This window comes from Gimesia aquarii (assembly GCF_007748195.1).
Taxonomy (GTDB): Bacteria; Planctomycetota; Planctomycetia; order Planctomycetales; family Planctomycetaceae; genus Gimesia; species Gimesia aquarii.
Genome location: NZ_CP037920.1, coordinates 5,739,529 through 5,797,199 on the forward strand (window position 1 = coordinate 5,739,529; position 57,671 = coordinate 5,797,199).

The following is a 57,671-nucleotide window of genomic DNA, read 5'->3' on the forward strand; positions in this document are numbered from 1 at the left end:
TGCTTGCGCACGTGGACTATGCATAGCAGGACCTTTAGAAAGATTTAGCATTCGAAACTGGATGCCTGTTTCATCGATCACACGTCCCATCTCACCACCAAGGGCATCGATTTCACGAACAATTTGCCCCTTAGCAACCCCTCCAATTGCAGGATTACAACTCATCTGACCAACGGTATCGCAGTTCATAGTTAAGAGTGCGGTTTTTGCGCCTAAACGTGCTGCAGCTAATGCTGCTTCACAGCCTGCATGCCCGGCTCCCACGACTACCACATCATATTCATAGTAAACCGACTGACTCATAGTTTTGCTTTGTAAAATAAAAAGATCTGTCTTAGCTGAATAGTTTACCCGAATCGGGTAACGACATTTTGAGATGTTCTAATGCTGACATTGTGACGACTCGGCCGCGGGGAGAACGTTGAATAAATCCGCATCGCAATAAAAATGGCTCAACTTCATCTTCTAATGTATCCGCAGGAATATTCAAACTATGACCAAGTGCTTGAACTCCGGCAGGTCCGCCGGAAAATGTTTTGATAAGAGTTTCCAGATAACGCCTGTCTTGTCGTTCCAGACCAAGCTGATCAATCTCTAACATCTCAAACGCACGGTTCACAACTTCGGTTGTGATCCTTCCATCAGCTTTACTTGTGGCAAAATCACGTGCCCAACGTAAAAGGTTATTGGCTTTACGCGGAGTACCGCGACTGCGTCTGGCTATCTCAAACGCAGAATCATCAGAAATTTCAGTCCGTAGCTTCTTCGAATTTCTCCGGACAATTTCGATCAATTCATCGTCTTCATAAAAATCCAAATGTTCTCTGCGTACAAATCGGTCGCGTAATGGAGCTGTTAACATACCGCTACGTGTTGTTGCACCAATGACTGTGAATTTTTGCAACTTCATATTGACCGTGCGGGCATTGAGGCCCTCGCCTAGTGTAATATCAACCCGGAAGTCTTCCATGGCGGGATAGATGAATTCTTCAACTGTCGCCGGCATGCGATGAATCTCATCAATAAATAAAAACGAACCATGACTGGCATTTGTCAAGTAAGGCAACAGATCTTTGGGAGCACTTAATGAAGGACCGGAAGTAATTTGTAACTCAGTTCCCAGTTCTTTGGGCAACACAGAAGCAAGAGTTGTCTTTCCTAATCCGGGTGGACCATCAAGTAAGAGATGCCCCAATGGCTCATTTCGTTTTCTGGTCGCGTCGAGGAAGACTTCTAATCGTTCAACAACCTGTCTTTGCCCAACCACCTCAGTAAGCCTTTGAGGCCGCAGTGCATCATCGTACTCTACATCATCGGCCATATAGCCAGTGTGCCAAGTATCTTCCGACCCAGAAAAATCGTCTTCCGGACCGTCCTCCCCCCTAATGACGGGCTCACGAACCATGTTATCGTCCAAGTTCTCATGTACAGTGTTAAGGAACCGCTCAGCCCCTGTTCAATCGCAGGTATCATAGCAAAAGAACTCCCTTGCCGTAAAACCCAGACAAGAGAGCTCTCAAGAATTGACGATGACTTTTGCGTATTGATACTGCTTATTGATTGGTCATTTCAGCGTAAGCAACAGTCTGTGCCATATAAGTAAAGGGAATGATGAAAATCAGACCGATCCCCAAAGTGACCACTGCCCCCAATATCGTAATCAATCCTAACAGAATCGAAAGACCAAACAGATTCAACAGATTACCAGATGTCACTTTCCGTGCTTCTGAGAATGAATCAATTCCAGGTAAATTCCGATCAACCAGAATAAAAGAGAATGGCCAAAACATAAGTGCTACGATAATTCCTGGAATGATCAACAATAAAAACCCCAGAAAACAAAGTATAAAATAGATGATACTGCAAAGGAACATGCGCCCGAGAAAAGGGCCACAACTAAACATGACGTTCAATTCAGGATTCTCCCCACGGACAATCTTGAGAAAAGTGAGCTGGCCTCCCAACTGAACGTAGAACAAAATTCCATACACTAAAATGTTTTGTACAAGTGCTACTGGAATTTGAGCCAAAGGAGCCATGTCTCCTCCCACCATCGAAACCAAGGCAACTCCCAGTAGTGCTGCCACGATGCCAATAGCAAAAGCTCCAATAAAGTAAATTACTCCAGCCAGCAATGGTACTCCAAGAACCATACCTAAATTGGCTTTATATACTTCCCACGTACGAGAAAAAACCTCACCAATACTGAAAACACGTGGCTCCCAACGACCTCCTTTTCTGCCCGAAGCCTGCAAGGTCTCACCACAGGCCTGGCATTTTATAGCACCAACACTAACAGGAGCACCGCACATAGGACAGTCAATATTTTCTTGGTTCAGAAAACTGTCCTCTTCCCTGACCGGGGAACCAGCGAGGAAACTCTGATCCTCACTTACAGGAGATTCACTATCAAATTCACCAAAACCGTCAAACCCATCATCACTGCCAGCGACATCTTCTGGCATGGGTACACTGATCGGTTCACCACATTGGGGGCATTTGGCTCGACGACCGGCTTTGTCATCAGAAGTTTTCAAGACTTTATTGCAATGCGAGCAACTGAATTCAATCGTCAAGTTTCCACCCCTTAAAACAAGATTTTTGTTTAATCCGCTATGACCTCAGCCATAATTTCATCCGGAATATTAAAGTTCGCAGTTACACTTTGCACATCATCGTGATCTTCTAAAGCTTCCATTAGTTTGAGGACTTTTTTACCGTCATTCACCCCCAGATCGACAGTATTTGCTGGAATCCGTGAAATTTCTGCCAGATTCGTTGGAATTTTTCTGTTTTCAAATTCCTCGGATACGTGTTGGAAAGATTCGACGCTACAGGTAACTTCAAAGACATCACCATTGGCAGAGACATCGTCCGCTCCTGCTTCCAATGCGATCTCAAATAACTCATCTTCAATGACATTATCTGTGGGTACCAGAAAGAGACCTTTCCGCTCAAACATCCAGGCAACACAGCCTGTACTGCCAAGATTACCACTATGTACTTCGAAAATTTTGCGAATCTCTCCAGCAGTTCGATTACGATTTTCAGTCAGGATATCACATAACACCGCCACCCCGGCTGCACCGTAACCCTCATAGATGAGTTCTTCAAATTTTTCTCCAGTTAACTCGCCACACCCTTTTTTAACCGCGCGATCAATGTTTTCCTTCGGCATACTCGCTTTGCGGGCTTTATCGATTGCATACCGCAAGGCTAAATTCATTGCAGGGTCTCCTCCACCATGTTGTGCCGCCACGATAATCGCGCGACTCAATTTGCCGAACAGTTTTCCCCGCTTTTTATCAATCACCCCTTTCTTGGCGGCGATGTTTGCCCAATGTGAATGACCAGCCATTTATAAATTCGCTCAGTTAGATAAAAGTAGTTAACCTGCGCCAGAATAATGCAGGCAAGAAATAATTTAATGCGATACTATCACATTCTCCAGCTTGAAAAAAAAGATCATTGGTCGAGTTTTTCCTGAATCTGTTCAATCATTTTTGCATCGGGTGGAGAAGATTTTTGAGCTTTCTCTAATGCCGACTTCCAGAGTTCCTTCGCTTTTTCTGTTTTTCCCAGTTTGTGATAACAGTCTGCTAAATGATCCAAGATCGTACTGTCTTCACCCCCGGGTAATTTACTAGCTTTCTCAAGATATTCGAGGGCTTCTTCATACTTTTGGAGTTTAAATAAAACCCATCCCATACTATCGAGATAAGCCATATTATTGGGCTCTGACTTTAAAGCAATTCGAATCATCTTTTCCGCTTTTTCCAAATTTTTGCCTTGGTCAGCGTAGAGATAACCCAGGTCATTGTTGATGGAAGGGTTTTGGGGATCTTCAGCAAGCATCTCTTCAAGAATCGCTTCACCTTTCGCAAGATCACCTTGTTGTACGTAAACATTGGAAAGCATCATCTTGACCTGATATGCCCGTTCTTTCTGCCTTGGGTGCTTCTTGAGAAAATTCTGCAACTGCACAATCGCATTTTTCCAATCGCGATTATGGTAATAGATCCAAGCGTGTTGGAAATCAAGCAACGGAAACTTAGGCGCTGTTTGTCGAGCTTCTGCATTCACCTTGAGCGCTGCTTCTGTTTCACCATTACGCTCACGCGCTTCTGCTAACTGAAATAGCAGCTCAATTCTCTGGGGCGCCAGTAGAGGGTTTTTAACAGCTTTCTGAAATAAATCAGCAACCTTACCATATTGATTTTCACTTTTTAAAAGTTGGCTATACTCTCGTAAAATCAAAAAAGCCCAATTCCCACGAACCTGTGGCTTGGGATTTTTTTCGGCAGAATCCAAAGCAAACTGGTAAAATTCACCTGCTGCTTTTGTCTGGCCTGCAACCGCTGCTAGTTTTGCAATAATGAATCCCGAATAGACATCGACTCCTGGTGGACTTTTTGCTTTTAATTTTTGTGCTTCAGCAATCAAGGATTTAACGAACTTTTCATCTTTAGACATCTTCTGTAAATTCGGTTGAATCTTCTGAATCCCATCTCCCGTCTGAATGGCTTTGGATAAAGTTGCAATCAGCTTCTCATATTTATGATTCTTTTGATATAAAGTAATCAAACCAGCCAAACCCTCTGAATCAGATGATTCACCTATCGAGTCCAAATATGTTTTTTCGGCTTCGTCGAAACGTCCTTGATTTCCATATTGTTCTGCCAGATAGTAGTGAAGCGTTCGATTAAATCGATCCTTTTGTGCCAGTTTTTCCAGTTTAGGAATCAGCTCATCCGAACGATTCAATGCTTTTAATATTTCTGCAAGAAATTCATAAGCCTTACGGCCTTTTGATTGTAGTTGCTCGTCATAATAAACTTGTAATGCATCAAGTGCCTTCTGGTACTGTTTAGATCGAAAATAAACCTGAGCCAGATGGTATTTCAGGACACCGGGTCGCCCTTTTTGAGACTCTGCTGCTTTATTGAATGCTTCGACTGCTCGTTTCAGTCGGTCAGTCTCAAGAAATGACTGCCCCATTCTCTCAAAAAGCTTCCCTTTCTTAGCTTCTAGTTGAGAACGAGAATTATACTCAAAAGTATATTGGTCTGGTTTAGTCAGAGCATTGAAAACAACTTCCCAACATTCAGCGGCTTCTTTATTCTTACCCAATCGTTCATAGAGATTTGCCTGGTCATGCTTGATAATTACATACACACCAGATTTTTTATCGATGGATGGTGAATCAGATGCTTTTTTCAGAAAGGTAACCGCCTCTTCGAAACGTCCCTGGCCTGCCATATGTAAACCCAGCTTCCGCATGAGTTCATAATCTTTCGGATCAAGCTCAACGGCCTTCTGAGCATATTTAATCGCTTCGTCGGTCTTATCTAAACCTGAAGCCAACCTGATTAGAACTCGATAAATTTCGACCGAATTGGGATTCAATTCCATAGCCTTCTTATAGGCTTCATAAGCTCCGATGAAATCATTACGGGCCTCACGCATACGACCTGTCATATACCAGGCAGCAGAGTCGACTTTTTTTAACTCGTCAGTAGAACGTGGTTTAACAGGCGTGAGGGGCAACACAACATCGTCTGCAACCCCTTCTTCCAGAGAGAATACTTTGGGTGTGGATTGCTTTTGTGTCTGTTTTGTTCCCTCTTTCTTATCAGGCATCTTGGCAGAGAGAGGAACTGGAGCGTTAGATACCAACAAACAAGGTAACAACATGAACTGGCAAGCTAAAATGATTACCATTTTCGGAAAACTGCACATCTTCTAGCTCCATTATTTGAAACAGAGATTACTTATTCTCTAACCGAAACGAATTACTGCATTTAATAAGAACAAGGGTCGAGCTTATTTATTGTAACGCCTCTTCCCCAGCTCCTCCAAGCCTGCTTTCTGCGGATTCCACTATTTTAATTCAGTGAATTAGGAGATGTTAGGCGGGAAAAAATAGAACTGACGGACATTACCAGCATTAAAACAGTCAGTAGTAATCGGATGGCAATCTAATCGAAGCAATCAAGGTTCCAACAGATCATTTTTTGGCAGAAGTAGATTTCTTTTTTGTCACCTTTTTTCTGGAAGCAGTTCGCTTCGCAGCAACCTTTTTCTTAGCTGTTTTTTTGGTAATCTTTTTGGTTGCTTTTTTCTTCGCTTTGGTTGGTACTTTCTTTTTCACTTTTGTAGTTGTTTTTTTAGTTTTCGTGGTCGCTTTCTTCTTCTTTTTTGTAACTCTTTTTTTCTGTTTGGAAAGTGGATTAGCAAATAATTCTTCCATCCGACCAGGAGCCTGTTTTAGATCAACACCTTCTTCTGGCAGAGGATTCTTGACCAAATTGAAGTCAGCGGCAAGTTCTTCATCTGTAGCCAGGCATCGTAATAAATGGCTAAATAACGGAGCATCTGCCTTACGCACACTTGATTTTAAACTATCACTAGCTGTTTCTATAGATTCATCGACAGGTAAGAGGCCCAACCACTTACTAGCATTTAAAATTTTCTCATCTGCTGGTACGGAATGGCTTCCCAAAATAACCTGTAAAGTGTGATTGAGAACAAAAGGGGTCAACGCTTTCATCCTCGTTAATTGCTTTTGTGCTTGCTCTAATGTCTTCTTTCTTAGCAACTCTAAGTCAAAACAAAATTCTTTGTCAAACACATATTGTAAGACAGACCTGATTCGATAAGCCTTCCATTCTGCGTCAATATCTGATGTAAATACCGATTCTAATTCGGAAATCGTACTGACTCGAATCTCATTCAGATCATGAAAACCTTCCAAAAGCGCATCAAAAACTTCATCAGCCTGTGAATTCGTTGAATTCTCTAGACAAATAGCGTGTAACATTGTTTCTAGTACAGGCCGATCATACTTGGGTAACGTCGCTGAATACCTTTTCTTAAGCAGAGTGATCAGCTTCTTACAAATCGCCTGTTTATCTGATGTTGAAATTTTTTTAGCAACCATATTTGTCTATGCAATATTTGAGATAGTTCAAATGAAAAGTAACGCAAACAACTCTTTCATATACGGAAATATTACCAACTAATCCACATGGGATCCCTCTTCAGTGATTCGATCATCTTGCTCTGAAGACCCCTGCGTCAACTCTTCCGCTTCTCTCTCAACCTGTAGTTCATCTAAAATACGCAGTGCCTCTACCGAATCTTTCACAGCCGAATCCAGAACAAATTTAATCACCGGTGTATAACGGGTTTGAATGCGATCAGCAATTTTGGACTGAATAAAACCTTTCGCTGATTCCAACCCATGCAAACAAAGTGCTTGCGTTTTTTCATCCCCCATGATCGAAATATAGACCTTGGCTGATTGCACATCCGGCGCGACTTCAACATGTAAGACTGTCACATTTTGAATGCGAGGATCGCGCAAATGTACCAGAATTGTTGTACTAACTGTTTCTAATATCGCCTGAGCGATTTTTGCTAATCGACGTGATGTCATTCATTCCCCGCAAGCACTCACTATTTGGTCCAATACTACTACCATTTAAGAAGTAGAATCGAGAGTTCGTTTCACTTCGTTAATCCGGAATGCCTCCAATAAATCTCCCTCTTTAATATCATTAAAACCGGCTAACAATATCCCACATTCCATACCTTCGCGAACTTCCTTAGTATCATCCTTTTCTCTCTTTAATGATGCAATTGGGTACTGATTGAGGATCTTCTGGTCGCGTATCACATGCACTCTGTCATTTCGATTTATTGTTCCATTAAGAACTCGACAGCCTGCAATTTTTCCAAAACGACTGATTGAAAACGTCTGCAAAACTAAAGCACGACCGGTTTGCTCTTGCACCAGTTCAGGCCGTAACAACCCTTCGAGTGATTGCCTGATATCATCTACGACTTCGTAAATAATACTGTAGCGACGAATTTCAACACCTTCCTGGATCGCCAGATTTTTCGCCCGATCTTCAGCAATCACATGGAATGCAATAATAATGGCATCGGATGCTGTCGCCAAATAAACATCACTTTCGTTGACGCCCCCAACTCCTTCATGCAAAATTTTCACCCGTACTTCGGGATGTTCGAATTTACTAATTTCGCTACGAATCGCTTCTAAAGACCCTGGCGTATCGGCCTTAATAATCAAGGATAGATCTTGAATTTCTCCTTCACGAACGGACCCCATAATATCATCTAGTGTTCGTGGGCCACCGCTGTGCCTTGCCAAAGAATCAGCCCGTCCCTCATGACGCCTTTCTTCAGCCAGTTCCCTTGCCTGTTCAATATCAGACAACACAGCAAAGTGATCACCTGCGCCAGGTACGCTATCCAAACCTGTTACTTTTACGGGTAATGAAGGCGGTGCCTCTTCCAGTTGCTGATCTCTGTCATCGTACATAGCACGAATATAGCCATATGACTTACCACAAACGACAGCATCACCAATTCGTAAAGTTCCTTTTTGAACAATTAACCAAGCAACCGAGCCACGACCTTCATCTCGGAAACCTTCCAGGCATACACCTACGGCAGGTCGATTCGGGTTGGCCTTAAGTTCATGTAATTCTGCAGTTAGCAATAAGGTTTCCAGCAAGTTATCTAGACCTGTACCATTTAAAGCTGATACACGAACAACTTCGGTTTCCCCTCCCCACTCCGAGGGAAGCACATCTTGTGCAGCAAGATCTGTTAATACTTTTTGCTCGTTGATTTCTGGTAGATCTATCTTGTTCATCGCAACTACCATTGGAACGCCAGATGCTTTGACATGGCTAATACTCTCAGCCGTCTGAGGCATCACGCCATCATCAGCTGCTACAACCAGAACAACCATATCAGTAACGTTCGCACCCCGAGAACGCATTTCACTAAAAGCTGCGTGCCCAGGTGTATCTACAAATGTCAGCTTATGGTCATTATGCTCGACTTGATACGCCGCAATATGCTGAGTAATTCCACCAGCTTCACCTTCAACCACTTTGGAATTTCGAAGCGAATCAACTAGCGTTGTCTTTCCATGGTCAACATGTCCTAATACCGTAATGATAGGAGGGCGTGTAACGAGATCCTCTATAGCATCTTCCTGTTCGATAATCTCATTGACTGTCTCCTCGATTCCTTTTTGCCTTTTGAAGGTCAGATCCACACCTAATTCTAGCGCCACAGCTAAAGCAGTCTCTTCTTCGATAATTTGGTTGATGGTTACCATCTCACCGAATTCTTTAAACATAATTGACATGATGGCTTTTGCAGGACGCCCCATTGCTTCCGACAGGCTGCGAACAGTGATAGGCAATTCTACCTCTGCTTCTGTCTTGTGAACAATATTACTAGAATCCTGTTTCCGTTTTGTGCGACGGGGACGACGTCCGACTGTTTCCTGCTGTTCCGTTCCATCGGGAGCAAAGCCGCGACGCCCCTCTTTACGCTGTTCACGACGCTGCTTTCGTGCTTCGACCAGACTAATGCTTCCACGGCGTTGCTTCGAATCTTCATCCTGTGGATCGCGATCTTTATCTCGCTTTTTCTGTTCTGTGTGCTGTGCAAGATGTGCAGCTAACGGGCTCTTCTGCTCAAGAATATCAGCAGTCAAACGCACCTCAGGTTTTTGAGCCTTCTCTTCTTTTTTCTTTACCTTGGGAATCACAGGTTGTTTATAGGCAGGCGGAGCAGCTACTGTAGGCAGTGCTGATTTAGACTTTGCTTTGGATTGTTGTTTCCCGGAACGTGTAGATCCCCGAGGTTTCATTTCCCGTATAGTCGAAGAAGGAGCCGCTCCTCCGGCAGGAACATAGTCATCACGGCTAAGAGCTTCATCCCCCCCTTCACCGTTCTCTTCTTTCGGCGAACGACGTCCGCCTGCCATACGTTGAACAGAACCAGGTCGAGCTTGGGCACCTTCAGGCTGATCAGACTTAGAAGACGCCTCTTCAACTACAGCTGTTTCTGGCTCTTCCTCTACTTCATCAGTCTCTATAACTGACTTGCCTTTCTCCTGACTCGAACGCTCCTCTGTTTCTTCTACCTTTGGAGCGGATTTTTGTGATACAGAACGGGAAGGTTGAGAGCGGGAGGTCATCGCCTTGATCGTTCGCAACTTTGTCTGTTCCCGTTGAGGAGTCAGAGTCGCCTGGTCTTCCACATCTGCAGATGGACTATCAGAAGGCTGTTTATTCTTATTCAAATACTCAATGACGATGTCACGTTCTTCGGGCGTAATGCTGGCCAAAGCGGAGTTTTTCAACTTCACTCCAGCTCGGTTACATTCATCGATCAGCACTTTGCTGTCCATTCCCAGCTCTTTTGCAAGAGCAAAAATACGAATCTTCAACAGCCCTTCTCCCGTGAACAATTCTGCAAAACGTTTCAAATCCAAATAGAACTGAATCGGATTGCTTGATGAGGCAATTGCCTCATAACACTTACTCGTAATAAAACGATTTAATCCTGCTTTTCTGTAGAATCTTCCGTTGTATTTTCCACATTGACCGGTTCTTGACCTGAACCAGTTTCTTCCTCTGAACTTGTCGTTATCTCTGAAGCGTTGGCATCATCTTCTATAGCAGGCGTTTCTAATGTATCATCAGCCTGATGGCTTTCTATTGCAGTAGTACTATCTGAAGCACCTTCTACTTCTGTCGCAGCAACTGGATGATCTTTCTTCGCGGCACGCATCGCATCTTCTTCCGCTTCGACGCGCTCGCTTTCGCGATCAGCAACTTCAACAATCTGTTCACACTGCTCATCAGTAAGCCCCCCTAACTCTGCTAATTGGTCAGGTTCAATCACAGATAAATCGTAGTAACTGAAGAATCCTTGAGAGACTAAACTTTCAGCCAATTCTTCAGAAACTCCAGGAATCGAAGAAAATGCTTCTACTGTTTTATCTAATTGTTCGTCTAACTCAGCTTGAGTCATCACTTCGATATCCCAGCCGACCAGTTTAGACGCCAGACGCACGTTCTGTCCTTTTCTACCAATGGCCAGAGGAAGTTGATCATCACGCACGAGTACAATCACACGCCCCAACATGGGACACAAAATGACATCTTCTACTTCGGCTGGTTGCAGTGAATTGGGAACCAATACCTGAAGCGAATCATTCCAACGAACAATATCAATGCGCTCACCAGCAAGCTCATCCACAATATTCTTTATCCGGGCTCCCCGCATACCAACACAAGCCCCAACACAATCAATGCTGCTATCAATACAGGAAACAGCAACTTTTGACCGGTAACCGGCTTCGCGTGCCAAAGAGCGAACATCAATAATACGATCTGAGACTTCAGGGATTTCCAGTTCAAATAATCGACGCACCATATCCGGGTGTGTTCTGGAAAGAATCACTTTAACACGACTTCCCGCCTTGCGAACATCCAGAACAATTGCCCGCACGCGATCACCAACTCGAAACGATTCACCAGGAATCTGTTCACCACGAGGAAGAATGCCTTCAATCTTCCCCAAGTTAATAAGTACTGCTCCCCCTTCGACACGAGATACAGTCCCCGAAACCGATTGTTGTTGCATTTCCAAGTATTCATCAAATACGGAATCACGTTCTGCTTCGCGGATTTTTTGGATCATTACCTGCTTAGCAGTTTGAGCAGCGACACGCCCCAGAATTTCACCTAGAATATCTTGAGCTAACTCTTCAGAATCACAATATACGGTCGGTTCACCAGAATCACGATCAATTTCGACTGTCAGTTCATGATCGTCTCCAAAGTGTCTGCGCGCAGCAGATAAGATGGCCTGTTCAATTCCACCAAACACGATTTCTTTATCAATGCTTTTATCGCGTTGAATAGCATCAACAATCCGAAGAACTTCCTTACCGTCCATAATGTGTTTCCTTCATTCGACAGTTGAATTGAACCAACTGACTCGAAAACTACTCAACCAAGACCTAGTTAGGCCAAATCTATTTATATTCATTGTTAGATATCGCAGAAATTCAACATTCAAGGATATCACTATTAACAAAAAAAAGCGGGAACATGCCCACTTTATGACTACCTGCACCATCGTAAAACGACAGCCTGGCAGAGCCGCGACGTTGTTTCCAATACAACAAACACGACCATCGGATTGGTGAGCAAATGCTCGAGTTCCAACCAGCCTACATATCAGAGGACTCCATTCGAGTTTACGAATGACGATTCATCACAAAGAAGCAGCAGTCAAGTTGACTTGCTCGGTCCCTTGCAAACATACTCACATACTGAACGCCAGTATGCAAAACAATTGCGCACAAAGCACCCTCAAAGAGAATACTCTGTTATCAGGTGAAATTAATCTCCTCAGGTTGAGATGTCAAGCACCGCAGCCAACTATTTCACAACGACTTAGTTCATAAATCCCAGAATGATATTATATCAGCACAAAATGATCATATTTACACTTATACTCAATCAAAGAAAGTCTTGTGCAAACTTTTGACAGGATCAATTTGGAGGATTTCTATTCCTTGTACAAAGATTGATCTCCATCAAAGATTAAAACTACTATAGTATTGTGATGATATCACGACTCTAGTGATACTTATTGACGCTTAACTCAGCTTATTAATATGAGAACAGACACTCACTTTCCTAAGGACGCCCCCAAAATGTCTCGTATATTCCCTCTGTTGTTGATTTGCTTTGGAGTTCCATTCACTGCGACTGCACAGCTACAGAATTCAAATGACCCATTTGCACAACAAAAGATGCAAGCCGATCAAGCTCAGCAAAAAGGGGATTTTGCAAAATCAATTGAATTGGCCTCACAGGTTTTACAACAAAAGCCCAATGACGATGTCGCCTACTATCTTCGGGCTAGCGCCCGAGTCGAACTAGGAAGAGCAGAGGGAAACACAAAAACCATTAGAGATGGGGTAGGCGATGCACGCGAAGCCATCCGCTTCAGCCAGAACAAAAATGTCAATTACTACCTCCCCTATCTTTATGGGATGATGAACCTGGCGGTGATGGAAAACAAAAAAAGCCATGCTGAGACAGCTCTGAACGTTGCAAATCAAATCCTGGCACGCCCGAATCTAACCCCAGAAGAACGAGCAAATTTCCACTACCAGAGGGGAATGATCTATTTGCCGCTCAATCGACCTCAGGAAGCTGCAAAAGATTTTACTGAAACAATCAAACTTTCTCCAAATCATATCGCCGCCTTATTAGCACTACCTGATGCCTATGCTTTGGCAGGAAACAATGAAATGGCACTGGCCAGTTTCAACCAGGTAATTCAAAAGCAACCAAATTCTCCCGTCGTTTACAATAATCGCGCTATGTTTTATCAACAGCAAGGCAAAATCCAGGAAGCAATTAATGACTTTTCTCGAGCAATCCAAATCGACCCGAAATACCATCATGCTATTACCAACCGGGGTTTTGCATACTTGGAAGGAGGCAAACCTCAAACGGCTGAATCAGACCTGACACAATCATTGTCGATTGTCCCCAACCAACCGTTTGTTCTGGGTATGCGGGGTGAGGCCAGACTTCTGCAAGGAAAAATCACTCAAGCAATTGAGGACCAGAAACAGGCAGTAAAACTGGATCCATCGAATGCAGCATTACACTCTGACTTAGGATTTTCTTACTTCTTCAGTCAGAACTTTCCCGAAGCGCTCGTGGAGTTTAATCAGGCTGCACAACTGGCTCCACAACAAATGAAAGTATTAGACCCCTGGATTTACACTGCAATGGTACGTAGCAATCAAAAGGCAGCAGCCGATGCAAAATTCCAATCGATCCTGGCCAAAAAACCGGAAACTCGGGATTCCGTTGATACGCTTCTCGCCTTTTTAATGGGTAAAATCTCTGAAACTGAGCTGCTAAAATCAATTGATCCCAAAGACCCGCAACGGGCAAAAGCCCAAACCTGCGAAGCATATTACTTCATTGGGCAAAAAGCATTGATGTCGGGGAACAGTGCAGCAGCAACTCAGAATTTCCAGCAGGTTCTCAACACAAACATGAAAAACTTGTCTGCATATCGTGGTGCACAGTTTGCATTAAAGAAGTTCTAAACAAACATAGCCTCGGAAAGATTTTCCAAGGCTATGTATTTCATAATTTAATGCTGGCAAATTCAGGCGCCGCAAATCACTGAGGCACTGGCTTGACCACATGTTGTTGTGCTAATTTTTAAGAACAGCTTATTATTCGTTGCCAGTGGTTCATTTCGAACGACATTTAATGGACAATCAGGATCCGGTTCTTCGTAATTCAATGTGGCAGGAATGAGCCCCTGCTTCAAAGCTACCAGCGAACCACTGGCTTCAACGATTCCACAAGCAGAACCAGAATTTCCAAAATAGCTCTTAAGTGCCGTTACTGGAATTTCTGTTGCTTTGTCACCAAAGACATCCTGAATCGCCTGAAACTCATTCACATCAAAGACAGTGTCACCAAGACCATGAGCATTAATGTGTCCAATATCACCGGGCTGAACTCCAGATCTATTTAAAGCAGCTTTAATCGAGTTCGTAATAGCTGTTCTGACATCCGGCTCTCCACTCGGCTTAAGCACACAAGAGGCACCTGTTCCCAAAAGTTCACCCCAGATTTTTGCACCACGCTTTTCAGCATGTGATTTTTCTTCAAGCAGCAGTGAACAAGCGGCCTCGCCAACAACCTGCCCCGTCCGTCCCTTGTCAAACGGTCGAGATCGTTTTGAATACTCGGCTGGTGAATCTGCTAACTGGTCCCAGAACTTAGCATGAATCGACTTCACTTCATGCACACGCGTTCCTGTTACACCTGCAATCATGATATCAGCCCAACCACGTTCGATGACGCGTTGCGCTTCCCCAAGCACAAGGTTCCCAGAAGCTTCAGCCTGAGTGATCGAGTTATTGGGTCCACGAGCATCTATGATAATACCGATGTGGCAGGCCGGCATGTTGGGGAGGTATTTCAATAACCAGAGCGGCTCCATCTTAGGTAGTCCCTCAGCACCCCAATGATCATATTTGAACTCCGTCCCCTCAGTACTCGCCATACAGGCACCATAAAGTACAGATGGCGGGCTCAACATTAAGTTCGCCCCAAATTCAATCCCAAATCGCTCACTATCAATGGCACTTAGATCCAATTCAGAATCTTCCATTGCTAAATTTGCGGAAGCGACGCCCATTTGGATCTCACGGCACATCACCTTGATACTTTTTCTCTGCTTTTTAAGATACTGCTTCTTTGCAGAAGATTCGTTGAAATCAGAAACTTCGCCAACACCAATATCTGGCACTGCCAAGTAAGAGTACAATTCCGATTTTTTGATACCCGATTTTCCAGACAGCAAACTATCCTGAAAGGCTTCTACTCCGACCCCAACAGGACTGAGGATGCCCATTCCCGTTATCAGAATTCGTGGTTGTGCTTCTGTATTCATTTGAATCTCTTTAGAAAGTCCCGCTTACACTTCGCGTCAGCTATTTTTGATTAATGTACCATCATCGTAGAAAATAATTCTCTGCAGGCAAGACCCTGGCCTATTTCGGTACGAGAATCCACTGACCCATATATCATAGCTAAAAAAGTAGAATTTGTGGAGTTACCCCTTCGCTGTCTGACCTCCTGCCTGAACCCAAGAAAGCAGTAAGATCAAACATACATACACTATTCATAAATCTTCAAGCAACTGATGACATGGGATAGCTAAGACAATCGAGGCCTGATTTTCAACCCTGAAGCAATAACGAGATACAGAATAATTCGGGAAAACTCACCTTACTTGGAGAAGGTCTGAATACAACCGACATCAAGAATCATGCGATCACTGACTCAGCACACTTAAAAGCAATAGCCATCTATGGTGCGTTTTGAAGAACTAAACACGCATTATGACCGCCGAATCCAAAACTATTCTTCAATATTCGATTAATTTTCATCTCACGCGGCTCTTGAGGAATGTAGTCGAGATTACATTTTTCATCAGGTTCATCCAGGTTAACCGTAGGAGGAGCAGTCTGTTCTTGCAGAGCTTTGACAGCAACAACAAACTCAACCCCACCTGACGCACCTAATAAATGTCCTAGATGACCTTTGGTGCTGGAAACAGGCATCTTATTTACATGCGCGCCAAAAACAGTATTGATGGCTGCAGTTTCTGCAACATCGCCCAAAGGAGTACTTGTCCCGTGTGTATTGATGTAGTCGATATCTTCGTTATTGATACCAGCATCTCTAATCGCATTTTGCATAGCACGTCCTGCCCCACGACCTTCGGGATCAGGAGCCGTCATATGCGAACCATCAGCCGACATTCCATAACCTATGACTTCTGCCAAGATGGGAATACCACGCTTTTTGGCATGCTCATACTCTTCAAGCACAATAATGCCGGCCCCTTCGGCTATCACAAAACCGTCTCGATCACGATCAAAAGGACGGCTGGCAGACTGTGGATCATCATTACGAGTCGAAAGTGCATTCATGCGAGCAAAGCCCGAAAGCCCCATTGGCGTCACAGCCGCTTCGCTCCCCCCCGTTACCATAATATCAGCAACGTCATTTTGAATTAACTTAAATGCATCTCCAATCGCATTCGTAGCAGATGCACAAGCCGTAGCAACAGCGCTGTTCGGCCCTTTTAATTTATAAGTCACCGAAATATTACCACTGGCGGCATTGACCATTAGCTTGGGAATCATAAACGGCGAAACACGGGCTGGCCCCTGGTTATAAAGACGATCGTGCTGATTTTCGATTTCGTTCAGACCACCAATCCCACTCCCTACCAGAACGCCCCTACGATAGGGATCACCATCAAAATCTTCCAATTGTGCCTGTCGGTAAGCAATATGAGCGCCAACAAGACCGAATTGTACAAAACGATCAACACGTTTGAGATCTTTCGCTGTAAGATTGGTATATTCTGTAGCGTCAAAATCTTTAACTTCACCACCAAAGCGCACTTTGTAATCGGAACAATCAAAGCGTTCCACGGGACCAATTCCACTTTTACCCGCGCATATTTTGTCCCAAAACTCTGAGACATCTAAACCCAGAGCCGTTACAACAGACACCCCGGTAACAACGACTCTCCTGCGCATCCGAGAACACTTCCTACAATGAAAAGACAGGACTCTATTAAATCAAAACACTGGACGATAGAACTGATTGCCGCTGACTAGTTGGCTTTCTCAGTAATATATCCGACAACATCGCCTACCGTTTTAATTTTGTCATAATCATCATCCGGAATTGTGACATCAAACTCGTCTTCAAATTCCATAACGAGTTCAACGATGTCTAATGAGTCAGCCTTTAAGTCATCGATAAATTTGCTGTCTAGAGTAATATCTTCTTTTGGATGGCCCAGTTGTTCGCTAACGATACCAACCACTTTTTCTTCGATTGACACTCTTTTTCTCCTTCACCGTCTTAGTGATTTTTAATCTTAAGTATGGCTGGAAACATCTTTACCAAACCAACTTGGATGTATTCGCTAATAGCTGTAGCGATGATATATCCAGTTTCCTTAATTATGTAAACCTTAAAATGGGACAAGAATTATTAGTCTTGTCTACTCCACCAAAGTTATCTCATAATTTGAGTAAGGTTACATTTCCAGTCTGAGAACATACGATTTTAGGTTCTCTGGAATATTCTTTCAGTGATCGTTGTAAGTTGTTGTAGCACAAATCGATAGATTAGATCAAGCTCTGAGCCACTGGACAAAATATACGAAATAATATCTCTGCCCTCTGACGTGCAGTTCCGCAGACCAGTCACAGGAAATCATCCATCCGGTTCAGGAATCATTCACAGTTTCGCAGGCTATTTTCCGATTGATGCGTTTCATTAACCCCTTGAGGACCTTACCGGGACCAATTTCATAAAACTCATCGAAACCATTATCCAGCATCTTACGAATTGAGTCTTCCCACAAAACAGGGCTAATCACTTGTCTTATCAGCAATTCGCGTATTTCGTCTGGATCTTCATGAATTTCAGCATCCACATTTGAAATAACAGGAATTTCCGGCTTTTTAAGACCGACTCCTCCGAGTGCCTCAGATAACTGACTATCGGCAGGTTTCATAATTTCTGTATGAAATGCACCTGCGACTGCCAACGGGATCGCACGGCCCCCTTCTTGTTCGGCCAACTCGGCAGCCCGTTCACAGGCACTGTTTTCACCAGAAAGTACAATATTTCCGGGACACAGATAATTAGCAATCCAGATCTTTCCAGCAGAGGAAGCGGCTTTACAAATTTCAACCACCTTTTCTCGATCCAGTAGCAAAACACTCACCATTCCAGAAGGATTTGCATCTGCAGCTGCCTGCATCGCTTCACCGCGTCTTTGCACAACACGCAACCCATCTTCAAAAGTCATCGCACCAGCAAAGACCAGCGCAGTGTACTCCCCCAAACTTAGACCCGCTGCCATTTCACAAGCTAAGACTTTATCGGGAGAATCTGCCCGGAGCATTTCCAAAGCCGCAAGACTGGTCACAAACAAAGCAGGCTGGCTAACAACCGTTGAGTCCAGTTCTTCACTGGGACCTTCAAAGCAGAGTTTGGCTAAATCGTATTGAAGAATTTCAGCTGCACGATTAAAAAGTTCCAAAGCAGCCGGATACTTTTCGACAATTGTCTTGCCCATACCGACATGCTGAGCCCCCTGTCCGGGAAACAAAAAAGCGATTCTGCTCACTGGTCGATCCCTCTATATCTATACTGCTAAAAATCTATACTGCTAAAAATCTATACTGCTAAAAACATTAAGAATGTCGAGTTATGCTACTGGCTTTTGAGCCAGATGCTCGGCAATCTGTGAATTGATGCCACGGTCCTTAAATGTGGCACTCCCTTTCAAAGCATTCGAAATCGACTGAGCATCACTGGATCCATGACAAATAATACAAATACCGTCAATTCCCAGTAAAGGAGCCCCACCTGTTTCGTGGTAACGATATCGCTTCCCCATATCCATAAATGCCTGCTTGGCCTGATCACGTTCTGTATCGAGACTACCTAATATCTGCTTTGAAGCCTCTTGCATCAGAAAATCAGCCATCCCTTCACTGACTTTTAATACAACATTACCCACAAAACCTTCACAGATCAGAACGTCTGCTTCCCCTTGGTAGAGGCCTCGACCTTCAACGTTCCCGACAAAGTTGTCTTTCAGAGGTCCTTCACTCAGTAAACGATAGGTGCCACGGTAAAGATCATTTCCTTTACCATCTTCGCTTCCGATATTGATCAACCCGATCTTAGGAACTTCGACTCCCAGTACTTCGCGAGCGTAAATTTCACCCATGATCGCGTATTGATAGAGATGGGATGGACGCGCTGAAGGGTTCGCCCCCACATCCATTAGCACGGCATGACCGGCTATCGTAGGTAGGGTGACTGCAATTCCGGGTCGTTTTACGTCCTTCAAAAACAACCGCGTTTTCAAACCAGAAGCCACGACAGCCCCAGTATTTCCAGCACTGACGACGGCATCCACTTCGCGGGCTGCCATCATTTTCCAACAGATCGAAATAGAGCTGTCAGGTTTTTGACGCATCGCATCGGTGGGCTTTTCTTCCATGCCCACAACCTGACTCGCATGGGCTACCGACAAACGATCTCCGCAGTAACCGGAAGCTTCGATCTGAGAATCGATTTGATCCTGCGGTCCAACAAGCACTACATTCAGTGCAGGATCCGCCTGTAACGCTGCGATTGCGCCAGTAATATTAGGTTCGGGGGCGAAATCCCCCCCCATTGCATCCAGTGCAATCCGCATTGATGCTTAATCCTCAGTATCAACGATGGTACGCCCTTGATAGAAACCACAATGAGGGCAAATGGCATGTGAAGGTGACGCTGTTCCACATTGTGGACAGTATGTTGGTTTGGAAACCTTAATACTATTATGACTGCGTCTCTTACGAGAATTAGATTTCGACATCCGCCTTTTAGGAACTGCCATGAAAAAGACCGCCTTAAAACATCTGACTTAGCATAAACTATACGAGAAAAACAACTTACCGTAAACTACTGATCCTGTGAGCGCACGGAGATCTCTCTTACCAGCTTTTCTGACAGGAATCGAACATACTATGCAATTTTTAAAACAACTGTCAAGCTACAGGGGACGGAACAGTCGATATCAGAAGTGATATTTTTATATTGCGCAACAAGAATAAAACATCGGTACACATTCTTGAATGCAATTTCCTCAGAAAATCGAGAGTTATACATGATGGATCATTGTCTCAAACGCCTTGTTTTTCGGCAAATTTCACTCAATCTCACTATTTTAACGGTCTGTCTATGCTTGCTACAAAATGTGATGGCCCAGACAAATGGAAATCCTAATCCACAACCGATGACTCCGACAGAATTGCAGGCATTCGGCAAGCAGATCCAACAGACAGTACGTTCTCAGGACGCAGTGAAATTCCGTCAATTATTCGACTGGCAAACGTTTATTGACAGAACACTCGCTGAATTCGAGCAGAATCCAGCCGTCCAGCAATCCATGAAACCGATTCGCCAGCAATTACAAGCAACTTATGATGGAAAAAATCAGGGGATCGATACTGAGTTGTTGGCTGAAATTGCTAATGGAGCTGATTATCGCTTCTTAAGTATGAGAAAAGAGCAGAATCAGTACAAAGTCATTTTCCGCTTCCTTAGACCCGACTGGAGTTTGAATTACCATGCCTTGATTATTGAAAAACAACAGTCTGGCAAATTAAAGATTGTTGACATTGACAGCTTTTCTACCGGTGAACTGCTCTCGCAATCAATCAAATGGTCCTTAATGCCGGAAATCCAAAAAGCGCAATTAAGTGTTCAAAACAAACTCAATGCTGAGGAAAAAAGCCGTATTCAAGAGCAGAAGAAATTATACGACTTTCTAAGCCTCTCCTCAGAAAAAAGTGATCCCTTTCAGGCTTACCAGCAACTTGCTAAGCAGTATAAGGGAAGAAAAACTGTTTTGTTGAGACTGGCTCAAGATACCATCGAAAAAGAGAACCACAAAAAATATCTGCAAGTATTGAATGTGTTCCGTAAGTACCATCCGGGTGACTTAACTGTGGAACTGTTAAGTATCGATTATTTTATCTTAATGAGCGAATTTTCCTCAGCTTTGGAATGTCTCGATCGCTTAAATGCCTCAATCAAAACGGTCGATCCTTACCTTTACTCTTTACGAGCAGGAATTCTGATCGAAATGGGTGACATTGCCTTAGCAGGAAAATATGCGGGTAAAGCAAGTGAAATTGAACCAAACTTATTGCAACCCTATATGCATCTCATCAATATTTCCGTAGTGCAAAGCAACTTCGATCAAACCATCAAATATCTGGACATCTTGAAATCGAAATTTGGTTTTTCATATGAAGATCTCGATCTCAGTGAATTGGACAACTATACCAAATTTACGAATTCTACTCAGTTTAAAAAATGGAAAGCGAACCAAAAGTAATTGCAGGTTTGATCAGCTCATACAGGTAAATCATCTCGCCGTTGTTTGTTTCAATGTCGGTAAGACATTACACTGTTTGAGCGCCTGCAAAGGATAAAAGGTTCCACTATAAGTAATGAAATGCCAGCGGTCGGTGTTAAGTGACCTTGTCCACCAGCGTCCCGACTCACGTTGATTTTTCAGCAACCATTTAATGCCTTTTTGAATCCGTGGATCGTTGGCGGGCACACCATTTTCTCGTAAAACAAGAATCGCCAAACCCGTCTGATGCCCATCACTGGCTGGATTCTTCCAGGCATTAGCAGTTTTATCAAATTCGGCTTCTTCGCGTAACTTCTTTGCACGATTTCCTCGCCCCCAGGCTTCAGGGGCTGCAAAAGTACGAATGGACCAGCCCCCATCGGGCCGTTGATGCTGCATCACTATCTCGATCAATGCCTGTTTCTTCTCGTCACTGATCAAATCCGGATAGCGGGCCGCCGTCCATAAAAAAATCAGTCGGCCGTAATCGTGTGCTGGCTCCGTATTCTGTAAGTAAGCTTTAAGCCGCTCTACTCCAGACTGTAAAGTCTCGTCTTTTAAACCATCTAACCAGCCTGGCGCAGAGGAAAGTGCTCGCGCTGCGACAGTTGCTCCCTGAAAGTTGCTCGATTCAAAAGGGGGCCAGCAATCCGCATTGCCCCAACTCCCATCCTTTGCCTGCAGACTCAACATAAACCGTAAGGCTTCATCAGTCTGAGGTGAAAGCGCTTTGCTGACATGCCGATCCCACTCCGCTAATCCTGCTGCAATATAAGCCACCTGAGTTGGCCGAATTCCTTTTAGTAACTTTTCCCGATCCATGGTTTTCAATTTTCGTAGCTCCTTAACAAAGAAGTTACGACTTTCACTGGATGGCGGCCCTAATTCCCCACTCAACGCAGGCCTGGAAAACAGATACAGCCCGTTCGTGTGACAACTGACACACTTTCGCTGCTTCGTCCAGGCGAGCGCTCCCTGTTCGAGATAACGTTCCGCCAATTCAAGCGAAAATTCTTGACGAATCGGTTCATCGGCGCTCGCTTGTGGAATGGCAATGTTCTCATAGTGATACTGAAGTTTTTTACTTTTTTCAGGTGTTTGTGCCATCGTCAAAGACGAACTAACCAAAGTCAGTACAGCAAACGAGACGATTTTAAAATTGCTCATCAACCAGACTCCGTAAAAAGTTCAGACATGCTCTCAGAAGATTCCGCTCCACGTAATCAATCAGCATATCTACATATTTTGTCTTCCACCACTCAAAACAGCAAAATCACCCACGAATCTGCAGAGTTTGAAACCAATCAAAAAAAGTTTGGGGCTCTACTTATAATGAATACTTGGCACCTAAAGCTGCTCAAAGTTATCATATAAATATATAACCAGACAGTAGATGATTCTTGCCCCTCGTAATAGGAGTCGTGATGGATCTCAAATGGTTTATGGCTTCTTCTCCTGCTGCGGGCGCTTATGCAGGGATTCGAAAGTTAGATAACACCATCAAAAGTTTAGAACAAAGACTACTGAACCTGGAAAGGCAAAATTCAGAAAAAGAAATTATATAGTTTTGAGGGGAATCGAGTGACTCGATTCCCCTCAAAACAGAAGCTCAATTAATTTTCATCATTTACCAATCTCTCATAGACTTTGCTTAGAATTCACCCACAACCTGTCCATCGTCTCGAACAGCGAGGCGTTGAAACGTGGAATTGATGTCTTGAACGTGAGTTGCCACTGAAACAGTGCCTTTTTTGTAATCGATATTCTCGCTCAAAAAGTGGACCGATCCATCACAGAACACAAAATGGGCGCCCCCTACATGATTACTACTAAAACCGCGCACATCGTGTTCTCCCCCGACAATCGCGTTGATGCCATTGTAAGTCAGACCAATGGCAGCCAGCCCGTTCCCTTTTCTGGCATAGCTGCTACTTTGCGTATTATTCGAACCTGAGAACCCAATTACATTGGCTCCGCCAACTTTGTTTGCTGTTTTGTAGATATACGCTCTTTCGCCAGCAAGGAGCGTGTTACTCGTTCCATCGGTAATGTCACGGAAACGAATGTTCGAATTAGCGAAACCAGTTCCATGAGCGGGACCGTATTGAATCCGATAGACAGCAGGCGTCGTACTGTCCCAGGCGTTTGCCACCATGACATAATTCGAACGAGCAATCTGATAGACAGTAGTGCCATCAGTCACATTGAAATCATATCGATCAGAAGCCGATTCATAATCATTGAGATTGGGTCCCGGATCGGAAGGACAGAGAAAGACCGTCATCGGTTTTTGCAACGCTTGACGTACGGTGGCATTTGCTAAGTTTTGATCAAGGTTCACACTGCCCGTATTGAGTAAATTATAAAGCGGAGCCTGGTCCATGAAGGGTAAAACAAACGTTGCCCAGCCATAGATTCCCAGCTCTCCCATATTACAAGCAGGCCAGACACCTGTCGTATTGCAGGCTGTTTTTGTGATATAGCCTGGTGGAAACGTGTTATGCGCGGAGTGATAGTTGTGCATTGCCAAACCAATTTGCTTCATGTTGTTTTTACAAGACGACCTTCGTGCAGCCTCTCGCGCTTGTTGTACAGCGGGTAACAATAGTGCGATCAGAATGGCGATGATCGCAATGACCACTAATAACTCAATTAGAGTAAACCCACTTGATTTTTTCATTCGGCCTTTGTTCATAACGGCTCTCCTAAAAAAAGATCATAGAGAAACCCCAGGCGCGCATAGGGACAGGCTGATGACTCAATAATGAGATAACTTAACTAGACTTCATCTCAATATCGTATGTGTTATCACCTGGTTTCACATTAAGACTCAGTTCACTCCTGATGCCATATTTCACAGGGATCACTGGACCGGAGTCGTCGATACCCCATTCCACTCGGACGCTGCAGGGTCCGATTTTGACTCCTTTTTCATCAATCAGATAGAACGCTTCGTAAAACCCATCCGGGTTCGCTTTTGCAGTTGAGGGACGTCCTTTCTCGGGTTCGAAATATATCGTGACGTCAGGAAGCGGTTTTCCATCTAGGGTAATGGTTCCATGAACTCTGCCCAGTTCGGGCATATCTGGAGCACGGTCACTACAACCAACGCTCATTCCGACCATTATTGAGAGAGCAGCAAGCAACATCATACGTGTCATGGTTTCCCCTTCATACGATAGAGCCACGATTTCACTTTTGAAGTGAGCGAAAACAGCTGCGAGGCTCGATGGTTTTAAGAAATGCGGAAAACACCATCACTGTCTGTAGAACTCAGAACAACTCCAGTATCTGAGTTCTCCGCTGAAATAACAAGATGAATCTAAAGATTCGATCCTTTTTCACTTACAGATGGAAATAATTTTATATGAAAGGGAACTTACTCAAATCATATTTTTTTTAGCATAATCAGACTGTGCACGTTACCATACGAACTTCTCAATGGATTAATGGCTTAGCAGTTCGTATTCTGAGAAAAGGAAACCACGCAATGAAACATTTCACAAAACGTTTATTGGTAATCACACTCTTCAGCATCAGCACTACAATCGCCCTTGGACAAGACGCAACACAACCAAAACAGATTGAACCAATCACGATACAAAGCCAGGGACTGATAGTCATCGTCCCCAAATCTCGAGATAAGCTAATGGCATATAGCTATTTGACAAGTACCTGGAGTCAATCAGATATCTCGGTAGATGTCTCTGTAAAGATAAATCCAACAGTAGGTCGATCAATGGCAGCCTGCCAACTTGGTCAAGAAGTTCACGCCTACTCTGCAAAGTCAGCCGTCTGGGCAAAATTGAAACTATCACAAGATAATAAGATTCATTTTACGGTTGGTGATAATTTTGTGATGGTCTATGTCAAAGAAGTCAAAGAAAAGGAAATTTCGAAACTTTACATCTTCGGCGAACACTCAAAGGCATGGTCAGGGGTCGATCTCACCACTGGAGAAATGCTGCTGAATACACAGCAGAAACAATGATAGCCAAGCTTTATCATAAACAGAGATTGTCATCACCAGCTATTTGCATCCAGGAACATTGAATCAAAAAGCACCCTAAATCAGCCAAATACAATGGATTTACTTGATCGCCTGCTTCAACACGATGCGTGGACCACGCGGCATTTATTAGATGTCTGCGCGACACTCAATGATGCTCAGCTTGATCAGGAATTCGATATTGGTCATCGAACGCTGCGTGCGACACTGCATCACATCATCCACAACATGGAGGTCTGGACCTCATTGATGATGCAGGAAGAAATTCAGAGGCAATCGAACTTAACTATTCCGGGAATGACTCAGCGGCTCACTGTCGCTGAAGAGCGACTCGCAAACCTAGCACGAAAAGTTGCGAGAGATGAGGCATGGGACAAATTGTGGACAGACCAACTTGATGATCCACCACGAGACAAGGCCTATGGAACAAGCATCGCGCACATTATCACACATAGCATGCATCACCGTGCGCAAGTACTCTATATGTTAAGAGTCTCAGGTGTAAAACCACTTCCTGAGGGGGATGTCTTTAGCTGGGAAGCACAATGGAAATCTGATCTTGTAAAAAGTAACCATACCCCGTCAGGCGATTCTTGATCACATTGAGTAATCGATTTCCATTCAGAAACAGGTTCCGGTAACGTTTACTACTACAATCGTTGAAATCCTTCGAACCGCAAAGTCCGAACCTGAAATAGGTTGTCTACGAACCTTATCAAGTCAATCATCCCCGAAAAAAGGCCAAAAAATCACTCCATTTCTAGACACAGGGGGAGTACGATGTTGAAATGGGCATTATTCGAACTGGTTCCCGGAGTAAAAAGTGTCGAGCCCACCTAAACAACCTCAGATCAACAACTGGCCTGTCGCACGTAAGGTCCTGTGGGTGATCCTCTTTATCTGCGCGATGGCGGTGTTCGCCCCTGGTTACATTGCAGCCCTGAGACCGGCAGAGGGTCAAATCTTTGATTTTTTTAAGGAGTGGGCTTCTGTTAAAAATCGAGCGACTGGCATGCCTGTTTACTCAGACCAGCAGGTGGCGCTAAAAAAACACCTCAATCTCAAACTGACAGATTCGAACGGTTTTTTCGACCAGTACAATACTCACCCTCCGACAGCAAACTTAATCGCCATCCCGTTTACCTGGTTGACCTATCGCGATGCCCATCTAGCCTGGAACCTATTGTCACTTGGCATGCTTTGTCTCACATTGTACTGGATTGTAAAAGGTCTTGAGATTCAGATGACTGTCTGGTCGACAATCGCATTACTTACTTTGTTTCTGGCCTGTGACCCTCTTCAACAAAGCCTGATTCAGGGTCAGCCCAATCTGCTACTGACTCTACTGATCGTCGGCGCATGGAAAGCTGGCAATTCAGGAAGGCCTTTCGCTTCGGGAATGTGCCTGGGCTTAGCGACTGCCATCAAAATCTATCCAGCCTATTTATTTTTGTACTTCCTGGTTCGACGCGACTGGCGAGCCATCTCTGGAGGGGCCGTCTCCTTTGGTCTGATTACTCTGCTCACTACTGCGATCTTCGGGGTCGACACGTACAGCGATTACCTTACGGTCGCGTTACCTTCACTGGCCGATGTCACCAACAACTGGAGTAATGCATCCCTGCTTGCATTCTGGAAACGACTCTTCGAACACTCAGCAAACACCATACAACCCCTTGTGAATTCACCTACTTTATTACAAATTTCAGTCTGGTCGTCCTGGCTCGTGATGACAGGATTGGTAGTGGCGTCGATCTGGAAAACGCGGGCGGAAAAGTTCAGTGATCGGGGATACGCGATTACCATCACCGCCATGTTACTCATGACCCCGACCACCTGGCATCATTACTTTATTTTACTCGCTCTGCCAATTGGGTTACTGCTGGCATTATCGCAGCCACATACAGGAAAACGCTGGGTTGTGAATTTAGTCATCTTTGCTCTGGCCCTCAGTCCGCGTGTTGTCTGGGCACTCGCAATTCATTCTCAGAAGGCCGGCACACCGCAGGGAATTACTCCTTGGGAAAACGGTGGCATGGTGGCCCTTCCCTGGCAATCACTCACGGTACTTTCATATCAGTTTTATGCACTGTTAGTTATCATCGTACTCCTCTGGCCAAACAAAGCAAATCAAGCCGAAGAAACAATCGCATCTCAAGAACATTGATGCAAGAGCAAGAACTGCTAAGAGTCACTGCTTAATTTTCACAGAAACTTTACCACTATTATCAGCCAATTCATGCCAGGCATCTCGACAACGCAGAAAGAGCTTACCACTGACAGGTGCTGTGAAGCTGCCAGTCTCACCCAGCTCAAATTCATCGCTGAGTGTATACTCGCCCTCATCGTTTTCAGAGAGCACAATGCCTACTAACATACCGACCCCGTCCTCAGAGCCTTTTGCTGAACATGGCTCTGCTTCACTGTTCGTTTTCCACTCTCCTTCTGCCGAGAATTGATATTTCTGCCCTTGTTCTACTAAAGTTCGGGAGGGCTGCCAGCCTTTTCTGGCTTCGATTTTTGAAAGCAAACCACCAACGGTACTGGTTTTTCGAAATTTGGTTTTCCAGTTCCATTGACACAAATCGCAGCGGTATCCTTGATCGAAATGTTCAAGAAAAAACAAATATTCAAATGAGATTTCACGCGCCATAGAACCATAGGTCTGGTTAAACGAAACCGGCTTTTTCATCAACAACCCTAATCCCAGGGGACGAAAACGAGCGGAGTAATTTGGATTGGTTGCCAGCAGGTGACACAAGGCCCATCGCCAGCAGTAATTCTGCCAGGAATCACCTGAAATCGATTTCGAGTTGACAATCTCATTCAAGCTTTGGGGTTCACTGTTTTTAATATAGTTCAATACATAAGTGGGGCAGTCGACCGCAATCGGTTGTCCTTTTTTAGGAAGGGCCTTCCAGTTATGACCCATTTCTGCCATACCTTCGCTGTACCAGACTGGTCCTGTACGGCCAAAATTTTGGGTGCAATAGGCGTGTACTGCTTCGTGTTGAGGTGTTCCTCGATCCGCAGTCGCATATACAATCGCTTTGGCGGAGACAATCTGATTACCACGATAGGATGTGCGGCCCATCGTCACTCCACCACCATTGGCTACAGACTGTGCCCCACTGGGATGGAGGCTACCACGTGGCCAGTTAGAAAGGTCTTTAACAACATAACACTCGATTACCTTGCGATTTGGACTACCCCAGTAGGTTGAAATAATCTTCAACATTTTTTCCAGTCGTTCGAGCAAATCTTTCGCATCTGCTGGCTCTAAGTCGGTATGAATCAGAAAATTCTTAGATCGGTAATCAGCGGGAAGTTGGGCCTCTTGTGAAGCAGCTTTTTTATTTCCGCGACGTTTGCCTTGCGCATTGAGACTGTTAACGGATTCAGCGATAAGACAAAGAATAATGATAAAAGCCGTGGCTAAGAATATTTTTTTGTGACCTGCTATCACATTCACAGGCGGTGGTCCTTTCGTTTATTTCAGCCCGGCTTCGTTGATTCCTGAAAAACTCTGTTTTCATTCGTAATTTAATTCTAACACACCCCTCAAAGGATGCACATTAACTTCTTTAAACATAAGAGAACACATCCCAAACACTTGATATGTCCGCTCGAGCTCTTTACCCTAAAATGATGTAGTTTTTTAAGAAGATTTAGTTTTACTGCCATTTGCTCAAAAGTGAGGGGCTTCTCCATGAAATATCTAACGTATTATCGGTCTGGTTTGCTACTCGGTCTGATGATGATTACCCAATTGTCATACTCGAGTTATACATTTGCTGAAGATGTGACCTGGAAAGCGGGATCAGCCAGTGTCGTGATCACTCCTGAAAAAGACCTCTGGATGGCCGGATACGGTGGTCGTACAGCGCCTGCCGAAGGTAAATTACACGACCTCTGGCTCAAAGTCTTAGTGATTGAAGCCAGTAATGGCCATCGTGGCGTGATTGTCTCAACAGACACATTGGGAATTCCGCAATCAATCTATAACAATGTCTGTGCGGCACTCAAAGAGAAATTCGATCTCGACCGCAATCAGATTATGCTCAATAGCTCTCACACTCACTGCGGTCCTGTTTTGCGAGGGGCACTGCATGATATCTATCCCCTGAATGCAAATCATCTCAAAGACATTAATGAGTATTCCGACAAACTGGAACAAAAACTGGTCACTGCGGTGGGAACCGCCATTAAGAAACTTGAACCTGCCTCACTTTATTCAGGCGAAGGATTTACGAGTTTTGCAGTCAACCGTCGCACAAATAAAGAAGCAGAAGTCCCCAAACTTAGATTGGCTAATGAATTAAAGGGTCCAATTGACCATTCCGTTCCCATTTTAGCTGTGAAAGACAAAGCTGGGAAACTGAAAACTATCGTCTTTGGCTATGCCTGCCACAATACCACATTGAGTTTTCAGAAATGGTGCGGCGACTATGCCGGATTCGCTCAATACGATCTGGAAGCCATGTTTCCGGGAGTGACCGCAATGTTCTATATGGGTTGTGGCGCAGACCAGAACCCGCTTCCTCGCAGAACTGTGGATCTGGCACAGTCTTATGGTTCACGATTGGCTCATGCAGTGGCAGATGTTGTTCGTCTTCCAATGGTTGAACTGGATCCCGAATTGAAAACCGAGATTGAGATTATCGACATCAAATTAGGAGCTCATCTTACCAAATCAGAGTTAGAAAAAATTGCCTCTGGTAGCCCGAGTTCCTACAGAACCCGCTGGGGTTCAAGGTTACTCAAACAACTTAACTCCGGAAAACCGTTTATCAAGTCGTATCCATTTCCTGTTGAAGTCTGGAGACTCGGCAAGAAACAGCTCTGGATTGCCATCGGTGGTGAAGTCGTAATTGACTACGCACTCGCCATGAAAAAAGAATATGGTCCCGACACCTGGGTAACGGGTTATGCGAATGATGTGATGGCATACACGCCCTCACTGAGGGTCCTGAAAGAAGGAGGTTACGAAGGCAACACCTCCATGGCCGTTTATGGAATGCCTTCACATCGCTGGTCTGAAGAAATCGAAGATAAAATCGTCGAAAGTGTGCAACGACAAGTGAAAAAGATCCGCGATGGAAAATAAACCTTGCCCTCGTTAGAATAGAGTTTTTGTTCCAAAACTTCAGCGTGATCCACCAGCTTCTACAGATGTTTTATGTTTTTGGCAGTCCTGCCGTTTGTCGATCGGGATACGACTTCCTAGAATGCAGCATGTCCAAGGCATACAACAGATTAATCTAAACATAGGTCCCCTAAAGTGACCTGAAACCGTTCATAAATCAATTTAAATGTAGTACTGAGGAGATGATTAATGGCTTCCGGAAATCCTTTTGGCGCGGAAAGTCAATTAAAAACAGCAGACGGAGAACTGAGTTACTTCCGCCTGCAGAAACTGATTGATGATGGCATTGGTGAAATTGAAACTCTTCCGTATTCGATTCGTGTCTTACTTGAATCGTGCCTGCGAAATGTGGATGGATTCGTTGTCAATGAAGCCGATGTCAATAATCTGGCCAACTGGAGTGCTGAATCGCCGAACCCAGTAGAAATTCCATTTAAGCCTGGTCGTGTCGTATTACAAGATTTCACAGGTGTTCCCGCTGTCGTCGATCTGGCCGCTCTTAGAAGCGCCATGGTACGGCTCGGCGGTGATCCTCAAAAAATCAATCCACTTGTGCCATGCGACCTGGTGATCGACCACTCGGTTCAAGTCGATGAGTTTGCGACCCGGTTCTCACTGCAACACAATGTGGAAAAAGAATTCGAACGCAATCAGGAACGCTATCAGTTTCTCCGTTGGGGGCAACAGGCATTGAACAACTTCAGTGTCGTGCCTCCTGCAACCGGAATTGTGCATCAAGTTAACCTGGAATATCTGGCCAAAGTAGTACTCACTAAAGACGGAGTTGCCTATCCCGACAGTCTGGTCGGTACCGACAGCCATACGACAATGATCAACGGCCTGGGAGTTGTTGGTTGGGGAGTTGGTGGCATTGAAGCTGAAGCAGTAATGCTTGGCCAACCCATTTATATGCTGACACCAGAAGTTGTCGGCTTCAAACTCACAGGTGGACTTCCAGAAGGAGCCACCGCCACTGACCTGGTACTCAGAATCGTACAGATGTTGCGCGAGCACGGTGTTGTAGGCAAGTTTGTTGAATTTTACGGTCCTGGATTATCAAACATGAGTCTGGCCGACCGCGCTACCATTGCCAACATGGCACCGGAATACGGTGCCACAATCGGCTTCTTTCCCGTAGATGATGAAACACTGAATTACATGCGTCGTACCGGTCGAACTGAGGCCGAAGTCGATCTGGTAGATCGCTATTACAAAGCACAAGGTCTGTTCCGAACTGACAGTTCGCCCGAACCACGTTTCACAAGTGGCTTACAATTGGATCTTTCCACCGTTGAAGTGTCTCTCGCCGGACCGAAACGTCCACAGGACCGCATCGCCTTGACCGAAATGAAATCACAGTGGCACAGAGATCTGGGCGAAACATTCGGCAAATCTGATCCTTCGGAAACGAGTGTGGCTGTCGAATATGATAACCAGAATTTCAATCTCGAAGATGGGTCGGTTGTGATCGCCGCTATTACCAGTTGTACGAATACCAGTAATCCTTCAGTGATGATTGGTGCTGGATTGTTGGCAAAGAAAGCTGCTGAAAAAGGCCTTACACGAAAACCCTGGGTCAAAACCAGTTTGGCTCCTGGAAGCCGCGTCGTTACAGATTACCTGGAAAAATCGGGACTCACCCCCTACCTCGATCAACTTGGGTTTAATCTAGTTGGCTATGGTTGTACAACCTGCATTGGAAACAGTGGGCCACTTCCTCAGCCAATTTCCAAGGCCATCAACGAGAATGATATCGTCGCATCTGCCGTGCTTTCTGGGAACCGTAACTTTGAAGGTCGCATTAGCCCCGATGTTCGTGCAAACTATCTCGCCAGTCCTCCGCTGGTCGTTGCCTATGCTCTGGCAGGAACTACGGATATCGATTTGAGCACGGATCCTCTGGGACAAGATCAAGCAGGTAACGATGTCTTCCTGAAAGATCTCTGGCCCTCCCAGGCTGAAGTCAATGCGGCTATGGAATCTTCGATCACCCCGGAAATGTTCCGAGAACAGTATGGGAAAGCAACAGAAGGTTCTCCTGAATGGCAAGCCATCAATGGCGGTGATGGGGACATTTTTGCATGGGATGAAAAAAGCACCTACGTGCAGGAACCACCTTTCTTTGTTGATATGCCAACCACTCCTGCTCCCATCAGTTCGATCACGGGAGCGCGTGTACTCGTTTCTGTGGGAGACTCTGTAACCACCGATCATATTTCTCCCGCTGGAGCGATCAAAGCCGACTCACCCGCTGGTAAGTATCTTCAGGAAAATGGTGTCACTCCCCAAAATTTCAACAGCTACGGTAGCCGACGTGGCAATGACCGGGTGATGACACGCGGAACGTTTGCGAACATTCGTCTCAGTAACTTACTCGCCCCCGGAACCACCGGTGGTGTGACCACTTACCTTCCTACCGGCGATCAGACTTCGATTTACGAAGCGTCACTCAAATACAAAGAAGCAGGTAAACCTCTAATTGTGCTGGCCGGTGGTGATTATGGAATGGGTTCTTCACGCGACTGGGCTGCCAAAGGAACATTCCTGCTGGGTATCAAAGCAGTCATCGCCACCTCATTCGAGCGAATTCACCGATCCAATCTGGTCGGAATGGGTGTGCTGCCTTTGCAATTCCGTGATGGCGAAAGCCGTGAAGAACTGGGACTGGATGGAACAGAATCATTCGACATTGAACTGGATGACGATCTGAAGCCAGGTCAAGCCATTCGCGTAACCGCTACCAAAGCAGATGGGACTCAGGTTCTGTTTACCGCTCAGTGTCGTGTGGATACACCGGTGGAAGTCGAATACTACCGGAATGGCGGCATCCTGCATAAAGTACTCCGAGATCTGGCACAATCCTGATTCGTGATTTGATGAAACCTGTCTATGAAGTCGATCTGATCGTCGAGAAATACCTGAATGGTGCTCGCATTGATCGGTTTCTGAGTCGTCATTTCAGAAATTATTCGACATATCGTTTACAACGTATGGTGCAGGCTGGCTTTGCCAGAGTCAATGAGATACCTGCCCATCCACTGCAGCGCGTGTTTTGTGGGCAGCAAGTCAGCATTGCGCTTGTAGAGCCTCCAGACAAAACATATGAACCGGAACCGTTGCCGCTGGAAGTCCTGTTTGAAGACGCCTGGTTAATCATTATTAACAAACCTCCCGGAATCATTGCGCATCCGGCTGGTAAGATTTTATCAGGAACCGTTGCCAACGCACTCCAATTTTATTTGGATCATCAAACAGGAATTCGTAGCCTGTTAAGACCGGGCATTGTGCACCGCCTTGATCAATTTACCAGTGGTATCTTAATCGTGGCGAAAGAGCATGTGGCACATCGGAATCTTTCGATTCAGTTTCAGAAAAATCAAATCAGAAAATCGTATATCGCAATTGTACGAGGCAGCCCTCAACAGGATCAATTTGAAAACCGTTCTGCCATCGGGGAACACCCCACACAAGCGGGAGTCTGCATGTCTACACATCCACAGGCACTGCGTGCAAAATCGGCTTTGACAAAATTTGAAGTGCTAGAGCGTTTTCCACATTATTCGTTGCTACGGGCATTCCCGCAAACAGGTCGATTGCATCAAATTCGCGTTCATCTGGCGGATCTAGGATTTCCCATCATCGCCGATGATTTCTATGGAAACGATGAATCTCTCTCTACCGAACGGCAACTCATTACGAGACAAGCACTGCATGCCGAACAAATTGAGTTCACTCATCCCATCACGAATCTATGTATGAAAATAACCGCTGGAGCACCCGATGACTTTCACCAGACGCTCCAGCGGTTACGGAGTGCCTAGACCTCAATGGTTTCCTGTTCGTCCAGTTCAGTTTGCGATTTGTCCTCGGCGGATTGTTCGGCATTCGCTTTCGTGAGTCTGGCTTCTTCGAATAAACGATCCAAACTCATTTTTTCCAGCCCATCAAAGGCGGCTACTTTATAGCATTCCGCCATAGTGGGGTAATTAAAGACTGCATTGCGGAAGTACTCAATCGTACCACCAAATGACATCACAGTCTGGCCAATATGTACAATTTCTGTCGCAGACTCTCCGATGGCATGAATGCCAAGAATCCTCAATGTTTCGCGGTGAAAGAGAATTTTCAACATCCCTTCTGTATCACCTGAGATTTGTCCTCGCGCAATTTCCCGATAGCGGGCTGCCCCCACTTCGTAAGGAACATGTTCTTCGGTCAACTGTTGCTCAGTTTTCCCAATCATCGAAATTTCGGGAATGGTAAACAAACCATAAGGCATAATATCAAAGGCCTCAAATGGTTCATTAAACGCATTACAAACCACTCGTCTTCCCTGCTCCATCGAAACACTGGCAAGAGCAGGAAAACCGACAATATCGCCGGCCCCGTAGATGTGAGGGACCCAAGTCTGATGCTCCTCATTGCACCACAGTCGACCACGTTCATCTGGTTCCAACCCGGCTGCCTGGAAATTCAATTCGTCGGCATCGCCCACACGCCCCACTGTATATAATACAGAATCAGCTACGAGACGCTTTCCACTTTCTGTCTGGACGGCTGCCATTTTATCGGAGAATCGTTCGATCCCTACAACCTCTTCTCCCATACGGAAAACCATTCCTAAAGATCGGGCATGGTGAATCAACGCGTCAATGATTTCTTGATCGCAAAATTCGAGCAAGCGTTCTCGGCCATCTAAGACAGTCACTTCAACACCCAATGTAGCGAACATAATCGCATATTCGATCCCAATCACGCCACCACCAACAACAATCATTGAGCGGGGAATCTGCTTCAGATCGAGTATTTCGTCGGAATCAAAGATAGTTTTTCCATCAAAAGGAATGTGTGAAGGACGAGAAGGTTTTGTACCCGTCGCCACCAGAATATACTCCCCATACAATTTCTTTCGCCCCGTTTCGCAATCTACTTCCACGTCATGCGGACTGGCAAATCTGGCCTCACCTATGAATACTTCAACGCCATTTCGCTCTAATTGATCGTGTATCACATCCAATTCATTTTCAGCAACGCTGGCCAGCTTCAAGCGGAGATCCTGCATTGTGATGCGGCGTTTTTTGCGATACTGCTTGCTATAAACATCACGATGACGATATCCAGTGAGATACAGAATGGCTTCACGCATCGTTTTTGAAGGGATCGTGCCTTTATGCAAACAGACTCCCCCCATCCCACGAAAATTGCGTTCAATAATGGCTACCCGCTTCCCCAGCTTCGATGCGGCAATCGCCGCTTTATGCCCAGCTGGGCCACTTCCAATAATGACAAGATCGTATTTCATAGAACTATTCTCAATGTACATTTCTAACTTGACGGACCTGTTTCTTAAAGACGAGAGATCCATCCTCAAATGTCAATATAAGAAAACTGATTAGATTTTTTGCGTAAACAACAACCTTTCTCTTCGACAATGTGGCGAAGTAGAAAAGATATAAAGATTGAATCAATTCCTGAAACAAGCTATTTTGCGTATATCTTGACGGTTATACTATTTATGTTGCGTCTATAAGGACTGGTGCGCCAGGGATATTCCTCCCAAAAAGGATAAACTAAGAGTCAGCCACTCTTTCAATATCCCGTGTTATGATGACAAATTAAAGGAATCACTGATGAACTATCAGATCCGCAAAATCTGGAACGTCTCCGAGAGTGAACATACACCTGAAACGGTATTTCAGAATCGTAAAGCACATCGGCGGGAGTTTCTGAAAATGATGGGCTATGGTGTAGGAATCGCTGGTTTTTCAGATCTTCTTTCAGGTTGTCAACAAGCGACTGAGGAGGAAATTGAGAAAGCGGGTGCCGTTGCTCCACTGCCTGAGGCATTTCAATCGATCTATCCAGCCCCTCACAACCCCACTTTTAAGTATGGTCGCCCGGAGACGGTCCCCAAAGAGGCAGAAGAATTCACCAACTTTTATGAATTCACAGGTCCGACTACCAAAGAAGCCTGGAAGTACGTTGAGAATTTCATAACTACTCCCTGGTCAGTCAGTGTAGAGGGAGAATGTGAAAAACCTCGCACATTTGATATGGATGATTTTTATAAGGAAATGAAATTTGAAGAGCGTGCCTATCGTCATCGCTGTGTTGAAACATGGGCCATGTGCGTTCCCTGGACTGGATTCGCTCTTTCCCACTTATTGAAACTTGTAGAACCCAAGCCAACCGCAAAATTTGTGGCGTTCGAGACCTTCAACAAACCGAACGAAGCGCCCTATATGAAAGCAAATGGTACTGCATACTGGCCTTGGCCTTATACTGAAGGCTTGAGTATGGCTGAGGCCATGAACGAGCTTACGTTTATTGCAACCGGCCTGTATGGTAAACCACTACTCAAGCAGAATGGTGCCCCCATTCGTCTGGTTGTTCCCTGGAAATATGGGTTCAAGTCCGGTAAATCCATTGTCAAAATCAAGCTCACCTCCGAACAACCAGTTACTTTTTGGAATAGCGTCAACCCCGACGAATACGGGTTCGTGGCTAACGTCAATCCTGATGTTCCTCATCCTCGGTGGAGCCAGCGTACTGAGTGGATGCTGGGAACTGAAAAACGCTACGATACAAAGCTATATAACGGATATGGTGAGTATGTAAGTGGACTCTACACTGGTTAATAAACCACTGCACCATGGACTAAAATACTGATTAGTCGACGATAAACGCCAAAAAGTCTCTGATCTGAACATGACTCGAAAGTATTCATAAATTCAGATCGAAACAGAAATATGAATTTATTTTACCACACCCACAGAGCCTAAACACAAGCCTGAATACGTATTTCTCTCATCAAAATGCTACACGGAGTCACTTGACGCTCTAGAACTCTAAATGTTACGATCCAAAATGAATTCATTTCAGCCTGTTACTACTGAGAATCTGGATTACTACCAAGTTCAATCATGTGAAACTACTTCAGAGTCACTTCAAGGGGATTAATTATGGTTTTTTCAAGAGTAATCAAACTTATGAAACCAACTGTGTTTCTTTTGATTCTAACAAATACTTTTGATGCGATTGCTGAGGAACCAATTGCAAAATTTTCCGTTAAAGTTGATCTAGGTAAAGATGTTGGTCAGAGCTTCGGGACGTTATTTGAAGTTCGCAATAAAAAAAACCAGGTGATTGCAGGGGCTGGATTCCTTGATGTCTATAACACACGGTTTCGCAGTGACAGGCATACTTTACAGTTCTTCGTTCGTCCGGAACACAATGCCAGAAACTTTTCTGTCAAGCGGTTATCACATCCTGATTTAGACTGTGGAATCTATTTACTTGACCTGGATCAAAAACTTCAGGCCTGGAGCAGCGTCCGAAATAACTTAGTTCGCTTGTGGAACCCAGAGACTCAAACATGGTCTGACGCACCAATTCCTCAAACAGGACGCGTTCTTTCTGGTGATGGAATCATGCGCTTGGGAAATGGAATCCTTACTTTTACTTCCGGAAAGGTCGCATTCAATGATCGCGTGATTCTGACCCCACCTGAAAAGGGGAGGTATTATAATTTTTATTATGCGCTGGGACGGTTATTTTTCTATCACACCGATCGAAACGAGAAGAAAGGTTTCACAAAAATTTATGCCTGCCCGTGGACCAGCGATTCAAAAGAGCCGATCGATTTAAAGCAAGCCACTATCATGGATGCAAAATATGTAGGTGCCACACCCTTCGCCTGGGGGCAATACCGGGATGAAGTCCTTACAGTTTCGAACTATGGTGGCGTCTATGTTTTTAGTGATTCACGATGGAAGACTTTGGCTGAGGCACAAAAAGGAGTGAGTTTTCAAGTTTATTCGATGCTGAATTATCATGACCGATTACTGATGGCGCAATATCCCACCGGTGAACTTTTTGAATATCGTGGTCAAGAACTAAAGCGCTTAAAAGGATGGCCACCAAAATTACCAGGAGTCTCTTCATCTGCACGAGAAGCTCAGACCATGGCCATCTATCGGGGTGATCTGATCGTGGGGGTCTGGCCGTGGGCCGAAATCTGGCGATATAATCTTGATGATGAAAAGTGGCACTCAATGGGCAGACTGTTTTCTCATCCGGAACTCACCGACAAAACAACGCATCCCTACGAAGCCGAAGCCAAAAAATTTGGGTTGGTAGCCAATCATTGGGGACAACGTGTCACCGGCATGGTTCCATTGGGCAACGCGTTAATGCTCTCGACATCAACGAAGGGTACTTACCAATGGTTTGACAAATATAAATTTCTGACTGATGCCCAACGGCGTGAATACGGATCTGTAGTTGAACTTCACATGTCTGGAAATTTAGCAACACAGATCAAATGGAAAAATCGCCCCATCAAAATTGAATTCGTCGTTGAAAAGAATCGACTCATCATTCGCCAGGATAGTAAAAAAATCGCACAAACGGAGTTTAAAGTCAACAACCCCAATATTTTTCATGGAACTTCAATCAACTGGGGCCAAGGTGTTTTTGGAGATCTCAATGGTAAACTGAAGTCAAAAAAATCTACTGAAACAGCGAATTAAAGGGCTACCGGGACTCCACCTCATTCGTAGCAAAGTAAATTATCGCTGCCGGAAAGTCGAACGAATATCAAGTTCCCAAGCTCAATTGAAATGATCCCACATCAAACAACATCTATAAAAAAAAGCACAGGTGAAGTCATCTTCACCTGTGCTTGTAATTGGTCATTCAAACTAAGTCTGCTTGAGGTAGAGACTCGCTTAGTCGTTTGATGAGAACATCATGACAATTCGCAAGACATACCAGAATAGTGTAGCAATCGCAGCAAACAGAGCTAACGAAGCAGATACGTACTGGTCGGTTGAGTAATGATGTAACACGTTCGAAGTATCATACAATATGAAGCCACTCATCAGGATAATCATCGCAGCGGCAAACCAGAGCCCCAGTGAGAATCCAAAAATAGAAGCACCAATGGCTATACCAATGGCTCCAAACATGGCGATGGTTAGAAAACCACCCATGAAAGAAAAATCTGCCCCTGTGACAAACACATAGGCAGTCAGCCCTCCAAAAATGCAAAGAGTGATAACCGCAGCAATAGGTATGACTGTCGGATCAGCTAATCGAGTTGCAATGTAAAGGATAGGCACAAAGATCAGGGCTTCGGCGACAATATAAATTCCCAAACCGGCATATTGTGTTGCGAGAGATTTCGCACTTGATGCCATAGAACTGGCAACCCAACTCGCGCCCATGAAGGCGATCAATACCAGCCACCAGTTACCACCGATGGCATTCATCATCCCATTTACTAAAGTATCGCTGCTAAACAGGATAAATTCCAACCCCATGAAGGCCATGATCGCACCAGCCAGGTGCATGTACGTTTTGCGAATAAAAGCGGCTCGCTCGGAGGCAATTGCGTCAATGGCAAAAACACCTCCGCCAGCCGTTGTATCCTGTTCGTAATAATCAGGACTATAGTTATTCATTGACAGTGTTCTCCAATTGAGTGAGTAAGGATATTCCAAGTGCATATGGATTGAGCAAAGGTATTATATTTCATTGAGCCTGCAGATCAATCTGAAGAGATCACTCACAGGCACGATAATTATAGATCACAGTGCACATAATTCAAGTAGCAACAATCTCCTTTTCGTTTTTCCCAGGTTAACTGAAACTGGTTCAGAGGCCGCAGATGCTGATTACTTGATTGTGCCTACGCAATGGTTGTGTTATTTCATACGTAAGTTTATGTCAAACCGGTCAATGAATTCTATCAAATTCATGTGAAAGCTTACGAAATATTTAATGAAATGAATGATTTAAAAGCCGAAAATAAACCTAAAAAATGGGAATTCTGGATCGATGTGGGAGGGACGTTTACCGACTGTATCGCGCGGTCTCCAGAAAATGATTTCATTCCCTTTAAGACACTTAGTTCGGGTATTACCAAAGGTCGAGTTCAGAAAATCTCTAATCCCACCACCATTGTTGATTCTTCCCGCTGCGATGCCCCGGCAGAGTTCTGGCAAGAGTATCAAATCGAATTTCTGAATGAAGAGGGACAATCCCTGCATTCGGCACAAGTGACGAACTTTGACTCCGTAAATGGTATTTTAAACTTCGAACCTACCCTACCCGCCACGGTCAAAGAATCTACCAGCTACGAGTTGAGTTCAGGAGAAGAAGCCCCCATATTGGCAATTCGATGGATTCTTGGTTTAAAAAAAACAGACACGATCCCTCACATCAGTGTTAAACTCGGAACAACCAGAGGTACGAATGCCCTGCTCACCCGCAATGGAGCCCGTACTGCTTTTATCACAACCAGAGGATTCGCCGATGTCCTGTTGATTGGTAATCAGGATCGTCCCCGTTTGTTCGATCTGGTCATACAAAAACCAGAACCCTTGTTCGAAACAACTGTTGAAATTGATGAGCGCATCACTGCGGAAGGGACTGTGCTCTGTGCACCTGATCCGAAAACAATTCTGCAACAGCTTCAAACTTTAAAATCAACAGGAGTCGAATCACTGGCAATTTGCCTGCTGCACTCGTTTGCGAACCCGAAACACGAAGAACTGGTGGCCCGAATTGCAGAAGAGGTCGGATTTGACGAAATCAGTGTTTCAAGTCGCCTCTCACCGCTTATCAAAATTGTTTCCCGTGGCGATACGACAGTGATGGACGCGTATCTGAACCCGATCCTGAAAGACTATATCAGTAAACTCCGTACGCCTCTAAAAAATTGTGATCTGAAGCTGATGACTTCAGCCGGTGGTCTGGTTGACGCGACTCACTTTGTCGGTAAAGACAGTATCTTGTCCGGTCCGGCTGGAGGGGTAATTGGTTATTCGTGCGTCGCAGAGCAAGCGGGTTTTCCAAAATCCATCGGTTTTGATATGGGTGGTACGAGTACCGATGTCTCTCGCTTCGATGGTGAGTACGAACGCGAATTTGAAACGCAAAAAGCGGGTGTACGAATAGTCGCGCCGATGCTTAGCATCGAAACGGTAGCAGCCGGTGGCGGCAGTATTTGTGGCTTTGATGGTATCAAGCTACATGTCGGACCTGCCAGTGCGGGAGCCAATCCCGGACCCGCCTGCTACGGACGAGGCGGCCCCTTGACCGTAACAGACCTGAATCTCTATCTCGGCAAAATTATTCCCGGCCAGTTCCCGTTCGCACTGGATCGGACTGCAGTTGAACAGAGATTGACTCAACTTTGCCAGGAAATTGCGTCTTCACCAATGGGGAAAACGTACACTCCTCATGAACTGGCAGAAGGATTTCTTCAGATTGCCAACGCGAATATGGTCCGTGCCATTCGCAATATCTCAGTCGCGCGCGGCTATGATCCGGCTGACTATGTGCTTGTCAGTTTCGGTGGCGCCGGCTCACAACACGCATGTGCGATTGCCCGCGCTCTGGGAATTCGAGAATTATTAATTCATCCCTATTCAGGAATTCTGAGTGCATTTGGCATCGGCCAGGCTGATGTGCGACGTTTCGGTCAACAATCTGTTCTTAAACCCTGGTCCGCAGAACTACAACAGGAATTAGGAATCCGATTTCAGGAACTTGACCAAAAAGTAAAAGAAGAAGTCCGTACAGAAGGAGTCCCAGACGAGCGAATTGAAGAGCCACAGCATTCGCTCGAAATGCGCTATCTGGGTACTGATGCGACAATCCAAATTCTCTGTGTAGCAGGCCAAGATGAACCCGCTTGTTTTGAGCAAGAACACCAGCGCCTTTATGGATATAAACATGAAGGGCGCGCTGTTGAAGTGACCGCGCTGCGGACAGAAGTTGTCGGTCGGATGGAGGAACCAAACCTGCCTGCCTCTCAAGTCATTTCACGAGTTCCCGATCCACTGAAAACAGTGGAAACTCATTTTCAGGGAAAGACACACAAAACAGGCGTTTATCTGCGGGATGAACTATGTCCTGGCGATCAGATCGCTGGTCCCGCGATTATCTGTGAAGCGATTTCGACAGTCATTATTGACCCCGGTTTCGAAGCCGAAATATTGTCACGTGGCGAAACGCTGATTCACGAAACGATCAAAAACTCAGCGGCTCATGAAACGATTAGTACCGAAGCCGACCCGGTGATGCTGGAAATTTTTAATAATCTATTTGCCTCTATCGCCGAGCAAATGGGAATTACACTACAGAAGACATCCATTTCGACGAACGTAAAAGAGCGGCTCGACTTTAGTTGTGCCGTCTTTTCAGCCAACGGCGACCTGGTCGTGAATGCCCCTCATATCCCCGTGCACCTGGGAGCAATGAGCGAAACAGTCAAACGAATCATTGCTGATAACCCCAATTTAGCCACTGGAGATGTGTATGTTACCAATGATCCGTATCGAGGTGGTTCGCATCTACCAGATGTCACTGTAATTACTCCCGTCCACGATCCGAATTCAAAGAAATTACTGTTCTTTACGGCCAGTCGCGCACATCATGCGGAAATCGGTGGGATCGTGCCGGGCAGTATGCCACCGTTTTCGAAAACACTCGCCGATGAAGGTATTCTGATTCGGAATTTTAAGCTGGTTGACCGAGGAATTTCACGTGAAGAGGATCTGAGATCCTTACTGCTGACAGGCGAATACCCGTCTCGTTCTGTCGATGACAATCTGGCTGATATCTCTGCACAAGTCGCAGCCAACAATTGTGGTGTGACCTTGCTGAATGATCTGGTTCTTCGCTATTCCATACCGGTTGTGCAAGCTTATATGCAGCACATCCAGCGCGCGGCGACGGAAAAGATGCAACTGGCCCTCGCACAAATAGAAGATGGCCTCTATTCGTTTACCGATCACCTGGATCACGGTGCTCCCTTATCCGTACAAATTACGATTAAAGGGACATCAGCAGTGGTCGATTTTACAGGAACAGGACCAGTACTCGAAACAAACCTGAACGCCAATCGTGCCATTGTGAATGCCGCAGTTTTATATGTCTTTCGCTGTTTGATCCAGGAAGACATTCCTCTCAACAGTGGTGTCTTAGCACCAATTAAGATCATATTGCCAGAATGTTTTTTGAATCCTCCCGAACGGGAAACGCCTGCAAAATGCGCAGCAATGGTGGGTGGCAATGTAGAAACCTCACAACGAACCGTCGATACACTACTTGGCGCCTTGAACAAAGCAGCCGCCAGCCAGGGTACGATGAACAATTTAACGTTCGGCGACGAGAAATTTGGCTATTATGAAACGATCTGCGGAGGCAGTGGTGCCACTGCCGAAGGAGTTGGCGCGGACGCCGTCCATACACATATGACGAATACACGACTCACTGACGCCGAAATCATTGAACGTCGCTATCCGGTGCGATTGCATGAATTTTCCATTCGCAAAAATTCGGGAGGAGCGGGACGGCATCCAGGAGGCAATGGGATTATCCGTCGTATTGAATTTCTGAAGCCTTTAAAAATATCATTGATCTCTGAACGCCGCGGAGATTACGCCCCCTTCGGTCTGGAAGGCGGTACACCAGGCCAGATCGGAGAAAACCTGCTGCAAAAAGCTAACGAAACAAACGAGCAATCGCTAGGCGGTAAGTTTTCTCTGTCAGTTGAAGCCGGTGACCTGTTAACTATTAAAACTCCTGGTGGTGGTGGATTTGGAACACAAGCATAAAAATGGAATTCTGCCGCTGAACTCAGAAGAGTTCGCAGTCCGTTTGTAATCTCATTCAATACGTTTTAGTTTCCAAATACTTGTTGCCTGAATTTAGAGATTGCCAGAAGTTTAGGCGTTAATTATTGCGTTCAATATATTATTACCATGATTAGCTTTGTGATTTTGATAGCGAGCCTGTAAGGTGTCGCATAGAGAGATTTTCATTCAAAAGAACATTACTGACCGTTTATAAATAATACAAAAAAGGAAAGTACCGTGTCCGAAAACCGTCGAGAAGAAGTTGATGCTGCCTTGGCCGATGTTGATTTTGATAAATTCAACTATCAGATCGTCTTTGAAACCAGCAAGGGAAAGATCCGCATGGATCTTTACCCCGACGTTGCACCAGGACATTGCCGTAATATTATCGGTCTCACCAAGATTGGGTTTTATGATGGAATTATATTCCATCGTGTGATTCCTGATTTTGTGGTTCAAGTCGGATGCCCTCAAGGAACTGGTACAGGCGGACCGGGATATACGATTGATGCGGAATTCAACAATCTTCCCCATGAAACGGGAGTGTTGTCGATGGCACGTACGAATGATCCTAATTCAGCCGGTTCTCAATTTTTCATTTGTCTGGGGCGTGTCCCTCACCTGGATAATCAATACACGGTGTTCGGTAAAACCTGTGATGCGGAAAGTGAAGCCGTCGTGTTGGAAATCGGGAGCGTCGAAACTGATCATAGTGATCGCCCTCATGAAGATGTGCAAATCACGGGATCTGAAGTCGTCGTTTCTGAAAAGTAGTCGCTATGAATGTAGATCGTTCCGCACTACAGACAGGTACACAAGTTCGACAGGTCTGTCGGAGTGGTGGATTCACCGCGCAGACTTCGGGACTGGCTCCTGGCTTTGCTCAGGCAAATTTAGTGATTCTTCGTGAGCAGGATGCCATTGACTTTCGAGAGTTCTGTGAACGAAATCCAAAGCCTTGTCCATTGCTGGAAGTGACCGAAGCCGGTGATCCTTGTCCCCACAAACTAGCTGAAAGTAGTGACCTGCGGACTGACCTCCCTCGCTACCGAGTCTGGAAGCACGGGGAACTGGTAGAAGAACCTACTGAAATTAGTCATCTCTGGCAGGAGGATCTGGTCTCATTTCTAATTGGTTGTTCTTTTACGTTTGAATCAGCGTTAGTCAAAGCAGGGCTATCCGTCAGACATTTAGATCTCGGTGTGAATGTGCCCATGTACCGCACCTCAATCAATTGTGAATCTGCCGGTATGTTTTCTGGGCCGCTCGTCGTTTCAATGCGCCCCTTTAAGCCCGCCGATGCCATTCGCGCGGTTCAAATCACCAGTCGTTTTCCTGCAGTACATGGAGCTCCCGTACATATGGGATTCCCGGTACAGATTGGAATTGCGAACCTCAATCAACCCGATTTTGGTGACTCTATACCAGTAGAATCAGATGAACTGCCCTTGTTCTGGGCCTGTGGAGTAACACCTCAAGCTGTGTTGATGCAGGCAAAGCCAGAATTTGCAATCACACACAGTCCCGGCTGTATGTTCGTTTCTGACGTGAAAGAGGCGACACTGGCAGTCTCTTAGATTTTCGAAGCCTGCTGACTTAAGAATGTGATTCCATTTGGGATGACTCTTCAGCAACCAAATCATTCTGTGGCAGATGCACAGAGCGAATGCGATAGTTTTCCCACATTAATGAATAAGCAAAACAAGGCTCTTGTTTCAAACTATAAGCCACAGGCTGACTTTCCCAGAAACTCATGACATTACCTTGCGGTGGGTTTGTATAGAATCGATGTTTACAATGAGGACAAACCATTCCCACTGGCGTCGCCTGATCTTCCACACATTGATGCTCTAAACAAATTGTTTTTTGTCGGTTGCTCATATATTAAATTATATCCGGCTGGTGACAGGCTCCTCCAGTATTTTCCCCAGTTCCCCATGGGAAATCCTTGAAAGACGAAATTTGCCACTCACTTTTATCGATTTTCCTCAACCTTTGAATCCTACTGAATTCATAGATTCTGCAAAATCGCTCCAAATGTCATGATTAGACCATGATTTACCTCAAACAAGCCAAGCCTGTCCGATTCCGATAGTTGGATCCCTCGGAACATCGCATCCTGTAAACCAGTTTGGTATAAAATAAGACTCAGTCTAAAGTTGCTCAATCGATTGAATGACCGTAGATTACCCCTTATCTGAACACAGATTCTGGTACTTTATAAATGGCAATTAACCTTTCAGAACAACTAAAAGGTGTTCTCCCTCCCGTAGTCACTCCGTTGACACCAGATCGCAGGCTTGATGCTGCTTCGGCAGAATCAGTTTACCGATTTATGTTGAAACAGGGTGTGCATGGGCTATTTCTATTTGGTACGTCGGGGGAAGGGCCATTGCTAGGAGAGACGGACCGGGAGCAAGCAACAGAAATCGCAGTCAAAGTCATTGACGGCAGCGTCCCTCTCTTAGCAGGTGTGATTGCACCAGGAACTGAGCAAATTATTGACCAAGCGAAAGTTGCCAAATCTCAGGGTGCAGATGCAATCGTCGTTTGCCCTCCCTTTTACTATCCAGCCAGTCAAGCTGACATGCTGGTGCATTATCGTACCATTAGAGAATCTGTTGACATTCCGATTTTTGCTTACGACATTCCCGTGATGACCAAAGTCAAAATAGAGCTGGAAACTCTGATGACCTTGGGAAAAGAAGGCACCATCATCGGAGTCAAAGACTCAAGCGGCGATGCCGTCAGCTTTCACCGTCTGGTCGCTAGTAAACCTCCGGGAATGAAACTATTTACGGGAGCCGAAATGCTGGTACACGCCGTTGTTCTGGCTGGTGCTGATGGAACAGTTCCGGGGCTGGCTAATGTAGGCCCGGAATTATTTGTACAACTTTATGAAGCAGCGGCAGCGGAAAATCATCAGGAAGCCGTTAGACAACAGGAAGCCATCGTCCGATTGTTTGAAGTGTTTGTCTGTCCGGATGGAACCATCAAAGTGGGATATGTGATTGGCGCCATGAAAACAGCCCTGAGGTTGCGCGGGGTAATTGAACACGACACACTGTTTCATCCGTTCCCAGTCTGCACTCCTGAACTGATTGAACGAACCAAAGGCATCATGGAAGAAGTTGGTTGTCTGTGACATTCCCCAAATATCTGTTCTCTTAATTTTACTTGCTGGATTGAAAAAAAACGTTATGAGTGGAGTTTTAAACGAACGCGCCTGCCGACTGACAGAATACCTGCTGGCAAAAGCCGGTGAGCTGAAAGTCATTCCACATACACTGGAGAATGGTGCCAGCGTCGTTGATTGTGGAATTGAAACTCCCGCTGGCATTCAAGCCGGTTTATTACTCGCCAGAATCTGCATGTCCGATCTCGGAGATGTACAACTCGTTCCGGGCACACTGGAAGGACAATCGCTACCCTATTTGCAGGTACAAACTGACCACGCCGTCGAATCCTGTCTGCTCAGTCAGTACGCGGGCTGGAAAATTGATGTCGATGATTTTTTTGCAATGGGGTCTGGTCCAATGAGGGCAGCTGCTGAAAAAGAAGACTTATATCGAATACTGGCGTTTGGTGAGTCACCTGCCAAAACGATAGGTATTCTAGAAGCAAATACGCTTCCCAGCGTGAACGTAGTCGAAATGATCTCAGAAGCAACAGGCATTAATCCTGAAAATATTACTCTGCTCGTGGCTCCCACATCGAGTATCGCAGGCAATATCCAGGTCATTTCCCGCTCGGTTGAAACCGCCCTGCATAAACTATTTGAATGCGAGTTCGACGTCCATCGTATTCAGGCAGCTTATGGTACAGCTCCTCTGGCCCCTGTTGCGAAAGATCATCTGTCGGGCATTGGACGTACAAACGACGCGATTCTCTATGGAAGTTCGGTGACACTCTGGGTTACAGGCGACGATGAGTCTCTCCAGGAAATTGGCCCTTCGATTCCCTCCAGTTCGGCTGCCTGTTTTGGAAAACCGTTTCTCGAAGTCTTCAAAGAAGCAAACCACGATTTCTACGAAATCGATCCCGGCCTTTTCAGCCCAGCAGTCATTACCTTTCAAAATCTCGATACTGGAAACGTTTTTCAGTTTGGCCAAACAAATACCGCATTGTTGAAAAACAGTTTTGGTTTCTGAGTCTCTTTTGGCATTTTTTTGGTGGATTTTTTTGTGCGGATCGCCCTTCTTGGAAATCAGGAAAGCTGGTACTGTAAGAAGCTGAGCGATGCTGCCAATGCATGCGGACATGCATCTTTCCGACTGGAATTCCGTGATTTAGCCTCTCATGTTTTGGAAACGCAACAGGAGCATTTTTTTAGTTATGAGGCGGAAAGTAGCCATATAAAGCTGAACGACTTTGATTGCCTCATTATTCGCACGATGCCCCCTGGCTCGTTAGAGCAAGTCGTTTTCCGCATGGATCTTTTAGGACGCCTGGAACATTCGGGAGTCACCGTCTTCAATTCACCTCGATCAATTGAGTGTGCGGTTGATAAATATCTGACCACATCACGTCTGGCAGCAGCGAAGCTACCAGTGCCCACGACGGCTGTTTGTGAATCATCTGAAGCAGCCATGCAGCAATTTCAACAAATGGGAGGTGATGTTGTTGTCAAACCCTTGTTTGGCTCCGAAGGTCGAGGCATCTTTCGTATTAGTGATCCCGATCTCGCCTACCGTTCCTTCCGCACTCTGGAACGTACACAAGCAGTAATATATCTGCAACAATACATTTCACATCCCGGCTTTGATATTCGTATTCTGATTCTCAATGGAAACGTAATCGGTGCAATCCGCCGTCACAGCAATAATGATTTTCGCACTAATCTTTCACGGCAAGCACATGCTGAACCCTACCTTCCTAACGACTACGAGGCAGAACTAGCGGTTCGCGCCGCGGAATTAACACATGCCGAATTTGCGGGCGTAGACCTACTTTATCGATCACATTCGCCAAATGAATGCTACGTATTGGAAGTCAATGCGGTTCCTGGTTGGCGCGGCTTTCAATCTGTAACAAAAGTGGATGTCGCGTCTCTAGTAATTGAATATCTGGAACAAAAACGAAACAATGTAGGTTCAGCACAAAGTTAATGCTTGAATACTCCTGAAAAGATCTATCATATGGAACTAAACACACTCTTAACTGCTTTACAAACTCATTTACCCGAGATTCTGCGGTGGTCAGGCGCTATTGCCAAACGTTTAAGGCACTTCAATATCGCCGTTGAAAATAAATCATCGGGTAGTGCACTGACAGATGCATTGACTCTGGCTGATTTGACTCTGCAAGAATTGATTGTAGCCGCACTCCGTGACCGCGATCCGATTTTCCTGGAATGCAGAATGGAGGCAGAAGAAAAAACAGGAGACCTTAGCCGTTTTTCAGAGGACTCTCCATACGTTCTCTCAATTGACCCAATAGATGGCACCAAGCAGTATCGCGATAAAACAGCTGACGGTTATTGTGTAATGATCCATCTACGAGATAGTGAAACCGTCCACTACTCACTGGTCTATGTCCCGGAAACTGGCGATCAGGGAACATGGGTTGAAGCCGTTCATCAACGGGTGGTGTGTGGCCCCGATGATTTGAACCGTCCGGCGCGTGAGGTTCTGGATGCCATGCCGACCATCGATTCGCAGTCAAGACCAGACTCAAATCGAATATACCTGATCGGCTTTCAAGACAAAGATACTTCGAATGCCCAACTCGTGACCGAAGCGGGGCTAAAAGGAGTTCCTCCAGAAGAAATGCCGGGCAGTATTTATGACCATCTAGCGACGGGAGAATTTGGAGGTTCCTTGATCCATACGCCCAACGTTTACGATTTTCCGGTCTCATTACACATTGCGCGGATTCTCGGTGGCGATGCCGTCTGGGTACACAATGGAGTTTCCGTGAATTTCCATGAACATTGGCTGGACGATCGAGCTGACATGTTGCGTTTGCCAGGGATTACGGCCTGCAGTGCCAATCCTCAAACCTTAGAGATTCTTTGCCAGTTGGCGAAAGACTGGAGTCAAATTCGTTATGAAGATTGAATGGAAGTCGTCGCTGGTTCTGTTGGCTTGGTAGCTTCAACAATGATCCCTCCCAGCTTCAAAAACTGATGAATTGGTGTGAACCAGAGTTGTTCTTTCCAAGGCAACCCCGAATCCTCAAACGCTTGTTCCAGTTCGACACGGTTATAAGTACGACATTTCCAGGTGCGGCTGTTTAACATCCCGGAGAATTTGTCCTCGGTTGCTAACAGAAACAGACTTCCCCCCGGCTGCAACACACGATAAATCTCTGATAACCCATGCCTTGGATCTGTTACGTACTCCAATACCCAGCCACAGGTAACACAATCAAACGATTCATCCAGAAAAGGTAGATTCGTGAGGTCAGCTGAAAGATAGTTGGGACGCTGGCTATCCATCCGATTTCTGGCACGTTTTAACATCTGATGTGATAAATCGCAGGCTACCAGCCTTGCTTCCGGATGTGTTTCACGAAGTAGATGCCCCAGAATCTGCCCTGCTCCAGAACCGATATCCAATATGCTGCGAAACTCTGTGACATCAAAACGGCGAGTTTTGATAATTCGACCAACAAGCGGGTCATGCAGTGATAGTTTACTCGCTAGATAAAGAACCGCTCCTGCAGGGCCATCATAGAGTTTTCGCGTCGTAGATTGAAACTGACCTTGATCAACTTGATTTCCACCGCGAAATTCTATCAGTGATTTCAATGATTTTTTTAAGCGTATCCGTTTTTTACCAGTTTTTTGAGGAGAACTTAATGGAGTCATATTTCACTGTACTTATAAAATTTAGTTAGGAATTTTGATGATGAAAATTGCTTCTGGAATCAAATGGTAAGCATCTTAACTGTCAAGTAATGAGAATTCGCTATGATTTCCAACATTCTTAAAAATCACGAAAGAACATTCTTCTTATAAGTGTCATAAACGTTCCAAGGATAATAACTTATGAATGTCAAATATTCCAGCAGCTTGATCAATGCAATTTGAACGGTTATGATCAATGAGATATCGGTACATTCAAATCAATAATATCTAAGCAGCTATATATATTGATCGTGATTCGTGATGGGCCTGAAAATCTTGACATTTTTAACCCTTGAGTTGCGTTAGAAAAAAATTTCTGTAAGGAAATTAAGGCTTAAATTGTCCATGACCGAACGGATCAATCTAAAACAATCTGACGACCCCCGTGATGTGATACATCTTGCTGTTCAACATCTGGCGAACGGGGAATTAGTCGCTTTTCCAACGGCGACAGCTTATGTCATCGCGGGCCAGTCCCTTAATTCCTCAGCGATGAAGAAACTTAGATTACTTTCAAATACAGATGAACCACTTGTGATCTGTGTGAAGGGATTTGACGAAGGACTCGATTATTTGCCAGATATGTCTCCCATAGGCCGAAAACTGGCTAAACGTTGCTGGCCTGGTCCTGTGATTCTGCAAATGAATCGTCCAGGAAGTAACAGCTTATTCTCGCATATCCCCGGAGAGATTCAGGCACAAATCAGTCCAGGCGCCCATGTACGTTTACGGGCTCCTGCCCATGAAATTATTTTCCAGACCATGCGGCTCTCTCCGGCACCGCTGGTCTTATTAAACGAACAATCAAAATATCAGACTGCCGATTCCATAATGGCTGATTTTAATGGACAAGTTGCTTTGATCATTGATGATGGCCCCTCTCGTTTTGGTGATCAATCTACCATTGTCTCTATATCCGATAACAACTGGCAGATCCAAGAACCAGGTGTTGTTACTGAAACCACCCTGAAAAGATTATCGAGTGAAATTTACATGTTTGTCTGCACAGGCAACACCTGCCGCAGTCCGATGGCGGAAGGACTATTCCGCAAATTACTCTCAGACAAACTTGGCTGCCTGGAAGACGAATTGGCCGACCAGGGCTTTATCATTGGCTCTGCCGGTCTGGCCGCTGCGCTCGGTGCCCCCCCCAGCCCGGAAGGCGTTGCGATTCTGGCGGAAGAAGGAATTGATATTCGAGGCCACGAGAGCCAGCCACTGACTGAACGACTGCTTGATCAATCGGATCATATCTATACCATGACTCAAGGACATCGTTTAGCAATTCTGGCAGAACGACCTGATCTAAACGAGACTGTCAAACTGCTTTCACCCGAAGGGAACGACATTTCTGACCCCATTGGTGGAGGCCTTCAATGCTACGTAGATTGCAAAAAAGAAATTGAGAGGCATTTGAAGTCAATAATCGCACAAATCAACGTCCCTTGAATTGACAATGCTTTTTACCCTATCTACCTGAATTAAATGATTTTTTCCATTGAAAAATTTGATAACTGGTACAAGGGCACTCTTGCTATAATAGGTTGTAAACCATTACCCTTTATAAGTATGAAGATCTTGTTAATGCCTTTTTCAACAGAGAATTATCATTTTAAAAAGGCATCAATTAAAAGTCAGACTTTATCTATGATAAAGTCCGGAAAAACAAAGTGGAACTCACTGGTGTCAGCCTAAAATAGAGCTATACACATCATTGATCTTCTGGATCTGTAGTGGTTTTGATTTTTTCCCATCTTAATGTATCTGTGAATTTAAAGAGTCTCAATGAAAATAGCAGTTGCCAGTGATCACCGAGGTTTTACTACTAAGGAGAAAATCCTCACACTATTAAATCAGTTAGGCCATGAAGCACTCGATTACGGACCTGATGATGGTGAAAGTGTAGACTACCCAGATTATGCTGTTAAAGTAGCAAAAGACATCGGAAAAAACGCTATTGATCGTGGTATTTTGATTTGTGGTACAGGAATGGGGATGTGCATCGTCGCAAACAAGTTTCCGGGAGTCAGAGCAACCCCATGTCATGACGATATTACTGCGCAAATGAGCCGTCTGCACAATGACTCAAATGTCCTTTGCCTTTCTGCTGATTTACTCGGAGATCGACTCGTCAATCGTATGATCGAAATCTGGCTCAAAGAGAAGTTTGAGGGAGGCCGACATGCCCGTCGTCTGGAAAAATTGAATAAAGTCGAAGAGCAAAACATGCCTCCTCAGTAGTTTTCGTCAGCTTATGAAATCTAAACAGATTTTCCCCACTTCCTTCTGATTATTAGACATACTGGGCCTTCTGAATCCAAAACGTTCAAACTCCTCTTAGCCTCCTTTTGTCGCGGCATCCCGATCTTATAGATATACTGTGGTAGTCGCGGAATTTCCCGCACAGATTCCTTTTCAAACCGACCAAATCTCTGTATCGTCAACGAAGAGTTATCAGGGAACTTTTGGCCTCTTTTCTCAAGTCAAACGCTACTTTGAATTCTTGAGCAAAGAATTAGAACAGAGGGTTTTACAAAAATGGATCAGGGCAATTTAAAATTTACTAAAACTCATGAGTGGGTCGGCGTTGAAGGTGAGATTGCAACGGTAGGAATCACCGATTTTGCTGTCAATCAGTTGACCGATCTCGTTTACATTGAGCTACCAGAAGTCGGTTCGAGCTGTGAAGCAGGTAAAGTATTTGGGGAAGTAGAAAGTGTTAAAGCTGTCAGTGACTTGTATGCCCCTATCAGTGGCGAAATCTCTGAAGTAAACAGTGCTCTCGTCGATGACCAGTCGCCACTTTCAGATGACCCCTTTGGAGCTGGATGGATCACAAAAGTCAAGATATCAAATCCAGCAGAACTGGATCAGTTTATGAATACCGGAGAGTATCGCAAGTTTTGTGAGTCGGAAGCACACTAAAGACATTACTCCGTTCCCGAATCAGGCAGATTTCAGGAAACATTGTTCAAAGCCGACACCAGGAAGGAAAGTGATTTCTGCCCATCTTATAAATTACAAATATACAGAGTTCCCATGGTTGCCCCGCGCCTATAATCATAACAGTTGAGTCGATCAACTCCATCATAATATATGCTTTAAAACGAGTGAACAGTGCCTTACCTCTTTAACACACCAGAACAACAGCAAGAAATGCTAAACGTCATCGGCGTTGATTCCCTGGAAGCCTTGTTTGCAACAATTCCTTCAGAGTTACGTCTAAAGCGTAAGCTTAATATCCCTCCAGCACTAACAGAAATGGAACTACAGTCACACATCTCGAATCTGGCAGAAAAAAATATCGGTCCGAGTTCGCGAGTCTGTATGTTGGGTGGCGGCGCTTATGATCATTTCATTCCTGCTGCCGTCGATGAGATTGCCCGACGTGGAGAATTTTATACCGCCTATACCCCCTATCAGGCGGAAGCCAGCCAGGGTAGCTTGCAGACCTTTTTCGAATTCCAGTCATTGATCTGCCGATTAACTGGCATGGACGTTTCGAATGCCAGCCTGTATGAGGGAGGTACCTGTGTCAGTGAAGCCACTTTCATGGCGATGCGTGTTACAAACCGCCATAACCGAATCGTCTTACTGGAGTCAATGCACCCTGAATATCGACAGGTAGTAGAATCATACTTAAATCACCTGAATTGTGAAGTAATTGTTGTTCCCTGTATTAATGGTTGTGTCGCCCCTGCTGATGTTGACAAAGCGATGGACGATCAAACGGCGTGCCTTGTTATACAGCACCCTAATTTTTTTGGAACACTGGAAGAAGCTGAGCAACTGACAGAAATTGCCCATAAGTACGGTGCTTTATCAGTTGTTTCTTATGATCCGATCAGTCTCGGTCTTTTGAATCGTCCCGGTGATTATGGTGCAGACATTGCCATCGCAGAAGGACAGTCGCTGGGAACTCCTTTACAATTCGGTGGTCCATATCTGGGTCTATTTTCCTGTAGCAAGAAGTTTGTTCGCAGAATGCCTGGTCGATTGATTGGCCAAACTGTTGACCGAAACGGCAAATCCTGTTTTGTACTAAATCTACAAGCACGAGAACAACACATCCGTCGTGATAAAGCAACGAGTAATATCTGTAGTAACCAGGGGCTGATCGCAATCCGCGCCACCGTTTATTTGTCCCTGCTCGGAAAACAGGGAATTCGTGAAGTGGCTGAGCTTTCATGCCAAAAAGCACATTATGCTGCCGAACAACTTTGCCAAATCGAGGGAATCAGTCTTTTATTCAAAGATCGCCCTTTCTTCAAAGAATTTGTTTTAAGCTGCTCTGAAGGTCCTGATTATCTTCTACGTAAAGCACGCCAGGCTGGCTTTGATCTCGGGCCAGAACTATCCCGCTTTGATTTTCAAAATAGTTCTGAGACGTACCGGACTGGAGTACTTGTCGCCATTACAGAACAAAGAACGCGCGAAGAAATTGACTGCCTGGTAAAAGCATTAAAAGCATAGCCCCCAAGCAAGAGGCTCCTTAACACGACCCACTATTTTAATTCAGATATTTCAAAGCAATACTCATGCGAAATCAATTGGCTACCGAATTACTGTTTGCTCTTTCCCAACCCGGCCGACGTGGTGCTCTGTTTCCTGATTCAGATGTACCTGAAAAACCACTGAATGAATTGATCCCCCAATCGGCTTTGGCCACTAACCCAACAGACCTGCCCGAAGTCACAGAACCAGATGTGATTCGACATTTTGTTAATTTATCAACCCTCAATATGTGTGTAGATACCCATTTTTACCCTTTGGGTAGCTGTACTATGAAATACAACCCCAAACGTCATGAACGACTGGCTGGACTACCTGGAATTGTTGATTTACACCCGTATCAAAACCCGTCAGATCTACAAGGTATGCTGGAATTACTGTATGGAATGCAGGAAATGTTGGCTGAAATTTCAGGATTACCTGCGGTTTCTCTGCAACCAGCTGCAGGAGCCCAAGGAGAATTCACTGCATTATTAACTGCGAAAGCATATTTTGAAGATCGTGGAGAAAATCGAACCAAAGTACTATTTCCTAACAGTGCGCATGGAACCAATCCGGCAAGTGCAGCTCTTGCTGGATTTGACTGTGTGCAACTGGAAAGTAGTGAAGAGGGACTGGTTGATTTAGACGACCTCAAAACACATCTAGACGATCAGACGGCTGTGTTCATGGTTACAAACCCCAATACACTGGGGCTATTTGAAAAAGACATCAAACAGATAGCGCAAATGGTGCATGATGCAGGTGGTCTCGTTTATATTGATGGTGCCAACATGAACGCCATCCTCGGTTACACACGCCCTGGTGACTTTGGAGGGGATATGATGCATTTTAATGTGCATAAAACTTTCACCGGTCCACACGGTGCTGGTGGACCAGGGGCAGGTCCCATTGCGGTTCGCGACTTCCTGGCTGACTATCTACCTGGCCCAGTCATCAAACAAACGAAAACCGATTCGGAAGAAAATCAATTTGTACTGGAAAACCCTTCCAAATCCATAGGACGCATTCGAACATTCTACGGAAATATCGGAATCTTAGTACGAGGCTATTGTTACTTGAGAACACTCGGAGCAGAAGGCTTAAAAGCCGTCTCTGAAAATGCGGTTCTGAATGCAAACTATCTCAAAGTCATTCTAAAGGATGTGCTCCCCGTACCCAATGGTGATTTGTGTATGCATGAGTTTGTGGCTTCTGCCTCAAAAATGAAGTCCAAAAATGGGATCACCGCGATGGACATCGCGAAACGACTGCTCGACTTTGGTTTTCATGCTCCAACAGTCTATTTCCCATTGGTTGTACCTGAAGCCATCATGGTCGAACCAACGGAAACTGAATCAAAAGAAACTCTAGATGCGTTCGCCGAGATAATCCGCCAGATTGTAAAGGAAGATCCAGAGTTTCTACACGAGGCGCCGCACAGCACCGACATCAGTAGGCCTGATGAAGTCATTGCTGCCCGTAACCCAATTCTGCAGTGCTGCGAACCATAACAGGTTTTTTGAATGCATAAAATTAAATATCACACTACAGTCTGATTCACAGTATGACTCATCCTTCACCTCCGGATTTCTGTCGTCTGATAATTGAGCCTGCTCCTTTAACCGGGAGTTGGAATATGGCCATTGATGAATCTCTACTAGAATCCGCTGCTTCACAAAATATTTGTTCGTTACGCTGGTACCGCTGGAAAAAACCTACAATTTCTCTCGGTTACTTTCAAAAAAATGATACCGAACAGAATAACGATGTTTGGCAAGATCTTTCCAGAGTGCGTCGACTCTCAGGAGGTGGTGCTATTTTACATCACCATGAGCTAACCTATTCTTTTACGATTCCAGCCAGCCATCGGCTTTCCAAGTCACTACCAGATCTCTACCTGACAATTCATCAACCACTGATTGATGTCTTGTCTGCTCATCAGCTCAAAGTGGAATTTCGTGGTGTTTCCGTTACCGCTAAATCAGAACCATTTCTCTGTTTTGGTCGTGGTGATGAACGGGATCTGATATATCTTGGGCACAAGATTCTCGGAAGTGCTCAAAGGCGAAGAAAGGGTGCAATAGTACAGCACGGAAGCCTTTTACTACT

Annotated in this window: 47 protein-coding genes (2 of these 47 only partly in view); 24 read left to right on the plus strand and 23 right to left on the minus strand. The window is 45.0% G+C overall.

Features of this window, described 5'->3' with window-relative positions:
- The 9 genes from mnmG to nusA all read right to left on the minus strand — a co-directional run.
- Positions 1-303, minus strand: the start of a protein-coding gene (mnmG, locus tag V144x_RS21890; protein WP_144988166.1) for a tRNA uridine-5-carboxymethylaminomethyl(34) synthesis enzyme MnmG. The gene continues 1,530 nt to the left of window position 1, outside the view; only the first 303 of its 1,833 coding nucleotides appear in the window; it begins with the start codon at positions 301-303; its stop codon lies off the left edge, out of view.
- A 31-nt stretch (positions 304-334) separates the two neighbouring features.
- Positions 335-1,405 carry a Holliday junction branch migration DNA helicase RuvB gene (gene ruvB, locus V144x_RS21895; RefSeq protein ID WP_144988168.1) on the minus strand — a complete coding sequence of 357 codons (1,071 nt, stop codon included), beginning with the start codon at positions 1,403-1,405 and terminating at the stop codon, positions 335-337.
- Between the two features lie 148 nt (positions 1,406-1,553).
- The gene (locus V144x_RS21900) at positions 1,554-2,576 is read right to left on the minus strand and encodes a hypothetical protein (RefSeq protein ID WP_144988170.1); all 1,023 of its coding nucleotides are present in this window, start codon (positions 2,574-2,576) and stop codon (positions 1,554-1,556) included.
- 29 nt (positions 2,577-2,605) lie between these two features.
- Positions 2,606-3,358, minus strand: coding sequence for a YebC/PmpR family DNA-binding transcriptional regulator (locus V144x_RS21905; RefSeq protein WP_144988172.1), 753 nt, complete (start codon positions 3,356-3,358; stop codon positions 2,606-2,608).
- Between the two features lie 107 nt (positions 3,359-3,465).
- Positions 3,466-5,739: a tetratricopeptide repeat protein gene (locus tag V144x_RS21910; protein WP_144988174.1), complete on the minus strand. Its 2,274-nt coding sequence runs from the start codon at positions 5,737-5,739 to the stop codon at positions 3,466-3,468.
- A gap of 268 nt (positions 5,740-6,007) precedes the next feature.
- The gene (locus tag V144x_RS21915; RefSeq protein ID WP_144988176.1) at positions 6,008-6,940 is read right to left on the minus strand and encodes a hypothetical protein; all 933 of its coding nucleotides are present in this window, start codon (positions 6,938-6,940) and stop codon (positions 6,008-6,010) included.
- Positions 6,941-7,018: 78 nt separating this feature from the next.
- Entirely contained in the window at positions 7,019-7,438 is a 420-nt protein-coding gene (gene rbfA / locus V144x_RS21920) for a 30S ribosome-binding factor RbfA (RefSeq protein WP_144988178.1), read from the minus strand.
- A 45-nt stretch (positions 7,439-7,483) separates the two neighbouring features.
- Positions 7,484-10,279, minus strand: a complete 2,796-nt coding sequence (infB, locus tag V144x_RS21925) for a translation initiation factor IF-2 (RefSeq protein ID WP_144988180.1) — start codon at positions 10,277-10,279, stop codon at positions 7,484-7,486.
- Positions 10,280-10,389: 110 nt separating this feature from the next.
- Entirely contained in the window at positions 10,390-11,796 is a 1,407-nt protein-coding gene (gene nusA / locus V144x_RS21930; RefSeq protein WP_144988182.1) for a transcription termination factor NusA, read from the minus strand.
- 766 nt (positions 11,797-12,562) lie between these two features.
- Between nusA and V144x_RS21935 the strand changes: the two genes are divergently transcribed.
- The gene (locus V144x_RS21935) at positions 12,563-13,981 is read left to right on the plus strand and encodes a tetratricopeptide repeat protein (RefSeq protein ID WP_197998577.1); all 1,419 of its coding nucleotides are present in this window, start codon (positions 12,563-12,565) and stop codon (positions 13,979-13,981) included.
- 62 nt (positions 13,982-14,043) lie between these two features.
- Here the strand turns inward: V144x_RS21935 and V144x_RS21940 are convergent, their stop codons facing one another.
- From V144x_RS21940 to rpmF, 6 genes are all read right to left on the minus strand, one after another.
- Complete coding sequence (locus V144x_RS21940; RefSeq protein WP_144988186.1) at positions 14,044-15,345, minus strand: beta-ketoacyl-[acyl-carrier-protein] synthase family protein; 1,302 nt, start codon at positions 15,343-15,345, stop codon at positions 14,044-14,046.
- Between the two features lie 418 nt (positions 15,346-15,763).
- The gene (gene fabF / locus V144x_RS21945; RefSeq protein WP_144988188.1) at positions 15,764-17,008 is read right to left on the minus strand and encodes a beta-ketoacyl-ACP synthase II; all 1,245 of its coding nucleotides are present in this window, start codon (positions 17,006-17,008) and stop codon (positions 15,764-15,766) included.
- A 77-nt stretch (positions 17,009-17,085) separates the two neighbouring features.
- Positions 17,086-17,319 (minus strand): acyl carrier protein, encoded by a 234-nt coding sequence (gene acpP, locus V144x_RS21950; RefSeq protein WP_144988190.1) that lies wholly within the window; start codon positions 17,317-17,319, stop codon positions 17,086-17,088.
- 390 nt (positions 17,320-17,709) lie between these two features.
- Positions 17,710-18,618, minus strand: a complete 909-nt coding sequence (gene fabD / locus V144x_RS21955) for an ACP S-malonyltransferase (RefSeq protein ID WP_144988192.1) — start codon at positions 18,616-18,618, stop codon at positions 17,710-17,712.
- 81 nt (positions 18,619-18,699) lie between these two features.
- Positions 18,700-19,701, minus strand: a complete 1,002-nt coding sequence (plsX, locus tag V144x_RS21960) for a phosphate acyltransferase PlsX (RefSeq protein ID WP_144988194.1) — start codon at positions 19,699-19,701, stop codon at positions 18,700-18,702.
- A 6-nt stretch (positions 19,702-19,707) separates the two neighbouring features.
- Entirely contained in the window at positions 19,708-19,887 is a 180-nt protein-coding gene (rpmF, locus tag V144x_RS21965) for a 50S ribosomal protein L32 (protein ID WP_144988196.1), read from the minus strand.
- A 270-nt stretch (positions 19,888-20,157) separates the two neighbouring features.
- Between rpmF and V144x_RS21970 the strand changes: the two genes are divergently transcribed.
- Entirely contained in the window at positions 20,158-21,393 is a 1,236-nt protein-coding gene (locus V144x_RS21970) for a tetratricopeptide repeat protein (RefSeq protein ID WP_144988198.1), read from the plus strand.
- Between the two features lie 30 nt (positions 21,394-21,423).
- Here the strand turns inward: V144x_RS21970 and V144x_RS21975 are convergent, their stop codons facing one another.
- The gene (locus V144x_RS21975; RefSeq protein ID WP_144988200.1) at positions 21,424-22,581 is read right to left on the minus strand and encodes a prenyltransferase/squalene oxidase repeat-containing protein; all 1,158 of its coding nucleotides are present in this window, start codon (positions 22,579-22,581) and stop codon (positions 21,424-21,426) included.
- Positions 22,582-22,838: 257 nt separating this feature from the next.
- Between V144x_RS21975 and V144x_RS28515 the strand changes: the two genes are divergently transcribed.
- Positions 22,839-22,979 carry a hypothetical protein gene (locus V144x_RS28515; protein ID WP_197998578.1) on the plus strand — a complete coding sequence of 47 codons (141 nt, stop codon included), beginning with the start codon at positions 22,839-22,841 and terminating at the stop codon, positions 22,977-22,979.
- An 86-nt stretch (positions 22,980-23,065) separates the two neighbouring features.
- Here the strand turns inward: V144x_RS28515 and V144x_RS21980 are convergent, their stop codons facing one another.
- Together V144x_RS21980 and V144x_RS21985 are read right to left on the minus strand one after the other, a co-directional pair.
- Positions 23,066-24,109, minus strand: coding sequence for a DUF1559 family PulG-like putative transporter (locus V144x_RS21980; RefSeq protein WP_144988202.1), 1,044 nt, complete (start codon positions 24,107-24,109; stop codon positions 23,066-23,068).
- 79 nt (positions 24,110-24,188) lie between these two features.
- Entirely contained in the window at positions 24,189-24,575 is a 387-nt protein-coding gene (locus V144x_RS21985; RefSeq protein WP_144988204.1) for a transthyretin-like family protein, read from the minus strand.
- 329 nt (positions 24,576-24,904) lie between these two features.
- Here V144x_RS21985 and V144x_RS21990 point away from each other — a divergent pair, with 329 nt between their 5' ends.
- From V144x_RS21990 to V144x_RS22000, 3 genes are all read left to right on the plus strand, one after another.
- Positions 24,905-25,405: a hypothetical protein gene (locus tag V144x_RS21990; RefSeq protein ID WP_144988206.1), complete on the plus strand. Its 501-nt coding sequence runs from the start codon at positions 24,905-24,907 to the stop codon at positions 25,403-25,405.
- A 93-nt stretch (positions 25,406-25,498) separates the two neighbouring features.
- Positions 25,499-26,020 (plus strand): DinB family protein, encoded by a 522-nt coding sequence (locus V144x_RS21995; protein ID WP_144988208.1) that lies wholly within the window; start codon positions 25,499-25,501, stop codon positions 26,018-26,020.
- Positions 26,021-26,246: 226 nt separating this feature from the next.
- Positions 26,247-27,590, plus strand: a complete 1,344-nt coding sequence (locus tag V144x_RS22000) for a glycosyltransferase family 87 protein (protein WP_144988210.1) — start codon at positions 26,247-26,249, stop codon at positions 27,588-27,590.
- Between the two features lie 24 nt (positions 27,591-27,614).
- Here V144x_RS22000 and V144x_RS22005 read toward each other — a convergent pair whose 3' ends face one another.
- A complete protein-coding gene (locus V144x_RS22005) occupies positions 27,615-28,895 on the minus strand; it encodes a hypothetical protein (protein WP_144988212.1) in 1,281 nt (426 codons plus the stop codon).
- A 237-nt stretch (positions 28,896-29,132) separates the two neighbouring features.
- On the opposite strand from V144x_RS22005, the gene V144x_RS22010 reads away from it, so the two are divergent.
- From V144x_RS22010 to V144x_RS22020, 3 genes are all read left to right on the plus strand, one after another.
- A complete protein-coding gene (locus V144x_RS22010; protein WP_144988214.1) occupies positions 29,133-30,530 on the plus strand; it encodes a neutral/alkaline non-lysosomal ceramidase N-terminal domain-containing protein in 1,398 nt (465 codons plus the stop codon).
- A 228-nt stretch (positions 30,531-30,758) separates the two neighbouring features.
- Positions 30,759-33,434, plus strand: coding sequence for an aconitate hydratase AcnA (acnA, locus tag V144x_RS22015; protein ID WP_144988216.1), 2,676 nt, complete (start codon positions 30,759-30,761; stop codon positions 33,432-33,434).
- Between the two features lie 11 nt (positions 33,435-33,445).
- Positions 33,446-34,390 (plus strand): RluA family pseudouridine synthase, encoded by a 945-nt coding sequence (locus V144x_RS22020; RefSeq protein ID WP_144988218.1) that lies wholly within the window; start codon positions 33,446-33,448, stop codon positions 34,388-34,390.
- Here the strand turns inward: V144x_RS22020 and sthA are convergent.
- Positions 34,387-35,871 (minus strand): Si-specific NAD(P)(+) transhydrogenase, encoded by a 1,485-nt coding sequence (sthA, locus tag V144x_RS22025; RefSeq protein WP_144988220.1) that lies wholly within the window; start codon positions 35,869-35,871, stop codon positions 34,387-34,389. The two genes, V144x_RS22020 and sthA, sit on opposite strands and share 4 nt — an antisense overlap.
- A gap of 328 nt (positions 35,872-36,199) precedes the next feature.
- Between sthA and msrP the strand changes: the two genes are divergently transcribed.
- A complete protein-coding gene (gene msrP, locus V144x_RS22030) occupies positions 36,200-37,207 on the plus strand; it encodes a protein-methionine-sulfoxide reductase catalytic subunit MsrP (protein WP_144988222.1) in 1,008 nt (335 codons plus the stop codon).
- Between the two features lie 351 nt (positions 37,208-37,558).
- A complete protein-coding gene (locus V144x_RS22035) occupies positions 37,559-39,100 on the plus strand; it encodes a hypothetical protein (protein WP_144988224.1) in 1,542 nt (513 codons plus the stop codon).
- A gap of 198 nt (positions 39,101-39,298) precedes the next feature.
- Here V144x_RS22035 and V144x_RS22040 read toward each other — a convergent pair whose 3' ends face one another.
- A complete protein-coding gene (locus V144x_RS22040) occupies positions 39,299-40,033 on the minus strand; it encodes a Bax inhibitor-1/YccA family protein (protein ID WP_232102602.1) in 735 nt (244 codons plus the stop codon).
- Between the two features lie 324 nt (positions 40,034-40,357).
- Here V144x_RS22040 and V144x_RS22045 point away from each other — a divergent pair, with 324 nt between their 5' ends.
- The 3 genes from V144x_RS22045 to V144x_RS22055 all read left to right on the plus strand — a co-directional run bounded on the left by V144x_RS22045 (position 40,358) and on the right by V144x_RS22055 (position 45,795).
- Complete coding sequence (locus V144x_RS22045) at positions 40,358-44,197, plus strand: hydantoinase B/oxoprolinase family protein (RefSeq protein ID WP_232102603.1); 3,840 nt, start codon at positions 40,358-40,360, stop codon at positions 44,195-44,197.
- A gap of 258 nt (positions 44,198-44,455) precedes the next feature.
- Positions 44,456-44,992 (plus strand): peptidylprolyl isomerase, encoded by a 537-nt coding sequence (locus V144x_RS22050; protein ID WP_144988230.1) that lies wholly within the window; start codon positions 44,456-44,458, stop codon positions 44,990-44,992.
- A 5-nt stretch (positions 44,993-44,997) separates the two neighbouring features.
- Positions 44,998-45,795 carry a putative hydro-lyase gene (locus V144x_RS22055; protein ID WP_144988232.1) on the plus strand — a complete coding sequence of 266 codons (798 nt, stop codon included), beginning with the start codon at positions 44,998-45,000 and terminating at the stop codon, positions 45,793-45,795.
- Between the two features lie 19 nt (positions 45,796-45,814).
- On the opposite strand, the gene V144x_RS22060 is transcribed toward V144x_RS22055, so the two are convergent.
- Positions 45,815-46,099, minus strand: a complete 285-nt coding sequence (locus V144x_RS22060) for a hypothetical protein (RefSeq protein WP_144988234.1) — start codon at positions 46,097-46,099, stop codon at positions 45,815-45,817.
- A 343-nt stretch (positions 46,100-46,442) separates the two neighbouring features.
- Here V144x_RS22060 and V144x_RS22065 point away from each other — a divergent pair, with 343 nt between their 5' ends.
- The 4 genes from V144x_RS22065 to V144x_RS22080 are packed head-to-tail and all read left to right on the plus strand — an operon-like array spanning position 46,443 to position 50,277.
- On the plus strand, positions 46,443-47,363 hold the full coding sequence (locus V144x_RS22065; RefSeq protein ID WP_144988236.1) for a dihydrodipicolinate synthase family protein: 921 nt from the start codon (positions 46,443-46,445) through the stop codon (positions 47,361-47,363).
- A gap of 55 nt (positions 47,364-47,418) precedes the next feature.
- Positions 47,419-48,369, plus strand: coding sequence for a methenyltetrahydromethanopterin cyclohydrolase (gene mch, locus V144x_RS22070; protein ID WP_144988238.1), 951 nt, complete (start codon positions 47,419-47,421; stop codon positions 48,367-48,369).
- A gap of 33 nt (positions 48,370-48,402) precedes the next feature.
- On the plus strand, positions 48,403-49,326 hold the full coding sequence (locus V144x_RS22075; RefSeq protein ID WP_197998579.1) for an ATP-grasp domain-containing protein: 924 nt from the start codon (positions 48,403-48,405) through the stop codon (positions 49,324-49,326).
- A 30-nt stretch (positions 49,327-49,356) separates the two neighbouring features.
- Positions 49,357-50,277: an inositol monophosphatase family protein gene (locus V144x_RS22080; protein WP_144988242.1), complete on the plus strand. Its 921-nt coding sequence runs from the start codon at positions 49,357-49,359 to the stop codon at positions 50,275-50,277.
- Here V144x_RS22080 and V144x_RS22085 read toward each other — a convergent pair.
- Positions 50,265-51,029: a class I SAM-dependent methyltransferase gene (locus V144x_RS22085; protein WP_144988244.1), complete on the minus strand. Its 765-nt coding sequence runs from the start codon at positions 51,027-51,029 to the stop codon at positions 50,265-50,267. The genes V144x_RS22080 and V144x_RS22085 overlap by 13 nt on opposite strands.
- A 384-nt stretch (positions 51,030-51,413) precedes the next feature.
- On the opposite strand from V144x_RS22085, the gene V144x_RS22090 reads away from it, so the two are divergent.
- The 6 genes from V144x_RS22090 to V144x_RS22115 all read left to right on the plus strand — a co-directional run.
- Complete coding sequence (locus tag V144x_RS22090) at positions 51,414-52,517, plus strand: arsenate reductase/protein-tyrosine-phosphatase family protein (protein WP_144988246.1); 1,104 nt, start codon at positions 51,414-51,416, stop codon at positions 52,515-52,517.
- A 336-nt stretch (positions 52,518-52,853) separates the two neighbouring features.
- A complete protein-coding gene (gene rpiB, locus V144x_RS22095; RefSeq protein ID WP_144988248.1) occupies positions 52,854-53,309 on the plus strand; it encodes a ribose 5-phosphate isomerase B in 456 nt (151 codons plus the stop codon).
- A gap of 297 nt (positions 53,310-53,606) precedes the next feature.
- Positions 53,607-53,993 carry a glycine cleavage system protein GcvH gene (gcvH, locus tag V144x_RS22100; protein ID WP_144988250.1) on the plus strand — a complete coding sequence of 129 codons (387 nt, stop codon included), beginning with the start codon at positions 53,607-53,609 and terminating at the stop codon, positions 53,991-53,993.
- Positions 53,994-54,185: 192 nt separating this feature from the next.
- A complete protein-coding gene (gene gcvPA, locus V144x_RS22105; protein ID WP_144988252.1) occupies positions 54,186-55,541 on the plus strand; it encodes an aminomethyl-transferring glycine dehydrogenase subunit GcvPA in 1,356 nt (451 codons plus the stop codon).
- Positions 55,542-55,606: 65 nt separating this feature from the next.
- On the plus strand, positions 55,607-57,073 hold the full coding sequence (gene gcvPB, locus V144x_RS22110) for an aminomethyl-transferring glycine dehydrogenase subunit GcvPB (RefSeq protein ID WP_144988254.1): 1,467 nt from the start codon (positions 55,607-55,609) through the stop codon (positions 57,071-57,073).
- A gap of 125 nt (positions 57,074-57,198) precedes the next feature.
- Positions 57,199-57,671, plus strand: partial view of a lipoate--protein ligase family protein gene (locus V144x_RS22115; RefSeq protein WP_197998580.1) — the 5' portion only. It continues 232 nt past the right edge of the window; the window shows 473 of its 705 coding nt (coding positions 1-473); its start codon is at positions 57,199-57,201; its stop codon lies beyond the right edge, outside the window.

What these genes read in the sequence shown, in the direction of transcription:
- gcvH (WP_144988250.1), top strand. Translation starts at nt 53,607, where the DNA reads ATGGATCAGGGCAATTTAAAATTTACTAAAACTCATGAGTGGGTCGGC.
- gcvPB (WP_144988254.1), top strand. Translation starts at nt 55,607, where the DNA reads ATGCGAAATCAATTGGCTACCGAATTACTGTTTGCTCTTTCCCAACCC.
- mch (WP_144988238.1), top strand. Translation starts at nt 47,419, where the DNA reads ATGAGTGGAGTTTTAAACGAACGCGCCTGCCGACTGACAGAATACCTG.
- V144x_RS22045 (WP_232102603.1), top strand. Translation starts at nt 40,358, where the DNA reads ATGAATGATTTAAAAGCCGAAAATAAACCTAAAAAATGGGAATTCTGG.
- plsX (WP_144988194.1), bottom strand. Translation starts at nt 19,701, where the DNA reads ATGCGGATTGCACTGGATGCAATGGGGGGGGATTTCGCCCCCGAACCT.
- V144x_RS21905 (WP_144988172.1), bottom strand. Translation starts at nt 3,358, where the DNA reads ATGGCTGGTCATTCACATTGGGCAAACATCGCCGCCAAGAAAGGGGTG.
- V144x_RS21990 (WP_144988206.1), top strand. Translation starts at nt 24,905, where the DNA reads ATGAAACATTTCACAAAACGTTTATTGGTAATCACACTCTTCAGCATC.
- V144x_RS22085 (WP_144988244.1), bottom strand. Translation starts at nt 51,029, where the DNA reads ATGACTCCATTAAGTTCTCCTCAAAAAACTGGTAAAAAACGGATACGC.
- V144x_RS22090 (WP_144988246.1), top strand. Translation starts at nt 51,414, where the DNA reads ATGACCGAACGGATCAATCTAAAACAATCTGACGACCCCCGTGATGTG.
- V144x_RS22040 (WP_232102602.1), bottom strand. Translation starts at nt 40,033, where the DNA reads ATGAATAACTATAGTCCTGATTATTACGAACAGGATACAACGGCTGGC.
- V144x_RS21980 (WP_144988202.1), bottom strand. Translation starts at nt 24,109, where the DNA reads ATGAACAAAGGCCGAATGAAAAAATCAAGTGGGTTTACTCTAATTGAG.
- msrP (WP_144988222.1), top strand. Translation starts at nt 36,200, where the DNA reads ATGAACTATCAGATCCGCAAAATCTGGAACGTCTCCGAGAGTGAACAT.
- nusA (WP_144988182.1), bottom strand. Translation starts at nt 11,796, where the DNA reads ATGGACGGTAAGGAAGTTCTTCGGATTGTTGATGCTATTCAACGCGAT.
- V144x_RS22055 (WP_144988232.1), top strand. Translation starts at nt 44,998, where the DNA reads ATGAATGTAGATCGTTCCGCACTACAGACAGGTACACAAGTTCGACAG.
- V144x_RS22080 (WP_144988242.1), top strand. Translation starts at nt 49,357, where the DNA reads ATGGAACTAAACACACTCTTAACTGCTTTACAAACTCATTTACCCGAG.
- V144x_RS28515 (WP_197998578.1), top strand. Translation starts at nt 22,839, where the DNA reads ATGGATCTCAAATGGTTTATGGCTTCTTCTCCTGCTGCGGGCGCTTAT.
- acnA (WP_144988216.1), top strand. Translation starts at nt 30,759, where the DNA reads ATGGCTTCCGGAAATCCTTTTGGCGCGGAAAGTCAATTAAAAACAGCA.
- V144x_RS22065 (WP_144988236.1), top strand. Translation starts at nt 46,443, where the DNA reads ATGGCAATTAACCTTTCAGAACAACTAAAAGGTGTTCTCCCTCCCGTA.
- V144x_RS22060 (WP_144988234.1), bottom strand. Translation starts at nt 46,099, where the DNA reads ATGAGCAACCGACAAAAAACAATTTGTTTAGAGCATCAATGTGTGGAA.
- rpmF (WP_144988196.1), bottom strand. Translation starts at nt 19,887, where the DNA reads ATGGCAGTTCCTAAAAGGCGGATGTCGAAATCTAATTCTCGTAAGAGA.
- V144x_RS22035 (WP_144988224.1), top strand. Translation starts at nt 37,559, where the DNA reads ATGAAACCAACTGTGTTTCTTTTGATTCTAACAAATACTTTTGATGCG.
- V144x_RS21935 (WP_197998577.1), top strand. Translation starts at nt 12,563, where the DNA reads ATGTCTCGTATATTCCCTCTGTTGTTGATTTGCTTTGGAGTTCCATTC.
- V144x_RS21995 (WP_144988208.1), top strand. Translation starts at nt 25,499, where the DNA reads ATGGATTTACTTGATCGCCTGCTTCAACACGATGCGTGGACCACGCGG.
- V144x_RS21985 (WP_144988204.1), bottom strand. Translation starts at nt 24,575, where the DNA reads ATGACACGTATGATGTTGCTTGCTGCTCTCTCAATAATGGTCGGAATG.
- ruvB (WP_144988168.1), bottom strand. Translation starts at nt 1,405, where the DNA reads ATGGTTCGTGAGCCCGTCATTAGGGGGGAGGACGGTCCGGAAGACGAT.
- V144x_RS22010 (WP_144988214.1), top strand. Translation starts at nt 29,133, where the DNA reads ATGAAATATCTAACGTATTATCGGTCTGGTTTGCTACTCGGTCTGATG.
- V144x_RS21915 (WP_144988176.1), bottom strand. Translation starts at nt 6,940, where the DNA reads ATGGTTGCTAAAAAAATTTCAACATCAGATAAACAGGCGATTTGTAAG.
- V144x_RS22020 (WP_144988218.1), top strand. Translation starts at nt 33,446, where the DNA reads ATGAAACCTGTCTATGAAGTCGATCTGATCGTCGAGAAATACCTGAAT.
- V144x_RS21940 (WP_144988186.1), bottom strand. Translation starts at nt 15,345, where the DNA reads ATGAATACAGAAGCACAACCACGAATTCTGATAACGGGAATGGGCATC.
- sthA (WP_144988220.1), bottom strand. Translation starts at nt 35,871, where the DNA reads ATGAAATACGATCTTGTCATTATTGGAAGTGGCCCAGCTGGGCATAAA.
- V144x_RS21910 (WP_144988174.1), bottom strand. Translation starts at nt 5,739, where the DNA reads ATGTGCAGTTTTCCGAAAATGGTAATCATTTTAGCTTGCCAGTTCATG.
- rbfA (WP_144988178.1), bottom strand. Translation starts at nt 7,438, where the DNA reads ATGACATCACGTCGATTAGCAAAAATCGCTCAGGCGATATTAGAAACA.
- rpiB (WP_144988248.1), top strand. Translation starts at nt 52,854, where the DNA reads ATGAAAATAGCAGTTGCCAGTGATCACCGAGGTTTTACTACTAAGGAG.
- V144x_RS21970 (WP_144988198.1), top strand. Translation starts at nt 20,158, where the DNA reads ATGATGGATCATTGTCTCAAACGCCTTGTTTTTCGGCAAATTTCACTC.
- V144x_RS21975 (WP_144988200.1), bottom strand. Translation starts at nt 22,581, where the DNA reads ATGAGCAATTTTAAAATCGTCTCGTTTGCTGTACTGACTTTGGTTAGT.
- fabF (WP_144988188.1), bottom strand. Translation starts at nt 17,008, where the DNA reads ATGCGCAGGAGAGTCGTTGTTACCGGGGTGTCTGTTGTAACGGCTCTG.